At 65.4% G+C, this 57,671-nt stretch carries 49 protein-coding genes and 1 tRNA gene (1 of these 50 running past the window's edge); 23 read left to right on the top strand and 27 right to left on the bottom strand.

The features are described from left to right. The 4 genes from AC16HO_RS00685 to AC16HO_RS00670 all read right to left on the bottom strand — a co-directional run. Positions 1 to 2,138, bottom strand: the 5' end (the start) of a protein-coding gene (locus AC16HO_RS00685) for a hybrid sensor histidine kinase/response regulator (protein WP_395644225.1). The gene continues 3,916 nt to the left of window position 1, outside the view; only the first 2,138 of its 6,054 coding nucleotides appear in the window; the start codon lies at positions 2,136 to 2,138; the stop codon falls past the left edge of the window. Between the two features lie 13 nt (positions 2,139 to 2,151). Continuing rightward, a complete protein-coding gene (locus AC16HO_RS00680) occupies positions 2,152 to 4,188 on the bottom strand; it encodes a methyl-accepting chemotaxis protein (protein WP_395644226.1) in 2,037 nt (678 codons plus the stop codon). 68 nt (positions 4,189 to 4,256) lie between these two features. Further along, positions 4,257 to 4,802 carry a chemotaxis protein CheW gene (locus tag AC16HO_RS00675; RefSeq protein ID WP_395644227.1) on the bottom strand — a complete coding sequence of 182 codons (546 nt, stop codon included), beginning with the start codon at positions 4,800 to 4,802 and terminating at the stop codon, positions 4,257 to 4,259. A gap of 31 nt (positions 4,803 to 4,833) precedes the next feature. Next, complete coding sequence (locus tag AC16HO_RS00670; protein WP_395644228.1) at positions 4,834 to 5,235, bottom strand: response regulator; 402 nt, start codon at positions 5,233 to 5,235, stop codon at positions 4,834 to 4,836. 368 nt (positions 5,236 to 5,603) lie between these two features. Here AC16HO_RS00670 and gshB point away from each other — a divergent pair, with 368 nt between their 5' ends. The 7 genes from gshB (at position 5,604) to AC16HO_RS00635 (ending at position 13,299) form a co-directional block, all read left to right on the top strand. After that, entirely contained in the window at positions 5,604 to 6,557 is a 954-nt protein-coding gene (gene gshB / locus AC16HO_RS00665) for a glutathione synthase (protein ID WP_395644229.1), read from the top strand. Continuing rightward, positions 6,554 to 7,423, top strand: a complete 870-nt coding sequence (locus AC16HO_RS00660) for an energy transducer TonB (RefSeq protein WP_395644230.1) — start codon at positions 6,554 to 6,556, stop codon at positions 7,421 to 7,423. Before gshB ends, AC16HO_RS00660 begins: the two co-directional genes overlap by 4 nt. A 275-nt stretch (positions 7,424 to 7,698) precedes the next feature. After that, positions 7,699 to 8,262 carry a YqgE/AlgH family protein gene (locus AC16HO_RS00655; RefSeq protein ID WP_395644231.1) on the top strand — a complete coding sequence of 188 codons (564 nt, stop codon included), beginning with the start codon at positions 7,699 to 7,701 and terminating at the stop codon, positions 8,260 to 8,262. A 77-nt stretch (positions 8,263 to 8,339) separates the two neighbouring features. Beyond that, the gene (gene ruvX, locus AC16HO_RS00650) at positions 8,340 to 8,792 is read left to right on the top strand and encodes a Holliday junction resolvase RuvX (RefSeq protein WP_395644232.1); all 453 of its coding nucleotides are present in this window, start codon (positions 8,340 to 8,342) and stop codon (positions 8,790 to 8,792) included. Between the two features lie 153 nt (positions 8,793 to 8,945). Continuing rightward, entirely contained in the window at positions 8,946 to 9,902 is a 957-nt protein-coding gene (locus AC16HO_RS00645) for an aspartate carbamoyltransferase catalytic subunit (RefSeq protein WP_395644233.1), read from the top strand. 73 nt (positions 9,903 to 9,975) lie between these two features. Then, positions 9,976 to 11,670 (top strand): hypothetical protein, encoded by a 1,695-nt coding sequence (locus tag AC16HO_RS00640; RefSeq protein WP_395644234.1) that lies wholly within the window; start codon positions 9,976 to 9,978, stop codon positions 11,668 to 11,670. Positions 11,671 to 12,171: 501 nt separating this feature from the next. Beyond that, complete coding sequence (locus AC16HO_RS00635; RefSeq protein ID WP_395644235.1) at positions 12,172 to 13,299, top strand: hypothetical protein; 1,128 nt, start codon at positions 12,172 to 12,174, stop codon at positions 13,297 to 13,299. Positions 13,300 to 13,465: 166 nt separating this feature from the next. Here AC16HO_RS00635 and AC16HO_RS00630 read toward each other — a convergent pair whose 3' ends face one another. Next, complete coding sequence (locus AC16HO_RS00630; RefSeq protein WP_395644236.1) at positions 13,466 to 15,616, bottom strand: RelA/SpoT family protein; 2,151 nt, start codon at positions 15,614 to 15,616, stop codon at positions 13,466 to 13,468. A 108-nt stretch (positions 15,617 to 15,724) separates the two neighbouring features. On the opposite strand from AC16HO_RS00630, the gene AC16HO_RS00625 reads away from it, so the two are divergent. Both AC16HO_RS00625 and AC16HO_RS00620 read left to right on the top strand, forming a co-directional pair. Further along, complete coding sequence (locus AC16HO_RS00625; RefSeq protein WP_395644237.1) at positions 15,725 to 16,189, top strand: hypothetical protein; 465 nt, start codon at positions 15,725 to 15,727, stop codon at positions 16,187 to 16,189. Between the two features lie 82 nt (positions 16,190 to 16,271). After that, the gene (locus tag AC16HO_RS00620) at positions 16,272 to 16,751 is read left to right on the top strand and encodes a hypothetical protein (protein ID WP_395644238.1); all 480 of its coding nucleotides are present in this window, start codon (positions 16,272 to 16,274) and stop codon (positions 16,749 to 16,751) included. A 39-nt stretch (positions 16,752 to 16,790) separates the two neighbouring features. Here AC16HO_RS00620 and hrpA read toward each other — a convergent pair whose 3' ends face one another. Beyond that, entirely contained in the window at positions 16,791 to 20,843 is a 4,053-nt protein-coding gene (gene hrpA / locus AC16HO_RS00615; RefSeq protein ID WP_395644239.1) for an ATP-dependent RNA helicase HrpA, read from the bottom strand. Between the two features lie 120 nt (positions 20,844 to 20,963). On the opposite strand from hrpA, the gene dps reads away from it, so the two are divergent. The 3 genes from dps (at position 20,964) to cysN (ending at position 24,421) form a co-directional block, all read left to right on the top strand. Further along, positions 20,964 to 21,452 carry a DNA starvation/stationary phase protection protein Dps gene (gene dps / locus AC16HO_RS00610; protein WP_395644240.1) on the top strand — a complete coding sequence of 163 codons (489 nt, stop codon included), beginning with the start codon at positions 20,964 to 20,966 and terminating at the stop codon, positions 21,450 to 21,452. A gap of 135 nt (positions 21,453 to 21,587) precedes the next feature. Next, positions 21,588 to 22,490, top strand: a complete 903-nt coding sequence (gene cysD / locus AC16HO_RS00605) for a sulfate adenylyltransferase subunit CysD (protein ID WP_395644241.1) — start codon at positions 21,588 to 21,590, stop codon at positions 22,488 to 22,490. Beyond that, positions 22,490 to 24,421, top strand: coding sequence for a sulfate adenylyltransferase subunit CysN (cysN, locus tag AC16HO_RS00600; RefSeq protein ID WP_395644242.1), 1,932 nt, complete (start codon positions 22,490 to 22,492; stop codon positions 24,419 to 24,421). Before cysD ends, cysN begins: the two co-directional genes overlap by 1 nt. 11 nt (positions 24,422 to 24,432) lie before the next feature. Here the strand turns inward: cysN and AC16HO_RS00595 are convergent, their stop codons facing one another. Then, entirely contained in the window at positions 24,433 to 25,539 is a 1,107-nt protein-coding gene (locus tag AC16HO_RS00595) for an alkaline phosphatase family protein (RefSeq protein ID WP_395644243.1), read from the bottom strand. A 117-nt stretch (positions 25,540 to 25,656) separates the two neighbouring features. On the opposite strand from AC16HO_RS00595, the gene AC16HO_RS00590 reads away from it, so the two are divergent. From AC16HO_RS00590 to AC16HO_RS00560, 7 genes are all read left to right on the top strand, one after another. Next, positions 25,657 to 25,986 (top strand): hypothetical protein, encoded by a 330-nt coding sequence (locus AC16HO_RS00590; RefSeq protein ID WP_395644244.1) that lies wholly within the window; start codon positions 25,657 to 25,659, stop codon positions 25,984 to 25,986. Next, positions 25,983 to 26,408 carry a class I SAM-dependent methyltransferase gene (locus AC16HO_RS00585; RefSeq protein ID WP_395644245.1) on the top strand — a complete coding sequence of 142 codons (426 nt, stop codon included), beginning with the start codon at positions 25,983 to 25,985 and terminating at the stop codon, positions 26,406 to 26,408. The genes AC16HO_RS00590 and AC16HO_RS00585 overlap by 4 nt, the downstream gene beginning before the upstream one ends. After that, the gene (locus AC16HO_RS00580; protein ID WP_395644246.1) at positions 26,336 to 26,728 is read left to right on the top strand and encodes a class I SAM-dependent methyltransferase; all 393 of its coding nucleotides are present in this window, start codon (positions 26,336 to 26,338) and stop codon (positions 26,726 to 26,728) included. The genes AC16HO_RS00585 and AC16HO_RS00580 overlap by 73 nt, the downstream gene beginning before the upstream one ends. Positions 26,729 to 26,882: 154 nt before the next feature. After that, positions 26,883 to 27,995: a sensor histidine kinase gene (locus tag AC16HO_RS00575; protein WP_484335252.1), complete on the top strand. Its 1,113-nt coding sequence runs from the start codon at positions 26,883 to 26,885 to the stop codon at positions 27,993 to 27,995. A gap of 1 nt (position 27,996) precedes the next feature. Then, the gene (locus AC16HO_RS00570) at positions 27,997 to 28,797 is read left to right on the top strand and encodes a LytR/AlgR family response regulator transcription factor (RefSeq protein ID WP_395644248.1); all 801 of its coding nucleotides are present in this window, start codon (positions 27,997 to 27,999) and stop codon (positions 28,795 to 28,797) included. A 185-nt stretch (positions 28,798 to 28,982) separates the two neighbouring features. Next, on the top strand, positions 28,983 to 32,090 hold the full coding sequence (locus tag AC16HO_RS00565; protein ID WP_395644249.1) for an efflux RND transporter permease subunit: 3,108 nt from the start codon (positions 28,983 to 28,985) through the stop codon (positions 32,088 to 32,090). Positions 32,091 to 32,231: 141 nt separating this feature from the next. Continuing rightward, positions 32,232 to 33,281 carry an efflux RND transporter periplasmic adaptor subunit gene (locus tag AC16HO_RS00560; RefSeq protein WP_395644250.1) on the top strand — a complete coding sequence of 350 codons (1,050 nt, stop codon included), beginning with the start codon at positions 32,232 to 32,234 and terminating at the stop codon, positions 33,279 to 33,281. Positions 33,282 to 33,562: 281 nt separating this feature from the next. Here the strand turns inward: AC16HO_RS00560 and AC16HO_RS00555 are convergent. The 18 genes from AC16HO_RS00555 to AC16HO_RS00470 all read right to left on the bottom strand — a co-directional run bounded on the left by AC16HO_RS00555 (position 33,563) and on the right by AC16HO_RS00470 (position 48,686). Further along, a tRNA-Lys gene (locus tag AC16HO_RS00555) sits at positions 33,563 to 33,637 on the bottom strand. 115 nt (positions 33,638 to 33,752) lie between these two features. Then, on the bottom strand, positions 33,753 to 34,457 hold the full coding sequence (gene queC, locus AC16HO_RS00550) for a 7-cyano-7-deazaguanine synthase QueC (protein ID WP_395644273.1): 705 nt from the start codon (positions 34,455 to 34,457) through the stop codon (positions 33,753 to 33,755). 56 nt (positions 34,458 to 34,513) lie between these two features. Continuing rightward, positions 34,514 to 35,161: a 7-carboxy-7-deazaguanine synthase QueE gene (queE, locus tag AC16HO_RS00545; protein ID WP_395644251.1), complete on the bottom strand. Its 648-nt coding sequence runs from the start codon at positions 35,159 to 35,161 to the stop codon at positions 34,514 to 34,516. A 164-nt stretch (positions 35,162 to 35,325) separates the two neighbouring features. Then, complete coding sequence (gene ybgF, locus AC16HO_RS00540; RefSeq protein ID WP_395644252.1) at positions 35,326 to 36,165, bottom strand: tol-pal system protein YbgF; 840 nt, start codon at positions 36,163 to 36,165, stop codon at positions 35,326 to 35,328. Positions 36,166 to 36,243: 78 nt separating this feature from the next. Beyond that, complete coding sequence (gene pal / locus AC16HO_RS00535) at positions 36,244 to 36,759, bottom strand: peptidoglycan-associated lipoprotein Pal (RefSeq protein ID WP_395644253.1); 516 nt, start codon at positions 36,757 to 36,759, stop codon at positions 36,244 to 36,246. 65 nt (positions 36,760 to 36,824) lie between these two features. Continuing rightward, entirely contained in the window at positions 36,825 to 38,138 is a 1,314-nt protein-coding gene (tolB, locus tag AC16HO_RS00530; protein ID WP_395644254.1) for a Tol-Pal system beta propeller repeat protein TolB, read from the bottom strand. Between the two features lie 3 nt (positions 38,139 to 38,141). Continuing rightward, positions 38,142 to 39,068, bottom strand: coding sequence for a cell envelope integrity protein TolA (gene tolA / locus AC16HO_RS00525; protein WP_395644255.1), 927 nt, complete (start codon positions 39,066 to 39,068; stop codon positions 38,142 to 38,144). A gap of 25 nt (positions 39,069 to 39,093) precedes the next feature. Then, positions 39,094 to 39,519 (bottom strand): protein TolR, encoded by a 426-nt coding sequence (gene tolR, locus AC16HO_RS00520; protein ID WP_395644256.1) that lies wholly within the window; start codon positions 39,517 to 39,519, stop codon positions 39,094 to 39,096. A gap of 33 nt (positions 39,520 to 39,552) precedes the next feature. Next, entirely contained in the window at positions 39,553 to 40,245 is a 693-nt protein-coding gene (tolQ, locus tag AC16HO_RS00515; protein ID WP_395644257.1) for a protein TolQ, read from the bottom strand. A gap of 16 nt (positions 40,246 to 40,261) precedes the next feature. Continuing rightward, positions 40,262 to 40,678: a tol-pal system-associated acyl-CoA thioesterase gene (ybgC, locus tag AC16HO_RS00510; RefSeq protein ID WP_395644258.1), complete on the bottom strand. Its 417-nt coding sequence runs from the start codon at positions 40,676 to 40,678 to the stop codon at positions 40,262 to 40,264. Beyond that, positions 40,675 to 41,730, bottom strand: coding sequence for a Holliday junction branch migration DNA helicase RuvB (gene ruvB, locus AC16HO_RS00505; RefSeq protein WP_395644259.1), 1,056 nt, complete (start codon positions 41,728 to 41,730; stop codon positions 40,675 to 40,677). The genes ybgC and ruvB overlap by 4 nt, the downstream gene beginning before the upstream one ends. A 103-nt stretch (positions 41,731 to 41,833) precedes the next feature. Further along, on the bottom strand, positions 41,834 to 43,732 hold the full coding sequence (locus AC16HO_RS00500; protein WP_395644260.1) for a potassium transporter Kup: 1,899 nt from the start codon (positions 43,730 to 43,732) through the stop codon (positions 41,834 to 41,836). A 35-nt stretch (positions 43,733 to 43,767) separates the two neighbouring features. Next, on the bottom strand, positions 43,768 to 44,355 hold the full coding sequence (ruvA, locus tag AC16HO_RS00495; RefSeq protein ID WP_395644261.1) for a Holliday junction branch migration protein RuvA: 588 nt from the start codon (positions 44,353 to 44,355) through the stop codon (positions 43,768 to 43,770). Beyond that, positions 44,352 to 45,005, bottom strand: coding sequence for a crossover junction endodeoxyribonuclease RuvC (gene ruvC, locus AC16HO_RS00490; protein WP_395644262.1), 654 nt, complete (start codon positions 45,003 to 45,005; stop codon positions 44,352 to 44,354). The genes ruvA and ruvC overlap by 4 nt, the downstream gene beginning before the upstream one ends. A 10-nt stretch (positions 45,006 to 45,015) precedes the next feature. Then, positions 45,016 to 45,663 carry an esterase/lipase family protein gene (locus AC16HO_RS00485; RefSeq protein WP_395644263.1) on the bottom strand — a complete coding sequence of 216 codons (648 nt, stop codon included), beginning with the start codon at positions 45,661 to 45,663 and terminating at the stop codon, positions 45,016 to 45,018. 34 nt (positions 45,664 to 45,697) lie between these two features. Then, positions 45,698 to 47,470, bottom strand: coding sequence for an aspartate--tRNA ligase (gene aspS / locus AC16HO_RS00480; protein WP_395644264.1), 1,773 nt, complete (start codon positions 47,468 to 47,470; stop codon positions 45,698 to 45,700). Positions 47,471 to 47,666: 196 nt separating this feature from the next. Then, positions 47,667 to 48,227 (bottom strand): DUF3011 domain-containing protein, encoded by a 561-nt coding sequence (locus AC16HO_RS00475; RefSeq protein ID WP_395644265.1) that lies wholly within the window; start codon positions 48,225 to 48,227, stop codon positions 47,667 to 47,669. A 111-nt stretch (positions 48,228 to 48,338) separates the two neighbouring features. After that, positions 48,339 to 48,686 carry an FmdB family zinc ribbon protein gene (locus tag AC16HO_RS00470; RefSeq protein ID WP_395644266.1) on the bottom strand — a complete coding sequence of 116 codons (348 nt, stop codon included), beginning with the start codon at positions 48,684 to 48,686 and terminating at the stop codon, positions 48,339 to 48,341. Positions 48,687 to 48,914: 228 nt separating this feature from the next. Between AC16HO_RS00470 and AC16HO_RS00465 the strand changes: the two genes are divergently transcribed. The 3 genes from AC16HO_RS00465 (at position 48,915) to AC16HO_RS00455 (ending at position 55,796) form a co-directional block, all read left to right on the top strand. Next, positions 48,915 to 51,323: a TonB-dependent receptor plug domain-containing protein gene (locus AC16HO_RS00465; RefSeq protein WP_484335251.1), complete on the top strand. Its 2,409-nt coding sequence runs from the start codon at positions 48,915 to 48,917 to the stop codon at positions 51,321 to 51,323. Positions 51,324 to 51,497: 174 nt separating this feature from the next. Further along, positions 51,498 to 53,225, top strand: coding sequence for a tetratricopeptide repeat-containing sulfotransferase family protein (locus AC16HO_RS00460; RefSeq protein ID WP_395644267.1), 1,728 nt, complete (start codon positions 51,498 to 51,500; stop codon positions 53,223 to 53,225). 66 nt (positions 53,226 to 53,291) lie between these two features. Further along, on the top strand, positions 53,292 to 55,796 hold the full coding sequence (locus AC16HO_RS00455; RefSeq protein ID WP_395644268.1) for a TonB-dependent receptor: 2,505 nt from the start codon (positions 53,292 to 53,294) through the stop codon (positions 55,794 to 55,796). Between the two features lie 59 nt (positions 55,797 to 55,855). Here the strand turns inward: AC16HO_RS00455 and AC16HO_RS00450 are convergent, their stop codons facing one another. Then, complete coding sequence (locus AC16HO_RS00450; protein ID WP_395644269.1) at positions 55,856 to 56,392, bottom strand: hypothetical protein; 537 nt, start codon at positions 56,390 to 56,392, stop codon at positions 55,856 to 55,858. Further along, entirely contained in the window at positions 56,392 to 57,138 is a 747-nt protein-coding gene (locus AC16HO_RS00445; protein ID WP_395644270.1) for a DUF1223 domain-containing protein, read from the bottom strand. Before AC16HO_RS00445 ends, AC16HO_RS00450 begins: the two co-directional genes overlap by 1 nt. Before the next feature lie 262 nt (positions 57,139 to 57,400). Between AC16HO_RS00445 and AC16HO_RS00440 the strand changes: the two genes are divergently transcribed. Further along, the coding region (locus tag AC16HO_RS00440) for a hypothetical protein (protein WP_484335250.1) at positions 57,401 to 57,671 on the top strand (271 nt) is incomplete at its 3' end.

Below are 57,671 nucleotides of genomic sequence, written 5' to 3'. Positions count from 1 at the left end.
ATCGTGAAGCTGGAGTGCTCATGCCGCGCGAAATCGTCGCGGTAGCGCGGCAACGCGCCGATCGCGTAGCCGACAACCTGCAACAGCGGCGGGCTCGCCGCGATGCTGCGGTCGAGTACGCGGTTGAGCATGCTCTCGACCTTCCAGGCGAAATCACCGAGTGCGAGCGCACCGACGAGGCGGCCCGAACCCTTGAGCGTGTGAAACGAGCGACGCACGATCTTGAGGTCCTCGATTGCCTCCGGGTCCGCGCGCCAAAGCGGGAAATGCTTGCGCAGGTTCGCGATCTCGTCGTCCATCTCGTCGAGGAAGACCTGGCGCAGTTCTTCGTCCACCTCGGGCAGCGCGGCAGGCACGCTCGGCGCGGCGGCAGGCACCGCGGCCGGGGGGGATACTGCCTCGGTGACCGCGACATTCGCCGCAGCGCCGCCACCCACGAGAATTACCTCGGGCCAGACCCCGAGCGTGGCGAGATTGTCGCACGCCATCTCGAGCACCCGATCGCGATTGCCGCGCTGCTCGCGTACGGCCTCGATGTAGTACTCGATGGCGGCTACCGCGTCGACAAATGCATCGATCTGGCCGCGCTCCGGCACCCGCCGGAAATCGAGCAATTCATGACGGACGTAGTGCACCATCGCATCGACGGGTTTGGCCGCTTCGCGCAGCCCGAGCATGTCGAGCGCACCGGCGACCTCGACGAGCAGGCGCGGCGTGGATTCGAGGTGGGCGTGATCCCACGGCGCCTCGATGAAGGCGACGATGGATTCCTTGACCTTGACGATGTTGACCAGCGCCTCCTGCATCAGCACGTAGAGCAGGCGCACGACTTCGGTACGCGGCACTTCGCTGGCCGGCGCGGCAGCCTCGGTCTCGGCCTTGGCGCCGAGACGCCCGATATGGTCGTCGAGCGAAGCTTCGACGATGAGCAGCGCGCCGGCGATGTCGAGCAGATTGCCCTCGTTGGCCTCGACTTCGCCGTTGACAATGCGGTAGATCGCGTCGCGTTGCTCGCCCACCCGCTGGCGCGGCTGCCCCATGCCGAGCATGCCGAAGGTATCGGCAATGCCGCCGAGCGTCTCCGCCTGCGCCGCCAGGTCAGCCGGATTGCGCCGCGACGAGTGCAGGTAAACGTTCAGCGTTTCCTTGACCCGCAATAAATCTTCGCGGATACCGCCGGCAACCGTATCGAGCAACGCGCGGTTATGCCCGGAGATCGAGCCGTGCGCATGCTCGAGTTCTTCCTGGGTCGGAAGAAGATTGTCGAGGTTGTAGAATTCGACCACGGCACGGGCGCGCTCGCCCCGCGTGTTCGCGTGGGCCAGGTAGTAGAGGAGGTTCTTGACCAGATCCTTGGTCTGCGCGGATGCAAACGCCGCCTCGCCGTCGTCGATCAGACGCTTGATCTCCCGGTCAAGCTTGCCGAACAGCAGCTTGACCGCGACGCTCGCCTCGATCGCGCCGTCCTGCACGCCTTCGGCCACGGCGCCGGCAATCCACCACAACCTGCGCGAGGCGTCGTTGCTGCTGCCGGAGTAGAAACTTTCGAGGATGCTCGCGATGCGTGCGAGCGGCGCCGAGGACGCGGGTTCGCGTATCCAGCGCAGCAGCGAATGGCCGTAGTCGTTGCGCAGGCTGCGCGCGTTCGAACGCAGGATCTCGGGATGCAGCGGCTTCTCCGGCCGCGCCGGCAATTCCGCATCGATGTTGGGCGCAAACAGCACCGACTCGCTGAGCAGTCTCTCGCCGCGCGCCGCGCGCAGATCGTTGAGCAGCGGCAACAAAACGATCGGGATGTCCTTGTGGCCGCTCTGCAGGCGCTCGATGTAGTCCGGCAATTGCAGGAAGCCGCGCATCAGCACCGCATAAATGTCCTCGCGCGGCGCGATACTGCCTTCGGCGATGCCGCGCGCGACGCGCTCCATCTCCTCGGTCACGAGTGCGGCGCCGTAGAGCTCGACCATGTGCAGCGTGCCGTACGCCGTGTGCAGGCAGGCGGCGCATTCGCGCACGGCCTGCGCATCGGCCGGATTGTCGGCATAGCGCTCGAGCGCGTGGCGCGCTTCTTTCAATGTCGAATCGAGCTCGGGCTTGACCCAGCCGAGCGTCGTGAAATCGGTTTCCTGAGTAAGATTCATCGGCGGCGCGCCATCATTCTTCCGGCAGCTTGAAGTCGGCGACCGATCGGCGCAGGTCGGACGAGAGTTGCGCGAGGTTGCCGATCGACTGCGCGGTATGGCTGGCGCCCGATGCGGTTTGCGCGGTGATATCGGAGATCACGTTCATCGTCGCCGACACGCTCGCCGCCTCGGCCGACTGACGCTGCGCGGTGGTCGCGATGTTCTTGATCAGCGCCGCGAGGTTGCCCGACACGGTTTCGATTTCGCCGAGCTGGGTGCCCGCCTGCTCGGCGAGCTTGGCGCCGCTGACCACCTCGCTCGTGGTCTGCTCCATCGAGGCGACTGCCTCGTTGGTATCCACCTGAATCGCGCTGACCAGGGTTTCGATACGCCGCGTCGCCGCCGACGCGCGTTCGGCGAGACGCTGCACTTCGTCCGCGACGACCGCGAAACCGCGACCGGCCTCGCCGGCCGAGGCCGCCTGGATGGCAGCGTTGAGGGCGAGGATGTTGGTCTGCTCGGAGAGATCGTTGATCAGCTCGACGATGGTGCCGATTTCCTGCGAGGACTCGCCGAGGCGCTTGATGCGCTTGGACGTGTCCTGGATCTGTTCGCGGATCGAATCCATGCCGGCGATCGTCTGGCGCACGATCGACGCACCGCGGGAGGCGATGCGCACCGAGTTCTGCGCGACATCGGCGCTGTCCGCGGAACTCGTCGATACCTCGCGCGCCTGCGAAGCGATCTCGTTCATTGCGCCCGAGGCGCTGGTGATCTGGCGCGCCTGGTGCTCGGCCGCGTCGGACAAATGCAGCGCGGTAGCCTGGGTCTCATTCGCCGCGGCGGAGACCTGCACCGAAGTCTCGTTGATCGTGGTGACGAGCGAGCGCAGCGCATCGATCGCGTAGTTGACCGCGTCGGCGATCGTGCCGGTGAAGTCTTCGGTCACCGTCGCCTTGACCGTCAGGTCGCCGTCGGCGAGCGAACCCATCTCGTCGAGCAGGCGCTGAATCGCCGCCTCGTTGCGCTTGTTCAGCTCGGCACTCGATGCCAGGCGCGCACGCTGGTCGCGGAACAGCTTCAGGGCGAGGAAAAGCACCAGCACGATCGACAGGGCTGCGGCAGCGAGACCGATCCACAGGTTCGGGAACGTGCGTTTCGTGCCGAGCGCGGAAATGTGCTCCGACAGCGGATCCGCCTTGAACAGGAGCGTCTGCGAATCGATCGACGCCTTGTCCGCGGCCTGCTTGACCGCCTGCAGCGTCGGCGCCGCCTCGAACAGCTTGGTCACCTGCGGGGCCAGGTCAATCCATTGCTTGTTGATGTCGTTGAGAATCTCCTTTGCGCTGGCGTTGTCGAGCGCACGGATGTTGAGATCCGCATTGCCGTTGATCAGGCCGGCCAGAACCACGCCGTAGAACTGCGAATCACGTTGCAGGCCGGCCGCGGCGGACGGCGAGTCCTCACCACCCGCGACGATCGCCTGCGCGCGACGCTGCATGCGGTCGGCGTAGAGCATCTGGCGCGAGGCGATCATGACCTGGGCGCCCGCGGCGCCGCGCTCGGTGAGGATCTTCACCACCTCATCCATGCGCGAGTTGAGCACCGCGGTCTTGCGGTTGAAGTCGTCGGTGCTCGCCGCCGTACTGAGCACCTGCTCCTGGCTGTCGAGCACCTTGGACGCATCGGCCGAGAGCTGTGCCCAGGCCTGATCGAGCTCGGCGAAGTCGGCTTTCAGGCTCGCCTGCTCGGCATAGCCGCCCATGCCGGTACGCACGTCGCCGCTCTTCAGTCGCGTGAACAAGTCGGCGATCGTGTCACGCGAATGCTTCAGGCTCGCGAATGCATCCAGGTTGCCGCCGGCTGCGTCGCCGCTCTGCCGCGAGAGCTGCTGCGACAGGACCTGGATCCGCGTAACCAGCGCGCTCGCCTGAGCGTCCTGATTCGTCTTGATCGACAGATAAATGAAGTCGACCACCGCCACGACCATGCTGACGACAAGCAAGGCCACGAGCAAACCGTTCAGCCCGCTCGCGCGCTCGGCGCTTCTACCCGCCCCTGTACTCATCTACCGCTACCTCGCTGTTGCCTCGCCAACCATGCGGCCGGGAACCCCCTCCGCGGACAGAAAGAAACCTAGACCGCAGCCTGTGCGAACTCGTTTGCGCGAACGAGCGCCGCCATGCTGAACCGCCCCCACTGCGTGTCGCCCAGCGCATAGTGCTCGACGACGTAGCGTTCGACCGCGCCTCCGGCCGACGCCGGCGCGCCCACGCGCTGATCGGCGCTGAAATTGCGCTGGCCGACGACCTCGTCGACGAGCAAGCCCACGCTGCCGCCGCTTTGGCGCACGAGCAGCACGCGGCTCGAATCGGAAAGGCTCGTCTCCTCGCCCGCGAGGAGGCCCTTGAGATCGACCAGCGGAATCAGGTTGCCGCGCACGCTGGCGACGCCGAGCAGCCAGGCGCGTGCGCCCGGAACGCGCGTAACCACGGGAAAGGAAAGAACCTCATTGATCTCGGTCAGGCTCGAAACCAGATAATGATCGCCAATACGAAAGCCCACACCACGCCACAGATCGGAGGCGGACGCCTGCCCAGCAGAACCGGTACCGGCGTGCGCCAGACTGCGTCGCTCGTAGCCGGCGAGGATCTCGAAAGGGGATTTCACCGAATTGTTCATGCGCCCGTGCCGTCCTCCGAACTGCGCATGATCAGCGCACGACCGCGTGGCGGCGGATCGCGCCAAGCAACTCTTCGCGCGTGAACGGCTTGGTCAGATATTCTTCCGACCCGACCACGCGCCCCCGCGCCTTGTCGAACAGGCCGTCCTTCGAGGACAGCATGATCACCGGCGTCGCACGATAGGTGGCGTTGTTCTTGATCAACGCGCAGGTCTGATAGCCGTCGAGCCGGGGCATCATGATGTCGACGAAGATGATTTGCGGGCGATGATCGCTGATCTTCGCAAGCGCCTCGAAACCGTCGACTGCGGTGACGACATCGCAGCCCTCTTTCTTCAGCAGCATTTCGGCGGTGCGGCGGATCGTCTTCGAATCATCGATGACCAACACCCGCAAGCCTGCCAGTTCCGCCCCGCTTACTGCCTCTTCCACGCGCTTTCCTCCGACCTGCATGCATTGTTGTCGTCGTTCCACCTCAAACGACCGAGCGAGCCCCCGACTCCCTGATCGTTGCGTCCATCGCGACGCACGATACTCACGAACATTCGATCAGGTCTGCGGTTTAATCTCTAGCGCGCGGCTCTGTCAAGCGGAACAGCAACGAGGGCGCCTGGAATGCGCACCGGCACGACGCGGCATCATCGACGCCGTACTCAACCGGTTGTCTGCAAGCCCCCTGAAACTGGATGCTAGTATAGACAGCACGCAGCGGACGAACATGTGCGCCGCATCACGCTTTGACCGCGAATTCGCGCGAACACAACGTCGAAATGCAACACCGGATCAACCAACGGTAGCCGATGACCCCGACCCTGGCCGTGCTGATGGACCCGATCGAGGCCATCCACATCAAGAAGGACTCCACGTTCGCCATGCTGCTCGAAGCGCAGCGACGCGGCTATCGACTGTTCTATCTGACCCAGGGCAGCCTCGCCCTGCGCGGCGCGGAACCGTGGGCGCACGCAGCGGTGCTGGAAGTACGCGAGGATCCGCGCGACTGGTTCACCTGCAGCGAACCGGACTGGATCGATTTGCGCCGGGTGAACGTCATCCTTGCACGCAAGGATCCGCCGTTTGACTCACAATTCCTCTACGACACGATGGTGCTCGACCGCGCCCAGGCCGGCGGCGCACAAGTGGTCAACGATCCACGCGCGCTGCGCGACGCCAACGAAAAACTCTTCGCGCTGCATTTTCCGCAGTGCATCGCGCCTACCCTGGTCGCGCGCGACGCCGCCGCGATCAAGGCGTTTGCGCACGAACACGGCCGCATCGTGCTCAAACCGCTCGACGGCATGGGTGGGCGCAGCATCTTCCTCAGTTCCGGCGACGACCCGAATCTCAACGTCATCCTCGAAACGCTGACCCGCGAGGGCCGCGAATTCGCCATGGCGCAGAAATTCATTCCCGAGATCAAGGCTGGCGACAAGCGCATCCTGCTGATCGACGGCGAACCGGTGCCGTATGCGCTCGCGCGCATGCCGCAGGGCGACGAATTTCGCGGCAACCTCGCGCGCGGCGGCAAGGGTGTCGGTGTGCCGCTCTCCGAGCGCGACCGCTGGATTGCGGCGCAGGTCGCCCCTGAACTCGTGCGCCGCGGGCTGCGCTTCGCCGGCCTCGACGTGATCGGCGATTTCCTCACCGAGGTCAACGTCACCTCTCCGACCTGCATCCGCGAACTCGACGCACAGTTCGGCCTCAACATCGCGGGACAACTGTTCGACGCGCTCGAACGCGCCGCGCCGCGCACGTGAGTACGCCCGCGTCCGCCAGCGGGGAGCGTCTCTCCGTAACGATGCTGTTCTCGATCATCGCCCATGCGGTGATCGTGCTCGGCCTCACCTTCGACTACGCCAAGCCGGCGCCGCGCCTGCCCTCGCTCGATGTGATCCTGGTCCAGTCGGCGACCGGCAAGAGGCCGGAAAAGGCCGATTTTCTTGCCAACGCGAACAACGAAGGCGGCGGCAGCAGCGACAAGGCCGTACGCCCGACCGACCTGGTCAGCGCGCCGGTGCCGAAACCTCAACCCGGCATTGCGCCGATACCGGTCGAGACCGGCACGCGCGCGCCGCAACCGCCGAGCGAACGCGAGCTGCTGACGCAGAAGAAGTCCGGCTTCGCCGTGCACACGCAGACGCAGGCGACCGAGCAGCCGGACACAGCCAGGCCCAATCCGAACGCGCTCGCCGAACGCAAACTCGAAATGGCGCGCCTTGCCAACGAGCTGCACAGCGAAACCCAGGTCTACGCCAAGCGGCCGAAGAAGAAATACATCTCGGCGAACACCAGGGAAGCCGCCGACGCGGCCTACCAGGCCGGCTGGGTTGCGCGCGTCGAGCGCATCGGCAACCTCAACTACCCCGACGAGGCCCGCCGCCAGCAACTGCAGAACGGCCGCACGCTGAGCCTGCTGCTCACTACCGGAATCCGGCGTGACGGCAGCCTCGCCAGCGTCGACATCATCCAGTCGAGCGGGTACAAGCTGCTCGACGAAGCCGCGATCCGCATCGTCCGCCTCGCCGCGCCGTTCCCGCCGCTGCCGGCGAACATGGACTACGACGAGCTCTACATCACCCGCACCTGGGAATTCCGGCCGGGTGCGGTGCTGAAGACACGTTGACCTCGGGAACCGGCAAGGCAACGCGGCGAGCGACCGCAGCTCGGGCGTCGCCGGGGTACGGTGGTTTGTTCCGTGCCTATCCGATCGGTTGCGGAAAGCAAGAAGAACCTGGACCACGAAGACCGCGAAGCGTGGCTCCGGATCATGGCTATTTCTGCTCCGTGATCTTCGTGGTTCGAACTTTTCATCTGCGGATCGCCGACTGATCGTACCAGCATGATTCGTTCCAGGGTTTGCTGACGCGGCGCACAGGCCCGTGCCTGTACAATCTCGGCATGCTTGCCCTCACCGCCCTTGCCAACCAGTTCCTGATCGCGATGCCGAACATGCGCGATCCGAGCTTCGTGCGCAGCGTCGCGCTGATCTGCCAGCACTCCGGCGAAGGCGCGATGGGCGTGATCATCAACCGCCTGTCCGAGTACCGCCTCGGCGACGTGCTCGCGCAGATGGGGCTGAAGACGCGGCTCGCCGAGATCGAGGACGCGCCGGTGCTGATCGGCGGCCCGGTCCAGCCCGAGCGCGGCTTCGTGCTGCATTCGGCCGAGGGCGTCTGGGAATCCTCGTACCGCATTTCCGAATCGCTCAGCGTGACGACGTCGCGCGACGTGCTCGTCGCGCTCGCCGAAGGCCACGGCCCGCGACGCGCGATCGTCGCGCTCGGCTACGCCGGCTGGGGCGCGGGCCAGCTCGAGGACGAAATCAAGCAGAACGCCTGGCTCACCGCCGAACCCGACCAGCGCATCCTGTTCGATGTCGCCCTCGAGCAGCGCTGGGAGGCTGCGGCGAGGCTGATCGGGGTCAATGTGGCGAACCTTTCCAGCCAGGCCGGGAATGCGTAGCAAGAGCCGGAGCGCGGCGCAGCAAGCAGTGGCACCGAACGCGCCGATTTGGCCATCACGAGGTTCAAGCGACGAACATGCCTCCTAGTTCCGCCCCGCCCCGCCAGCCCTGCGTCGTGCTCGGCTTCGACTACGGTGCGCGTCGCATCGGCGTCGCGGTCGGCAACCGCGTGACCGGCAGCGCACGCGCGCTCGAGGTCGTCGGCAACGGCGCCAATGGACCGGACTTCGCGCGCATCGCCGCACTGCTGCGCGAGTGGTGCCCGGACGTGCTGCTCGTCGGCCTGCCGCTGACGCTCGATTCGGGCGAACAGGCCAACAGCCGCAACGCGCGCGCCTTCGCCGCCATGTTGCACGAGCGCCATGCGCTGCCGGTCGAGATGGTCGACGAACGCCTCACTTCGCGTGCCGCATCCGATCGTTTCGCCGAACGCCGCGCCAGCGGCTCGGCCAGGCGCAAACATGCCGCTGCGCTCGATGCGGTCGCGGCGGAGATCATCGTCGAACAATGGTTGAGGGAGCAGGGATAGCAAGCGCCGAAAGATTCACCACGAAGACACGCAAGCACGAAGAAGTGCGAAACGCCCCGCAACGGCTTTTCTTCGTGACTTTTCGTTCGTGATCTTCGTGTCTTCGTGGCAACTCTTTTTTGATTTCACTAACGACATAGCCGAATCAGCACGATGCAAAACCTTCAACTCACCGCCGATGTGCGCCTGCGCCATCTGATCACGCTCGCCGGCTTGCCACGCGCGGTCGTCGAACGCCTGCTCGACCGGGCCGAGGCGATGCGCCGCGACAGCGACGGCGGCGCGCGTCCGCTGGATCTGCTCGCCGGGCGCACGCTGATCAACCTGTTCTTCGAGCCGTCGACGCGCACGCGCACTTCGTTCGACCTCGCCGCGCAGCGGCTCGGCGCGCTCGTCATCAACTTCGACATCGAACGCTCGTCGACTGTCAAGGGCGAAAGCCTGCTCGACACCATCCACACACTCGAGGCGATGCATTGCGACGCCTTCGTCGTGCGCCACAAGGAATCGGGCACGCCGGAAACGATCGCGCGCAACCTGCGCTCCGACGCCGCGGTGCTCAACGCCGGCGATGGCAGCCACGCGCACCCGACCCAGGGCCTGCTCGACGCGTTCACCCTGCGCCGACGCATCGAGGATTTTCCCAGACTCAGCGTCGTCATTTGCGGCGACATCCTCCACTCGCGCGTCGCGCGCTCGGACGTCGACGTGTTGCGTACCTTGGGCGTGCGTGACCTGCGCCTGTGCGCGCCGCCCGAGTTACTGCCCGAATCGAACTCGGGCGCGTTCGCGCAATGTTCGTTCGTGTCCTCGCTCGACGAAGCCGTCGCCGGTTGCGACGCGGTGATCATGCTGCGCCTGCAGAAGGAACGCATGGAAGCGGCGGCGATTCCCTCGGAAGCCGACTACTTCGCCCGTTACGGCCTCACCCGCGCACGCCTCGCGCGCGCGAAGCCGAGCTGCGTCGTAATGCACCCGGGCCCGATCAACCGCAATGTCGAAATCGCCGACGATGTCGCCGATGGCGCGCAGTCGCTGATTCTCGAACAGGTAGCCAACGGCGTGTTCGCGCGCATGGCCGTGCTCGCCGAACTGCTCGAACGGCGCTGACGATCCGGCGCGACCGCTTTTCCCGTCGTTTCACGAAGACCTCCGCAATCCGCAGTCGAAAGGAACCTCCCGAATGAACAAGGCCGCTCGTCATACCGTTCTCGCGCTCGGCGCCGCCATCCTCGCCGCCTGCGGCAAGCCACAGCCGGGTGCCGGCCAGCCGCTCGCCTATGCCCCCGCGGATACGCCGTATGCCTGGGCCAATCTCGAACCGCAGCCGCAGTCGATGATCGATTGGTCGCAGCGCCAGTTGCACGCGCTGATGCCGCTGGTGATCGACATGTACGACGACCTGCTCAAGCAGCAGAAGGCGCTCGGCGCGCGCGAAACGAAGATTCTTTCCGCCGTGCTCGACGAACTGCGCGGCCGCGACACGCTCGACAAGCTGCGCGAACTCGGCTTCAAGCCCGATGCGCGCGTGGCGATCTACGGCGTCGGCCTGATTCCGGTGCTGCGCCTGGAGCTTGGCGACGCGGCCGCGTTCAGGGCGATGATCGCGCGCGTCGAGGGCAAGGTCGGCGAAAAGATTCCGACCGGCAAGACCGGCGAGCAGGAGTATTGGCAGTTCGGCGACAAGGACGTGCGGGTCGCGGTCGCCGTGCAGGGCTCGCACCTCGTCGCCACGCTGTGGCCGGCCGACGCGAACGACACGGTCAAGCAACTGCTGCTCGGCATCACCCGCCCGGGCAAAAACCTGCTCGATGCGGGCACGCTGCAGGCAATTGCGAAAAAGTACAATTATTCGCCTTATGGCGAGGGTTACCTCGATTTCGCCGCGCTGGTGCAGCGTCTATCCACCACGCCGACCGACGCCGATCTGGAGATCGCCAAGGCACTGAAACTGCCCGACGGCATCGCCAAGGACAGTCCGGTCTGCATCGAGGAGGCCAAGGCGATCGCGCAAAAATTCCCGCGCATCGTCGCCGGCGCGGAGAGCTATGCCCCGCCGCAGCTGCGCGTCGCGATGCAGTTCGAAACCGAACCCGCGCTCGCGCAGGCGCTGATGGCCGCGCTCGCACCCGCACCCGGCACCGGCGCGGCAGCCGAAGGCTTGTTCGACATCAGCCTGGCGACGCCGCTGCTCAAGCTCAAGGAGTTCTGGCTCAAGCAGGCCGATGCGGTGGCGGCGAAGCCGTTCGCCTGCCCCGAATTCGCTGATCTCAACGAGACGTTCGCCAGGTCGAAAGAGAAGGTCGGCGTGACCATCCCGCCGCCGTTCAGCGATTTGACCGGCCTGCGCGTGACCCTCGACAAGCTCGAACCGCGCAACGATTCCAAGGTGCCCGACGTCGCCGCGCGCCTGCTGATCGGAACGAACAATCCGCTCGCCGCGGTCGGCATGGCGCAGATGGCCGTGCCGCAGCTCAAGGACCTCACGATCACGATCGACGGCAAGCCGGTCGCGCTGCCTGCGAGCTTGCTGCCGGCCTCGGCGCAGCTGCCGCCGATGTGGCTGGCGATGACCGACAAGGCGATCGCGCTGGCCGCAGGCCAAGGCAGCGAGGCCACGCTCGGCGCCTACTTCGCCGCGCCGCCGAGCACGACACCGGTGTTCCTGCGCCTGCACTTCACCGGCGCGCTGTACGGCCTGCTCGGCAAGTACGCCGACCTGATGCAGGCGGCGATGCCGGCCGAGCAAAAGGCCCGGTTCGCCAAGCAGACCGAACTGTTCTCGCTGTACGAGAAAATGATCCGCGCCGGCGAATTCACCTTCGAGGCCAACCCGAACGGCATCGGCCTGCGCGAGACGGTCGACCTCGGCGAATAAACCGCCGCGGACACCGGCCCGGGCTGTTCCGGCCGATCTGACGGGCAGCGCGGATCCCTCGGTCCTGCCATGCCACCCCGACCGGGACGGCATCGTCGCGGACGCGGCGCCGCCGTGCGCCTGGACGCCGCTGACCCACGCGGCGTCGATCGGCTGCCCCACCGGCGTTGCGCAGCCGACCAACGCCGCAGCGCCCGCGACCGGGTGATGTTTGCCGTGGCGATCCGGTCATTCCTGCGCGAGACACGGCCGTTGCCGCCGCACGGATTGCCTGCCGCCCGGCCGCATCGAGGCCGGTCTTTGCCTAGCCCGGCCGGGGCACCCTCGGCAAACGCGGCCAACCGCCGGCGGGTATTCGGGCCCCGGCTGTAATCCTGCGGCCGCAATCGTGAATCGTATTGGTTGACGGGGCTTGATTGCCGTTGCGGCCGATCCTCGGCATGGATTTCACGCGCAGGGACGCACGTTCGCTCTTCAACCAACCACATGGGTGCCATCACTATGAAAATGTTGAATACAAAGCGATTTTTCGTACCTGCGCTGCTGGCCTGCGTCGTATCGACCGCACTCGGCGCAGCCGAGGTCGGCGCAGCCGCCCAGGCCGCGGCGGCTCAGCCCGCCACGATGACCAAGGTTCGCGAGGCTTCCGATGCGATCACCCCGGCACAGCTCGCACGCGCGCAGGCCAAGCTCGCGCATGCCACGCAGATTGCCGACCAGTTCGCGTCATCGGCGGCCGCTGAGGGCCTGCCCGCGCGTTGGCGCACGGAGATGGTCAACGCCCTGATGCAGAACCCGGAAAGCACCTTCGCGCAGGTGCAAGCCAAGGGCAACGTCAGCGACGCGATGCTGGCCGCAAACTCGCTCGGCAGTGGCAAGGTCGCCCCCGGCATACAGCCCGAAGTGCTCGGCGATGTGACCGACGATCTCACCTACATCCCGCTGGCTTCTCCCTGCCGCATCGTCGATACGCGCGTGGCCGGCGGCATCGTCGTCGGCACCATCGCACGGAATTTCGTGGTGTCGCCGAGCAATACCGGCCAGGGCGGCTCCGGCTGCAATCCGTGGACCGGCTACCTTGGCGGCGGTCTCGCCGGCGCGGTCGCGGTCAATATCACGGTCGACGCCAATGGCCAGTCCGCCACACCGGGCAGCTATCTGACCGCCTTCGCCACGGGCGCCGCGGTCCCCGCCACGAGTTGGCTGAACTTTGCCGGCGGCCAGGTGGCGTCGAATGCCGGTATCCTGCCGCTCAGCACCAGCCCCAGCTTCGGATTCACGGTTTTGACCTCGGCCACCACCCACGTGATCGTCGACGTCACCGGCTCGTTCGTGCGCCCGGCGGCAACCGCATTGACCTGCTCGAACGTTTACAACACCACGACTTCGACGGTCGTGTATCAGAGTTTTGCAAATTTTCTCGATGCCAGCTTTCCCGCATGTCCGGCGAGCACCACGGGCGTTGGCTACCTGTGGAAGTATTCCTCTGGCACTGGCGGCCTGGCAGTTTGGTACAACGACTACGGCAACGAACTGGGTCTGTCCTACGCTGCCTACAACCCAACTATAACCGGCACCAACATGGCTATTTATCTCGGCCGCCGGTGCTGTCAGGTTCCCGGCCGCTGATCTCCCTGGTTCCTGAAATCCGTTGAAACGATCATAAGCCCCGTATTCGCCTTGCAAATGGTAGGTGCCGGCTCCAACGAGCCGGCATTTTTTTGCCGCTCACCGCCCGTGGCGCTTCCGTCCCCGGGGTCGAGCGGAGCAAGCGCAGCCAAGCTTGACTTGGCGCTCAACTTGTCCGTTGCGCCTCGGTTACGTTGGGCACCGCCGACAAGCGCGCGAGCAGCGTGGACAACTGCTCGAAATCGGCGACGCGCACGGTAAAGTTCATCGTCACCAGGCCCGTGGTCGCATCGACCCGCGCGTTGACCGCGATCAAGTTGATGTTGGCCGTCGCGATGACGTTGGTCACGTCCTTGTGCAGGCCCTTGCGGTCGTAGCCGCGCACGACCAGGTCGACTTCGTAGTCCGCCTTGCGCGCGCGACCCCATTCGACCTCGATCGCGCGGCCGGGTTCGCGGGCGACGAGACGCGCGAAGCTCGCGCAATCGGCACGATGGATCGATACGCCGCGCCCCTGGGTGATGTAGCCGGCAATCGCATCGCCCGGCAGCGGCTGGCAACAGCGCGCAATCGTCGTCAGCAGGTTGCCGACGCCTTCGATGACGATCGCGTCCTTGTCGCCGGTCTGGACGCGACCTGGCGTGCGCACGGGTGCCGGCGCGACGGTGGGCGCAGCCGGCGCCTGCGCCTCGTGCAGCAGGCGCGCGACGTGACCGGCGGTGAGATCGCCGAGCGCTAGCGCGATGAGGAATTCGTCCAGCGTCCTGTAGTGGAACTTGCCTGGCAGCGAGTCGAGCTCGACGTTGTGCAACGCGAGCCGCTTGAACTCGCGCTCGAGAATTTCGCGACCGGCGGCAAGGTTGGTGTCCTGGTCGATCTTCTTGAACCAGGCGCGAACCTTGGCACGCGCGCGCTGCGTGGTGAGGAATCCCGACTGCGCGCTCATCCAGTCACGGCGCGGCTCGGCGGTTTTGCCGGTGAGGATCTCGACGCGGTCGCCCGACACCGGCTGGAACGCCAGCGGCACGATGCGTCCGTTGACCTTGGCGCCGCGCGTGCGGTGGCCTACGTCGGTGTGCACGGTGTAGGCGAAGTCGAGCACGGTCGCGCCGCGCGGCAGGTCGATCACCTCGCCCGCCGGCGTGAGCAGGTAGGCGCGGTCCTCGAGCAGGTCGGTCTTGAAGCCGGCGAGCAGCGTCGCCTCATCGCCGGACTCGTCCTTCGCCTCGAGCAGCGTGCGCATCCACGCGACCTTGCGCTCGAAACTCTCGTCGCCCTTGCCTTCCTTGTACACCCAATGCGCGGCGACGCCGCGCTCGGCGAATGCGTGCATCTCGTGGGTGCGGATCTGCACTTCGAGCGTCTTGCCTTGCGGCCCGACGACCGCGGTGTGCAGCGACTGGTAGTTGTTGCCCTTGGGCCGCGCGATGTAGTCGTCGAACTCGCTCGGGATCGGCGGCCACAGCGTGTGCACGACGCCGAGCGCGGCGTAACACGCGGCCACGTCGTCGACGAGCAGGCGCACCGCGCGAATGTCGTACAGCGCCGAGAAATCGCCGCCCTTGCGCTGCATCTTCTTCCAGATCGAATAGATGTGCTTGGAACGACCGGCGATGTCGACCTTGATCCCGGCCTTGTCGAGCGCGCCGCGCAGCGTGCGTATCGTCGTCTCGATGAAGCTGTCGCGCTCACCGCGGCGCTCGTCGAGCAGGCGCACGATGCGCCGGTACGTATCGGGCTGCAGGTAGCGGAACGCGAGGTCTTCGAGCTCCCACTTGAGTTGCCAGATGCCGAGCCGGTTGGCGAGCGGCGCGTGGATGTCGGCGGTGAGCTGGGCCAGCTCGCGGCGCTGCCCGGGCTCGAGCTTGTCGGCCGCGCGCAGGCGCGCGAGCTGGCGCGCGAGCAGGATGAAGACCACGCGCAGGTCGCGGATGATCGCGAGCAGCAGGCGGCGCAGTCCTTCGGCATTGCCGCCGCCGCTGCGCGCCGCATACAGCGCATCGACCTTGTCGGCGGCCTGCTGCCCTTCGAGCAGATCGCGCAGACTCGGCGGCAGTTTCGCCAGGCGCGCGGCATCGAGCGCGAAACCGCCCTGCCGCAACGTGTACAGCATGCAGGCGGCCAAGGTTTCGCGATCGAGATCGAGCGATTCGAGCAGTTGCAGCGTGGCGAGCAGTTCCGCCTCGACGGCGGCGCGGTTAGCCTCGTTTTCCGGCTGTGCCAGCGTCACCGAGGCGAGACTCATGGCCTCGGCATCATTGGCGACACGGGCCAGCCACGCAGCCAACGATGCGTTTTTTTGCGCAGCGGATTTCATCTGCGGATTCTACCGCCGCGCCGCGCGCGATGCCGAACACCCCGTGCGTGCGCAGCCACCGCGCGAGCCGCTACAATGCCGCCTTCGCTCGAACCGAGAGTCTTTCCCATGCGCCGCATCGTCGGTCTTGCCTTCTCCTTTCTCGCCTTCGCCGCGATCGCCGCGGAAACCCCCACGCTCGAAGAGCGCATGTCCAGGGACGAATTCCATGCGGCCGGCCTCGACAAGCTCAGCCCCGCCGAGCTGAAGTCGCTGAACAACTGGCTTGGCGGCCATGCGATCGTCAAGACCATCACCAAGATCGAAACGCCAGCCGGCAAGCCGGTGTTCGAGACCGACCAGGGCGAGCGCAAGATCGTCGAGACACGCATCAGCGGCGGCTTCTCCGGCTGGCGCGGCAAGACGACGTTCAAACTCGACAACGGCCAGGAATGGACCCAGGCCGAATCGGGCCAGTTCTCCAACGGCCGCTACGACAATCCGAAAGTGAAGATCAAGCCGATGTTGCTCGGCAGCTGGCTGATGTATGTCGAACCCTGTGGTTGCAGCGTGCGCGTGGAGCGCACGAAATGACGACGGCATGTCGCCGTCCTGTGCGGCACCGTGACATGCGATGACACGGGAACCGTTTTCCAGCGCGTTTGGACCCCGACCAATGCAAAATCGGACTCGCGTGTTTTTGCCGGCCATCGCTCTCATCGTCGGCCTACTGCCTTCATCCCGCGCCGCGGAGACGCCGACTTTGCAGGAGCGCATGTCGAAGGAGGAGTTCCACGCCGCCGAGCTGGACAAGCTCAGCCCTGCCGCGCTCCGACGGCTCGACGACTGGCTTGCCGCGCATCCGCTGACGGTGACCCGGCTGGTCACGCCATCGAACAAGCCCGTCTTCTACGCCGACGGCGCGCCGCGAGAGCGCATCGAAACCCGCATCGACGGCGTATTCACCGGCTGGACCGGCAAGACCGTGTTCAAGCTGCAGAACGGCCAGGAATGGACGCAAGCCGAATCCAGCCGCTGCGCGGGCGGCAAGCTGCACAACCCCAAGGTCAAACTCGAACCGGCCATGGGCAATAGTTGGCTGCTGTTCGTCAGTGGCAACGATTGCGACGCATTGCACGTGGAGCGCAGCAAATAGCCCGCAGGTAGGTCGGGGTGGGCGCAAGCGAACGCCAGCCTACAAATCCTCGATCAGCTTGTTGAGCCGTTTCGGCGACACCGGCTCGGCGGTCTTCAGCTCCTGCGCGAACAGCGATACGCGCAGTTCCTCGATCAGCCAGCGCAATTCGTCCAGCCTTGCCGGATCGGCATCGCCGCTCGCGCGGCGCTTGAGGTATTCGCGCCAGTAGCCGCGCACGGTGAGCATGCGCGCCTGGTCGCGCGTCGCGTCCTGGCGCAGGCGTTCGCCACGCAGGCGCATCGCCTTGAGGTAGCGTGGAAAATGTCGCAAACGGGATTTGTGTACTTTTTGCACGAACCCGGGAAAGACGAGTTCGGCGAGTTGTTCGCGCAGGTCGTCGTAGTTGGCCTTGGCGTAGCCGATCAGCGGCGGTTCCAGCCACGGCGTGAACTCGGCGTAGGCGCCGAGTATGTCCTCGACCAGCTCGAGCCATTCGACCGCGGCCGCGAACAGCTTGCCGCCGATGTCGGCTTCGAGATGGCGGAACGCGGTGCGCTGGCGCAGATCGAGGTCGCCCGCATCGAGAAGTTCGGTGAGCGCGGCTTCGACGATGTCCTCGCGCAGTTCGTCGACGCTGGCGATACCGGCGTACTTCAACGCCAGCCGGCGCTCGATCGGCAGTTGTCGTCGCGCCTGCTTGATTTTTTCCTGCAGGGCGCGCCGCAGCAGGCGGCGCACGCCGAGCGCATGCGCTTCGCGCGCCTCGCCGGCACGCTCGAACACGCGCAAGGCGACGCTGTCGCCAAGGTCGACCAGCGCCGGCCAGGCGACGAGATCGGCGGCGCTGACGATGCGTTCGGGAATGTCCTCGAAATCGAACTCGGCGACTTGCTCGCGCGCCAACTCCACGTCGGCACGGCGCGAAAACGCCGCATTCGCCGCACCGCCCCAGGCCTCGCGTATGGCTTCGATGTCGCGCCCTTCGGCCAGTGTCCCGCCGTGTTCGTCGTAGACGCGAAAGCGCATCGAGAAATGCGGCGGCAATTCGATGCCGGCGAAGTCAGCCGCGGCGATGTCGACGCCGGTGACGCGCCTGAGATAAGCCGCGAGCGTGTCGAGCAACGAATCGTCGCGCGACCGTTCGGCCTCGGCGAATGCACGCGCGAAGTCCGGCGCGGGCACAAAATTGCGTCGCAGCGCCTTCGGCAGCCCGCGGATCAGCTCGGCCACCTTCTCCGGCAGCAGGCCCGGAACCAGCCATTCGGCGCGCTTCGCCGGCACCGCGTTGACGAACGCCAGCGGCACCTGCAGGGTTACGCCATCGCCCGCGTCGCCCGGCACGAACCGATAGTCAAGCTTGAGCTTGTGCCCGGCGCAGTCCAGGTGCATCGGGAAATCGCTCGCGCGCAGGCCCGGCTGGTTCGACAAAACATCGTCCAGCGACCAGCGCAGCGCCGCCTGTTCGGCTGGAGAAGCGCGCCGATACCAGGCATCGAACGCGGCTGTGGTGCTGATGTCGGCCGGCAGCTTGCCGCGCAGGAAGGCGACGAGTTCGTCCTCGTCGCGCACGAGGCCGCTGCGCCGCTGCTTGGCCTCGATCTCGTGCGCCTGCTCGAGCACGCGCGCGTTGGCGCGCACGCAGTCGGCGCGAGCGTCGATGTCGCAGCGCGCCAGAGCTTCGCGCAGGAACACCTCGTGCGCTTCGCCCGGATTCTGCGTACCGAACTGCACCGTGCGCTTTTCGGCCAGGGTCAGACCGAACAAGGTCACCTGCTCGAACGCGAGCACGGCGCCGCGCTTGCGCGACCAGTGCGGTTCACGCCAGCTGCGCTTGACCAGATGCGCGGCCTGCTGCTCGATCCACTCGGGCGCGACCTCGGCGTTGAGCATCGCGTAGACCTTCTGCAAATCGAGAATCTGCCCGGACAGCAACCAGCGCGGCGGCTTCTTCGCCAGCGCCGAGCCGGGGAAGACCTGGTAGCGCCGCTCGCGCGTGCCGCGATACTGGTTTCTCTCGTCCTTGAGCGCGACCTGCGTCGGCCAGCCACTGAGCAGGCAGCGGTGGATCGCTTCGTAACGAGGCGCGGTGACGCCCTCTGCCTCAACGGCTCCACCGTCGGGGGAAAGGGTTGGGCGAGGGGGTTGCCCTTGCTTCTTCTGCGGCACTGAAGAGCGCCCCCTCACCCCGGCCCTGTCCCCCGACTGCGTCGGAGGAGAGGGAGAAGTGGCGTCTTCGAGCAGCAACAACTGCCGATGCAGCTCACGCCACTCGCGCATGCGCAGGTACGACAGGAAACGCGCGCCGCACCAGTCGCGCAGCTTCGACTGGGTCAGGTCCTCGTGCGCAAGCGCATGCGCCTGCCAGAGATTGAGCACGCCGACGAAATCGGACTTCGCATCGACGAACTGCGCGTGCGCGGCGTCGGCGGCCTGGCGCGCATCGGGCGGGCGCTCGCGCGGGTCCTGGATCGACAGGAACGCGACCAGGATCAGCAGTTCGCGCGACACGCCGAGCCGCTGCGCTTCGACGAGCATGCGCGCCAGTGCGACGTCGGTCGGCAGCGTGCTCATGCGCCGTCCGATATCGGTAAGCTCGTATTGAGAAGTGCGGCCATGGATAGCCGCTTTTTGATCGTCCGCGGTCATGCAGACCGCACCCAATTCCAGCAGACGCCGCCAGCCGTCGCCGATCGCACGCGGGTTCGGCGCCTCGACGAACGGGAAATGCTCCACCTCGCCGAGCTTCAGGCACAGCATGCGCAGGATCACGCCGGCCAGCGAGGAGCGCAGGATCTCCGGATCGGAATATTTCGGCCGCGATTGAAAATCTTCCTCGCCATACAAACGCAGGCACACGCCCGGGCCGATGCGTCCGCAGCGGCCTTTGCGCTGCTCGGCCGCGGCCTGCGAAATGGGTTCGATGTGCAGGCGCTCGAGCTGGTTGCGCGGCGAATAGCGCTTGACCCGCGCCGTGCCCGTGTCGATCACGTAGCGGATGCGCGGCACGGTCAGCGAGGTTTCGGCGACGTTGGTCGCGAGCACGATGCGTCGTGCAGCACCGGGTTTGAACACGCGGTCCTGCTCGGCCGCCGACAGGCGCGCGTACAGGGCGAGCACCTCGGTCGCGCGGAAGTTGCGCCGCGTCAACGCCAGATGCGTGTCGCGGATCTCGCGTTCGCCCGATAGAAAGATCAGCGCATCGCCGCGCGGGTCTTCGCGCGTGATCTCCTCGACCGCAGCGACGATCTGTTCGACCTGCGTCGGAATGTTGCGCTCGGCAGCGGACGCCGCTCGCTCGCGACCCGCGCCTGCGGAGTCGGCGACAGGGGGACGCCAGCGCACTTCCACCGGATAGCTGCGCCCCTCGACTTCAACCACGGGCGCGTTGCCGAAGTGCGCGGCGAAGCGCGCGGTGTCGATCGTCGCTGAGGTGACGATCAACTTGAGGTCGCGCCGACGCGCGAGCAGGCGCTTAAGATAGCCGAGCAGAAAGTCGATGTTCAGGCTGCGCTCGTGCGCCTCGTCGATGATGATCGTGTCGTAGGCGTTGAGCCACGGATCGCCCTGCGTCTCCGCCAGCAGGATGCCGTCGGTCATGAACTTGATCAGCGTGCGTTCGCTGGCCCGATCGGCGAAACGCACCTGGTAGCCGACGAGTCCGCCAAGCTCGCTGCCGAGCTCGTCCGCTACACGACGCGCCACGCTGCGCGCGGCGACGCGGCGAGGCTGGGTGCAGCCGATCAAGCCGGCACGGCCGCGCCCCGCGGCAAGGCAAAGCTTGGGCAACTGCGTACTCTTGCCCGAGCCGGTTTCGCCGGCCAGCACCACGACCTGGTGCTTGCGGATCAGATCGACGATCTCCGCGGTGCGTGCCGCGATCGGCAGCGACTCGTCGACGCGGATCTCGGGCACGCTGGCCGCACGTGCCATGTAGCGCGCGCGCGCCTCGACCACGCGCGGGCGCAGACGCGCGAGCGCGGCCTCGTCGGGCGCACGCGAAGCGAGGCGGTCGATCTCGCGCGACAGCGCACGACGATCGCGCAGCATCGTTTCGACGAGTTCGCCACGCAATGCGGCAAGCGGGGATTCGGAGGGAATGCGGGGTTTCACGCAGCAACCGGTATTGCGACCCGTGATAGACAGGGCCTATCGCACGGATCACAACAATCAACTTCAATATGCGGTGGGCCGATATTATAGTGTTCCCGTCCCAGCAAATGGAGTCATCCCGTGGCCAAGCACAAGCACAACCCGACCCGCATCGACGTCGCGCCAAAGCTGCGCGAGAAGATGATCGCCCTGCTCAACGCACAACTCGCCGACTCGCTCGACCTGTACACCCAGGTCAAGCAGGCGCACTGGAACGTGAAAGGCCCCTACTTCATCGCGCTGCACGAATTGTTCGACGATCTCGCCGAACAGCTCGAAGCGCCCGTCGACGACCTTGCCGAACGCGTCACCGCCCTCGGCGGCGTGGCGATGGGCACCGCGCGCATCGCGGCCAAAACCTCGCGCCTCGCCGAACTGCCGCACGACAGCTACGACGGCATGAAGATGGTGGCGCTGCTCGCCGACCGCTATGCCCAGCTCGCCAAGTCGACGCGCGCGGCGATCGACACCGCCGACGACGCCGGCGACGCCGACACCGCCGACCTGTTCACCGGCATCTCGCGCGGGCTCGACAAGTCGCTGTGGTTCCTCGAGGCACATTTGCAATAACCAGCGTCGCAGGCGGCGGGGCCCGAGGAAAAGCGAGAAATCGTTCTTTGCTTATGCCTTTTCTTCGGGGCCCGCGCGCCCTTTCCGGCCCTTCGCATTGCTTCCGGCGTCAGGGGTTTGCCGCATAATAGGCGGATGCCCAGCCTGACCCATTTGCAGCGCCTCGAAGCCGAAAGCATCGACATCCTGCGCGAAGCCGTCGCCGAGTCCGAGCGGCCGGTGATGCTGTATTCGATCGGCAAGGATTCGTCGGTGATGCTGCATCTCGCACGCAAGGCGTTCTACCCGAGCCGCCCGCCGTTTCCACTGCTCCACGTCGACACGACCTGGAAGTTCCGCGACATGTACGCGATGCGCGAGCGCGCCGCGCGCGAGTCGGGCATGGAACTGATCGTCTACAAGAACCCCGAAGCCGAACGCCTCGGCATCAACCCGTTCACCCACGGCTCGGCCGGGCACACCGACATGTGGAAGACGCAAGGCCTCAAGCAGGCGCTCGATCTGCACCGCTTCGACCTCGCCTTCGGCGGCGCGCGCCGCGACGAGGAGAAGTCGCGCGCCAAGGAGCGCGTATTCTCGTTCCGCTCCGCGCAGCACCAGTGGGACCCGAAGAACCAGCGCCCGGAACTCTGGCGTCTGTACAACACGCGCAAAAATCAGGGCGAGTCGATCCGCGTATTTCCGCTGTCGAACTGGACCGAGCTGGACATCTGGCAATACATCCATCTCGAACACATCCCGATCGTGCCGCTCTATCTCGCCGCCGAACGGCCCGTGGTCGAGCGCGACGGCATGCTGATCATGGTCGACGATGCGCGCTTTCCGCTGCGTGCCGGCGAGGTGCCGATGAACAAGCACGTGCGTTTCCGCACGCTCGGCTGCTATCCGCTCTCGGGCGCGATCGAATCCACGGCCGACACTCTGCCGGCAATCATCCGCGAGATGCTGCTGGCGACGACCACCGAACGCCAGGGGCGCCTGATCGATCACGATGCGAGCGCGTCGATGGAGAAGAAAAAGGCGGAAGGATACTTCTGATGAACACCGCCATCCAAACCGTCGATCGTGCATTGATCGAAACCGACATCGAGCAGTACCTGCGCATGCACGAGAACAAATCGCTGCTGCGCTTCATCACCTGCGGCAGCGTCGACGACGGCAAGAGCACGCTGATCGGACGCATGCTGTACGAAGCCAAGGCGCTGCTCGACGATCAGCTCTCCGCGCTCGACGCCGACTCGAAGAAACATGGCACGCAGGGCGACGATCTCGATTTCGCCCTGCTCGTCGACGGGCTTTCCGCGGAACGCGAGCAAGGCATCACGATCGACGTCGCCTACCGCTTTTTCAGCACCGACAAGCGCAAATTCATCGTTGCCGACACGCCAGGTCACGAGCAGTACACGCGCAACATGGTCACCGGCGCATCGACTGCCGACGTAGCCGTGATCCTGGTCGACGCGCGCAAGGGCGTGCTCACGCAGACGCGGCGGCACAGCTATCTGGTTTCGCTGGTCGGCATCAGGCAGGTCGTGCTCGCGGTCAACAAGCTCGACCTGGTCGGCTATTCCGAGCAGGTCTTCGACGAGATCGATCGCGAATACCGCGCCTTCATCGAGCGCCTCGACGGCAGCATCAAGCACGTCACCAGCATTCCGCTCGCGGCGCTGCGCGGCGACAATATCGCCGAAGCCAGTGCGAACACGCCGTGGTACAGAGGTCCCCATCTTCTCGAATTTCTGGAAAATGTGGAAATTGCCGCATCGTCCACAAATTCACCTTTGCGCATGCCGGTGCAGTGGGTCAACCGCCCGAGCCTCGACTTTCGCGGCTTCTCCGGGCGCATTCTCGGTGGCTCGGTCAAGCCGGGGGACGAGGTGCGCGTGCTGCCCTCGGGCAAAACCTCGACGGTTGCGCGCATCGTCAGCCTGGCCGGCGACGCGGCCGTAGCGCTCGACGGCGAATCGGTCACGCTGACCCTGACCGACGAAATCGACATCAGCCGCGGCGACGTGATCTGCTCGGCGCGGGATCCCGCCGGTCTAGCCGACCAGTTCGAGGCGACCATCGTCTGGCTCGACGAAACGCCGATGCTGCCGGGCCGCTCCTACCTCGTGAAGATGGGTGCGGCCACGCTCGGCGGCGCCCTGTCGAAGCCGAAATACGTGGTCGAGGTGAACACGCTCGACCACCTCGTCGCGAAGACGCTCGATGTCAACGAAGTCGGCGTATGCACGCTGACCCTGGACCGCGCAGTCGCGTTCGATGCCTACGCGGACAACCGCGACATGGGTAGCTTCATCGTCATCGACCGGTTGACCAATCACACGATCGCCGCCGGCACGCTGCACTTCGCCCTGCGCCGCTCGCAGAACATCCACTGGCAGGCGCTCGAAATCGACAAGACGGCCCGCGCGCGCCTCAATGGGCACAAGCCCTGCGTGCTCTGGTTCACCGGCCTGTCCGGCAGCGGCAAATCGACGATCGCCAACCTCGTCGAGCGCAAGCTGCACGCGCTCGGCGTGCGCACCTACCTGCTCGACGGCGACAACGTGCGCCACGGCCTGAACAAGGACCTCGGCTTCACCGCCGCCGACCGTATCGAGAACATCCGTCGTATCGGCGAGGTGGCGCGGCTCATGGTCGATTCGGGTCTGGTCGTGCTGACTGCGTTCATTTCGCCATTCCGCTCCGAGCGCAAGCTGGCGCGCGAGATGGTGCAGGCCGGCGAGTTCATCGAGATCTTCGTCGACACGCCACTCGCCGTCGTCGAGCAGCGCGACCCGAAGGGACTGTACAAGAAGGCGCGCCGCGGCGAGCTGAAGAACTTCACCGGCATCGACTCGCCATACGAAGCACCGGAAACGCCGGAGCTGCACATCGAGACCGAACAGCTCGACGCCGATGCCGCCGCCGAGCGCATTGTCGCCGAATTGCGCGCGCGTGGCGTGCTCGGCCTGCACGCCTGACGCCGCGTGCGTCAGGGTGCGCCGGCAGGCAACGGGATCGGCTTGCCCGCCCCGGGATACGCACGGTCGAAATCCAGTCCGAAAGCCTGCGCGATCGTCGCCGCGATCTGGTGCTGGTACAGCGTCGGCCCGCCTTCGAGCTCGCCGCGCCGCACGTCGCCGGGCGCGGCCACCGCGAGCCAGATGTTCCTGGCCGACGTCAATTCCTCGTTGTGCGTATCCCAATACTCGGCCATATTGCCGCGACCGTGGTCGGTGGTGACGATCAGCACCGTGTTGTCGCGATACGACGACATCGCCTGTAACTGCGTCCACAACGCGGCCAGGAAACGGTCAGCGCGGTGCAGCGATTCCAGCATCAATTCATACTTCTTGTCGTGCGCATAGTCGTCGGTATCACCGAGGCCGATGTAGAGCAGGCGCGGATGCTCGCGGCGAAGATAGTCGAGCGCGAAGCGCTGGGTCGGATAGTCGAAACGTTCATCCGGCCAGGCAACCATCTCGGCTTGCGCCGTGCTCAATTCCCGCAGCGCCGCGTCGTTGCTCGCATAAGGTGCGAATCCCGCGTTCACGACAATCGCATCCGGCTCGTGCTCGACGATGTCGTTGAACCTGTCCCAACTGGCGAACACCGCCACCGCCGACTTGGGCAGGCGCAGTTCGCGACGCACGAATTCGAGCACGGTCGGCACCGGAACACGTTGCTTCGTGTTGTCGACGATGACCCCGTCGTGCGCGCGGCCGGTGAGGATTTCCGCGTAACCCGGATACGAGGTGTGGAAGCGGTTGCTCGATTCGACATGACTCGCCTTCGCCGGGTCGCCGGCGATCCAGGCATGCTGCGTCAGCAACGTGCCCCAGAGGAACGGCATGATCTTCGCGCGGCGTTCTTCGGTGGTCGGCGCCCAGTAGCGTCGATACAACGACGTGCCTTCGACCGGCGCGCCGCGCGCGAGGAACTTCATCACCGCCGGGTCGGCACCGCCGAACATCTCCTGCCAGCGCACACCGTCGAGCGTGACGAGGACGACGTTGCGCGACTTCGCCGCGGGCGCGAACGCATGCCCTTGCGGGAAACACAGCAGCAGACACGACAATGCGGACAGAATACGCAGCATGCGCTTTCCCGATGACTCGTGGCAGCGGCGAGGATACCGAATTTCCGGGTCCGTAACCGCGACGTCATCATCGCGCACTAGCGCGCCGGCCTGGTCTCCACGCCGAGCCGCCTGCCGATGTCCAAGCCCAGCCTGATCGACAAACTGGACCACGCGCTGTTCAATGCGATCTACTCACGCAGCCTGGTCTGCAACACCTGCCGGGAAGACCCGGCGATCGACCGCAGGGCGCTCGCGCTCGGACCAGAAGCAGATTTTCACGGTCGACGCGAATTCTCGCCAGATCGCGCTGCTGAGCTGAAGATCGCCGATCCATGCGCTGGCCTGCAACGACTACTTCGCGATCTTCGGCGAGGGCCATCAGCCGGACTTCGGCAATCTCTACCGGCAGAAGCTGCGTGCGCAACTTTCACCGTTCGCGCGGACCTGGCGGGACACGCATCGTGAGCCGACCGGCCACCCTGCGCTACGACGTCGCCGTGCTGCACCAGATGCTGCGCGGTGTACCGAAGCCGTCTTTGCATGCGCGTAACCTGGAAGGTTTCCATGGCGCGCAGGCACGGGACCGCGGCCGCTTTCGCGAGCGCCTGCTGCGCGGGCGCGAGGAATTGATCCGGCGCTTGCGCGCGCGACTGCCGGCGCAGGCGCGCATCGTCGAACTCGGCGGCGGCACCGGCCGCAACCTCGAATTCTTCGGCGACCGTTTGGGCGACGTCGCAAGCTTCGACCTCGTCGACCTCTGCCCCGCCCGCTCGCATGCGCACGCGAACGTCTCGCGCGCCATCCGCTGGTGCGCATGGTCGAAGCCGACGCGACGGCCTGGCGGCCCGATGCGCCGGTCGATTGCGTCTACTCTTCCTATGCGCTGACGATGACCCCCGACTGGCGCGCGGCGCTGGCCAACGCACTCTCCACGCTCAAGCCAGGAGGCTTGCTGGGCGTAGTGGATTTCTATACTTCCGCAGCGCAACCAGCAGCCGGACTCGTGCGCCACGGTACCTTCACGCGGGATTTCTGGCCGCGCTGGTTCGCTCACGACGGCGTGAACCTCGATCCCGCGCATCTCGCCACGCTGTCCGAGTCCCTGCCGGCGCACGAGCTCGCCGAGCGTCGCACCACGGTGCCGTACCTGCCGCGGATTCGCGTGCCGTACTACGTGCTGGTTGGGCAGCGTCGCCTCGCGGAGTAGCGCGGTTCCTCGGCGAGTCCGGAACTTCCGGCGCGGCAATCGCCGGGCGTCGGGGTCGCCATGACATCCGGCAGTCCACACCGCGGCAAGCGCTGCCGGCCACTTCAAACCTGCGCCGGATCGGTTCATAGTGTGCGCCCCTGCCAATACGAGCATGCGCCACGTGAACGCGTCGGTCATCGCAAACCCCATCGCGGCCCAGGGCAAGCCCTCGTTCTGGCCGCTGCAGATCGCGGGCTGGGCGACCTACTTCATCCTCAACGCCACGGCGGTGATCGGGGAAGGCAGCGAACTGCGTTACCTGGTCGTCTCGCTGACCGTAACCCTCTCCGGCTTCGCCATCACGAGCCTGTTGCGATTGGGCTACCGGCAATTGTGGGCGTTGCCGCTGCCGCGCATGGCGGGCTTCGCGGCGGCGCTGCTGCTGACTGCCACGCTGGTGCAGGCAGGCGTCTACCTCGGCGCGAAGTTCGCCTTCCATTTCTGCGACGACTGCATGTCGCACAACCTGCTCAGCTACCTGTGGTACTTCCTGTCGATGTTCTACCTGCTCCTGTCCTGGAGCGGACTCTACTTCGGCATCAAGTTCGCGCAGCAATCGCAGCTGCAGAAGGAAGCCGCGCTGCGCGCGCAGAACGCCGCGCATGCGGCACAGCTGAAGATGCTGCGCTACCAGCTCAACCCGCATTTCCTGTTCAACACGCTCAACGCGATTTCCACGTTGGTGCTCGACGACAAGCGCGACACCGCTTATCGCATGGTCGGCAGTCTGTCCGCATTCCTGCGCCACTCGCTCGACTCCGACCCCGAGCAGCGCGTCAGCCTCGCCGAGGAAGTCGACGCGCTCAGGCTCTATCTCGGCATCGAGCAGCTGCGCTTCGGCGACCGCCTCAAGGTGGAGATGGACATCGAACCGGCCGCGCGCATGGCACTCGTGCCGAGCCTGATCCTGCAACCCTTGATCGAAAATGCGATCAAGTACGCGGTGTCGAAGCGCGAAGAAGGCGGTTGCGTCGCGCTGGTGGCGCGCCGCGACGCGAACCTGGCGCACGACGCCTGGCTCGACCTGCACCTGCGCGACGACGGTCCGGGTTTCGACGAGGCCGACATCGCGCCAAACGGCCATGCGCGCGTCGGCATCGCCAACACGCGCGAGCGCCTGCGCGTGCTCTACGGAGAACGCCAGCATTTCCACATCGGCAACCGTGAACCGCACGGCGTCGACGTGCACATCCGCCTGCCGTTCGAAACCGCGCGCGGAACGTGAGATGGCGACGATACGTGCCCTCATCGTCGACGACGAACCGCTGGCGCGACGCGGCCTCGAGCTGCGCCTGCGCCGTCACGCCGACATCGAGATCGTCGGTGAGGCCGGCAACGGCCGCCAGGCCTTCCACGCGATTTCCACATTGCGCCCGCAACTGATGTTCCTCGACGTGCAGATGCCCGGCATCGACGGTTTCGAGCTGCTGCGCGCGCTGCCGGCAACGCAGATCCCGTTGACTGTCTTCGTCACCGCCTACGACCAGTACGCACTGGCTGCGTTTGCCGCAAGCGCGCTCGACTACCTGCTCAAGCCGGTCGACGATGTGCGCCTCGACGAGGCGATCGCCCGTGCCCGTGCGCGCCTCGGCGCGCGCAAGACCGAAGACCACTACGAGCGCCTGCTCAAACTGATCGCGACGCTGCCCGAAGCGGCGAAGTCGAAGCTCGACGCGCATCTCGCCGACGACACGGACCTGCCTGCGGCCGCGAAACTCACGGTCAAGGACGGCCACCGCCTGCTGCGCATCGATATCGAGACGATCCGCTGGATCGACGCTGCCGGCGACTACATGTGCATCCACGCCGGAGCCGACACGCACGTGTTGCGCGGCACGATGCTTGATCTGGAACGCCGCCTCGATCCGCGCCGCTTCGCGCGCGTGCATCGCTCCAGCATCGTGAACCTCTCGCGCGTCAAGGAGATGCGCCCGCACGTGAACGGCGAGTATTTCCTCGTGCTCGACTCAGGGCACGAGTTGAAGCTGTCGCGCAGCTATCGTGACAAGGTGAAGTTGCTCACCTGACGGGTTCTTTTTTTGCTCGTCATTCCCGCCTACGCAGGAACGACAGGCGAGAGCCGCCGTCGCCAAACGCTTCGTCGCACCGTGCCAACGCTTCGTCGCAGACGATGCAACCTTCATGACCAATGCCACATCTCATTGCCCGAGCCGCGCGCCATGCTAGCCGCGGACAAAGAAGGGAGCGGCCCATGAAGATCATCGAAGCCTCGCTGAAGAACCCGGTCGCGGTCGGCATGGCGGTGCTGCTGGTCGCCCTGCTTGGCCTGCTCAGCCTGCGCGAACTGCCGCTGCAGCTGTTTCCCGACATCGACCGGCCGCAGATCTCGATCCAGACCAACTGGCGCGCGGCCTCACCCGAGGAAGTCGAAGCGGAATTGCTCGAGCCACAGGAACAAGTGTTGCAGGGCCTGCCGGGGCTTGAAGAACTCGACGGCAACGCCGGCGCTGGCGGCAGCAACATCAACCTGACCTTCGCGATCGGCAGCGACATGAAGAACGCGCTGGTCGAGGTGATCGGGCGGATCAACCGCGTGCGCTCGATCCCGAAGGACGCCGACCGGCCCGTGGTGCAGATGGGCGGCAACAACGGCGGCGCCAATACCACGCTGAGCTGGTTTTTCGTGCAACTGCTGCCCGGCACGCCGGGGCCGATGGACAAGTATCGCCAGTTCATCGAGAACACGGTCAAGCCGCGCATCGAAGCGGTGCCGGGCGTTGCCCAGGTGATCGTCAACGCGGGGCCGCCCGACGAGGTGCGCATCACCGTCGACATGGCCAAGGCGGCCAGCCTCGGCGTGTCGATTCCCGATATCGCCGCGCGCGCCGCTGCCGCGGCGGACGTTTCCGGCGGCCAGGTCGACGTCGGCCGCCAGCAGTATCAGCTGCGCTACACCGGACGCTACAAGCCGGAGCAACTCGGCGCGCTCGTACTGTCTTCCAAGGCGGACAAGGTCGTGCATCTCGCCGACGTCGCCACGATCGAAGTGCGGCCGCCGCGGCGCCAGTTCTATGCCTACCAGAACGGCAACCCGGCGATCGGCCTGCAGGTCGACAAGGTCAACGGCGCGAACGTGCTGCAGACGCTGACTGCGGTGAAGAAGGTCGTCGCCGAACTGCGCGACGGCGTGCTCAAGGACAAGGGCCTCGGCATCGAGCAGTCGTTCGACTCCTCGCTGTTCATCAACCGCGCGGTGCACCTGCTCAGCGAGAACCTCATCGTCGGCGCGCTGCTCGCGCTGCTCTGCGTGTGGTGGTTCATGCGCGACATCCGCGCGACGATTCTGATCGCGGCGACCATTCCAATCTGCCTGCTCGCCACGTTCACCGTGCTGCATCTCACCGGTCACAGCCTCAACGTGATCTCGCTGGCCGGCCTCGCATTCGCGGTCGGCATGGTGGTCGAGGGCGCGATTGTCGTCTCCGGCAACATCCTGCGCCTGAAGGAAAGCGGGGTCACGCCGCACAAGGCTGCGCTAACCGGCACGCAACAAGTGGTCGGTGCGCTGATCGCCTCGACGATCACGACGATCGCGGTGTTCCTGCCGGTCGTGTTCCTGCGCGACGTCGAGGGCCAGATCTTCTCCGATCTCGCGCTGACGATTTCCATTGCGGTGGCGATCTCGGTCATCGTCGCGATCACCGCGCTGCCCGCGGCGGCGGGTTGGTTGAAAGCGAAGAAACTCAGATCAGGCTACGGCGACGGTTGGCCGTGGCTGACCGACAAGATCATGGCGTGGACCGATACGCGACCGAAGCAGATCGGCTGGGTGTTCGCCCTGCTCGTACTGCCGCTCGCGGCGACGTTCGCTTTCATGCCGCGCCTCGACTATCTACCGCCGGTCAAGCGCGCGGCGATCGACACGTTCTTCAGCTTCCCGCCGGGCATGCCACCCGAAGTGATCGACCGCGAGATCGTGCCGACGATTCTCGCGCGCATGAAGCCGTACATGGACGGCAGCAAGCAGCCGCAACTGAAAAACTGGTACGTGCTGCTGTGGCCGGGCGGCGGCACGATCGGCGCGCGCGTGGTGGATGAAGCCCGCATCGGCGACCTCGAACGCATCGTCCGCGACGAGATCACGGTCGGCTTCCCCGACACGCGCGCGTTCACCCAGGAGGGCGACCTGTTCGGCGGCTTCGGCGGCTCGGCACGCGCGGTGTCGATCCATCTGCAGGGCGAGGACGCGGCGAAGCTATACCAGGTCGCCGAGACCGGCCGCCAGTTGCTCGAAGCGAAATTCAAGGGCGCCAACGTGCAGGCGTTCCCGCCGACCGACGCTGCGCAGCTCGAACTGCGCGCCGCGCCGGACGACCGGCGCATCGCCGAAGCCGGCTGGGACCGCGCCACCCTCGGCGACATCGTGCGCACGCTCGGCGACGGCGCCTGGCTCGGCGAATACTTCGACGGCGAGCAACGCGTGCCGGTGATCCTGCGCGCGAGCGTCGGGCAAACGCCCGAGGAACTCGCGCAGACGCCGGTCGTCGCGCCGAACGGCAAGGTGATGACGGTCGGCGAAATGGTGCATCTGGAAACCGCGCTCGGCCCCTCGCAGATCCGCCGCCTCGACCACCGCCGCACGGTGACGTTGACCATGGATCCACCGGCAACGCTCGCGCTCGAAGACGCGCTGGCGACGATCGACAAGGACATACTGCCGACGCTGCGCAAGCAACTGCCGGACGGCACGATCCGCCTCGCCGGCAGCGCCGACCGCCTCGAACGCATCGTCGGCACGATCGGCAAGAACTTCCTCCTTGCCCTGTTCGTGCTCGGCCTGCTCATGGCGGCGATGTTCAAATCGCTGCGCCACGCCGTCATCGTCGTGCTCACCGTGCCACTCGCGCTGATCGGCGGCATGCTCGGCCTGCGCGTGCTCGGCCTGTTCGCGTTCCAGCCGCTCGATCTGTTGTCGATGATAGGCTTCATCATGATGGTTGGCGTCGTCGTCAACCACGCGATCCTGCTCGTCGACCTGACCCGCGAGGAGCAGGCCAACGGCGCCAACCTGTCGGATGCGATCCGCATGTCGCTCAACCAGCGCCTGCGCGCGATCCTCGCCAGCACGCTGACCGGCGCGCTCGGCGCGCTGCCGATGGCGGTCAACCCCGGCCCCGGCAGCGTGATCTATCGCGGCCTGGCCGCGGTCAACGTCGGCGGCGTCGTCATCAGTCTGATTTTCTCGCTGCTGCTGCTGCCGAGCCTGATGCGTCTGTTCTTCGCCGGCGAACGCAAGCGCGCCGCGCTTGCGCCGCCGCGCGGCGAACGGCCGCGCCTGGTCGATGCGGAAGCTGCGTGATGAATTCTCTTAACGCAGATAAAAGCGGATAGACGCGGATATGAGCTGATCTTCTTGTGTATTCATTTATCTCCATCCGCATTTATCGGCTTTTATCCGCTGTTATCTGCCTTAAAAGAGGCTCTTGCTTTGGGTGATGCCATGAACCGGAAAATTGCGATTATTTCTCTTTTTATACTTTGCAGCATCGCGCATGCGCAGACGGCGAGCACGCCGCCCGCGATCGTCGAGGTCGGCCAAGCCACCGCATCGAAACTGGCACCGCTGCGCTGGGTACCCGGCAGCGTGGTCAGCCGCGACGATGCGAAGATCGCCAGCGCCGAAGCCGGGCGGCTCGACTTCGTCGCCGAGGTCGGCACGCGGGTGAAGGCCGGAGAACGCCTGGCCAAGCTCGACGATCAGGCCCTGCGCCTGCGCCGCGAGGAACTGCTCGCCGAGCTGCGCCGCACCGAGGCCAAACAGGCACTGTCGAAAACCCAGCTCGATCGTTTCAGCAAGCTTGAAACCGGCAACCTGATCGCGCGCTCGCAACTCGACGAGGCGCGGGCGACGTTGGAAACCGACGGCCAGACCGCCGCGCGTGCCCGCGCGCAACTGCGCCAGGTCGAATACGACATCGCCCAGGCCGATGTGCGCGCGCCGTTCTCGGGCATCGTCACCGAGCGCTTCGCGCAGCGCGGTGAATATCTGCAAGTCGGCGCGAACATCGTCCATTTCGTCGACACCGAGCACATCGAGGCGCGCGTGCAGGCACCGCTCGCGCTGGCCGACAAAATCCGCCCCGGCATGCAGGTCGGCATGCGCAAGGGCGGGGTCGAGCAGGCCGCGATCGTGCGTGCGGTCGTGCCGGTCGGCGACGAGCGCGCGCGCCAGTTCGAATTGCGCGTCGGCGTCGACCCCACGTTCGCCCTGGTCGGCAGCGCGATCGAAGTCGCCCTGCCGGAAACCGCCGAAGCCGCGAGCGCGGCGCTTGCCGTGCCGCGCGACGCGCTCGTGCGCCGCACCGACCGTACCTACGTCATGCGCGTGTCGAGCGACAGCAAGGCCGAGCAGGTCGTCGTCACGCCGGGCACGAGCAGCGGCGAACTGGTCGAGGTGCGCGGCGCACTCAACGTCGGCGACCGCCTGGTCGTACGTGGTGCCGAGCGCCTGAGCGCGGGCCAGACGGTCGCGGTGCGCGCGGGGAGCTGAGCGCACGCCACCCCGCCGCCATCGTCATCGACGGTACGCCGATCGTCGACAAGCACCAGCTCGACATCCCCATGACGCAAAGTGCAGAAATATACATTTTGCAAGCGCTCCGGGGACGCCGAGAAGACCCGACGACTTCTCGTGCCTATGCGCGAGGGTCGTCTTTTGAGACGGGAAATGCCCTTCCTTCCGTCTCTAACGACCAACGGAAAGGCAAAAACCCGTGACAGGGCAGGTTTTTTCGGCTTTGAAGCGGCAAATGCTCCGCACGTGCGTCGGTATGGTGGGCCGTGATGGGATCGAACCATCGACCAATAGATTAAAAGTCTACTGCTCTACCGCTGAGCTAACGGCCCATGAACCGACGAATGCGGTTCCGCATGGATGCGGGTCGCGCAGTTTAGTGGCCGCGCGCAAAATCATCAAGGAAAACCGTTGCCTGTGCCGCACGGAGCACGGCGAAACACCATTTCAGCGATACCGCGTCGGATCGGCTATTCCTGCCTCGGCGAAGCCGAGCGCGCGCAAGCGGCAAGCGTCGCAGTGGCCGCAGGCGCGGCCGTCGGCATCGGCCTGGTAGCAAGATACGGTTTCGGCGAAATCGACGCCGAGTTCGTTGCCGCGGCGGACGATGTCGGCCTTGGACAGGCGGATCAGCGGCGCATGCACGGTCAGCTTGTTTCCTTCGACGCCGGCTTTGGTGGCGAGGTTGGCGAGACGCTCGAACGCCTCGATGAATTCGGGCCGGCAGTCGGGATAGCCGGAGTAGTCGACCGCGTTGACGCCGCAGAAGATGTCCTGCGCGCCGAGCACTTCGGCCCAGCCGAGCGCGATCGACAGCATGATCGTGTTGCGCGCGGGCACGTAGGTGACCGGGATGCCGTCGCCCGCCCCGCCTTGATCGGTATCCTCAGGCACGGCGATATCGTCGGTCAGCGCCGAGCCGCCAATGCTGCGCAGATCGATGCGCACGGTCTTGTGCGCAATCGCGTACCGCGCGGCGACGCGCCGCGCGGCGGCAAGTTCGGAGACGTGGCGCTGGCCGTACTCGACGCTGAGTGCGTGACAGGCGAAGCCTTGCACGCGTGCGATCGCGAGGGTGACCGCGGAATCCATGCCGCCGGAGACGAGAACGACGGCGCGTTTGTTGGAAGTGGACATGGTTTGATTCGCAATGGCGGCATCCGTGCAATCTGGACCTCGGCATTCCCTGCCGAGGCGGCGATCATAGTTCAGCGTCCCGGCTCGTTGCCCCAAAGCAGTTTGTGCAACTGCACCTGCATGCGCACCTGGCGACCGTCGGCAATGATCCAGTCGGCGAGGTCGCGCGGCGCGAGCTTGCCGGCCACGGGCGAAAACAGCACATCGCAACGCGACGTCAGGTCGCGCCGATCGAGCACGTCCAGCGCCCAGTCGTAATCGGCACGGTCGGCGAGGACGAACTTGATCTGATCGTGCGCGCCGAGCACGTCGAGGTTGCTCCACAGGTTGCGCGCGGACTCGCCCGAGCCCGGTGCCTTGACGTCGACGACGCGGCTGACGCGCGCATCCACCGCCGATACATCCAGCGCGCCCGAGGTTTCCAGCGAGACATCGAAGCCTTCGTCGCACAGGCGGCTCAGCAGGTCGAGACAGCGCCTCTGCGCGAGCGGCTCACCACCGGTGACGCAGACATGCCGCGTTTTATACTTTTTCACTTCTTCCACAATGCTGCTTGTTTCGCGCCATTCGCCACCATGGAACGAATACTCTGTGTCGCACCAGACGCAGCGCAACGGGCAACCGGTCAGGCGCACGAACACCGTCGGCCAGCCGACCGACCGTGCCTCGCCTTGCAGCGAGTGGAAGATTTCGGTGATGCGCAGGCGGTCTTCGACCATGACGGGTTCAAAGCGAATCAAAGGAATTTGCCACGGATTGCACGGACAGAGAAAAGGCCAAATCCATGTTCCAGCTTTATCCGTGTCTATCCTTGGCAGAAAAAGCTTCTGCTCTTCGGCTCATCCCGCAAAAAAAGGACGCGACAGATCGCGCGCCCATGGTTCTAGCGGCGCTCCATCTTGAGTGCACGCAGGCGGCCTTGGGCGAGGTTCGCCTCCTGCGTGCCGGGATACTTGGCGATGACCTGGTTGAGCGTCGTTTCGGCCTGATCCCATTGCTTCAATTCGTACTGGCAGTAGCCGACCTTGAGCAGCGCGGCGGAGGCTTTCTGACTGTTCGGGTACTGCGCGAGCAGCTTGTTGAACGCGTCGAGGGAAATCGGATAATTCTGTGTCACGTAGTACGACTCGCCAAGCCAGTAGTATGCGTTCGGTGCGAGATCGCCGTTCGGATACTGGGCGAGGTAGCCCTGGAACATCTTCGCCGATTCGGCGTAACGTCCATCCTTGAGCGCGGCAAACGCCTGGTCGTAGGCGGCCTTCTCATCGGCCGGATTGGCCGGCGGCGCGGATGGCGTCGGCGGCACGTTGGCGGGCGGTGCGGCATTGCTCGGTGTGGCCACCGCGGCGGCATTGCCGCCCAGTGCGATGTCCTGCAATTGGCCGTTGTTCGTCGGCGCGCCCGCAGCGGGGGTTGCGGCACCGGGTGCCTTGCCTTCGAGCTTGCTCAGGCGCGAATCGGTGTCGATGGCCTGGTCGCGGGCGTGTTGCTTGAGCTGCTCGAGCTGATGCTTGAGTTCTTCGTTCTGCCCTTGCAGTTGCTGTACCTGCGACTGCAGCGCATTGATCTGATTGACCAGCTCGACGCTGCCCTGACCTGCGCTCTGCTGCTGCTCGAGCCGGGTAACGCGCTCGGCAAGGCTTTCGCGCTGCGCAAGCGCGGGGGTGGCGATGGTCGCGACAGCCAGGAACGCCGCCACGCAAAAGGCACGAGTCGAGATCATGGACATGGATTCTTCGGATCAAAAAAAGAGAAGGCGCGCCGGTGCTGTGACCCGCGCGCCTCGCCCTTGGTTCCGCCGTTACTGCTTCGAGGTGTAGACGATCTCGACGCGGCGGTTCTTCTGCCAGCAAGCTTCGTTGTGCTCGCGGCAGACCGGCTTTTCTTCGCCGTAGCTGACGACGTTGAGCTGGCTGGTCGACGCACCGGCAGCGGCAATCGCGCTCGACACGGCATTGCCGCGGCGCTCGCCGAGGCCCTGGTTGTAATCACGCGTGCCGCGCTCGTCGGCGTTGCCTTCCAACGTGACCTTCGCGCCGGGGAACTGACGCAGGTAGGCGGCGTGGCAGGCGATCTGCGCCTGGAACTCCGAGTGGATCTCGGTCTTGTCCAGATCGAAGTAGATCACGCGCTGGCGCAAGCAGGAATCTTTGTCGAGGGCTTCCGGACCGCTGTACGGGCCGGACTGGGCCGGGGCCGTGGTGACCGCACCATTGTCGACGGGCGGCGGGGGCGGCTTCACGGCCTTCTTGCCGGAACAGGCGGCCAGGGCGGCGGTCGCAGCAACGGTGGTCAGGAGAACGCGCAAGGTTTTCATTGTCATTGCCTCAGTGGTTGGCTTGGGGAGTAGTTCGGTATCTCAACATCCAGGTCGAGGGTTTCTTATTGTCCACGCTGACGGTAAGGTCCCCATGCCGGCGTGCGTACATCCCCGTCGGCCAGAACCAGCCGTTGGCGGACGCGACCGTCCGCCGACACAGCGTAGAGCACGTCGCGCGATCCCTCGGTCGCGGCGTACATAAGCATGCTCGCGTTCGGCGCGAAACTCGGCGATTCGTCGAAATTTCCCGTCGAAATGGGCGTGTTGCTGCCCGTAGCGCGATCCAAAACGGCAATATGATACATGTTTTTATTGCCCTGCGACATGGCGATCTTCTTGCCGTCCCAGCTCACGGTGGCCTTGGCGTTCTGGTCGCCGACGAAGGTCACGCGCGACTCGCCGCCGCCGCCGGCGGCGACCTGGTAGATCTGCGGTTTGCCGCCGCGGTCGGAGGTGAAATAGATCGTGCTGCCATCGGGCGACCAGACCGGTTCGGTGTCGATCGCGTAGTTGCGCGTGATCTGGGTCAGCGCGTGGCTGGCGAGATCCATGACGTAGATGTCCGGATTGACGCCGTTCGACAGGCTCAGCGCGAGCTTGCGGCCGTCGGGCGAGAACGCCGGCGCGCCATTGATGCCCTTGCGCGCGGACACGACTTCGCGTGCACCGGTGCCGATGTCCTGGATGTAAATCGCCGATGCGCCGCGCTCGAACGACTCATAGGCGAGCTTGCGCCCGTCCGGCGACCACGCCGGCGACAATAGCGGCTGGCGCGAGGTGACCACCTGCTGCGGGCCGTAGCCGTCGGAATCGGCGACCATCAGTGCATAGGTGGCGTTGTTGCCGATGCCTTTGGCGGTGACGTAGGCAATGCGCGTGTCGAACGCGCCGCGCACGCCGGTGATCTTTTCGTACACTGCATCGGCCACGCGATGGGCGATGCCGCGCATGTCGCTGCGCTGGCCCGCAATGACGGAGCTGAGCAGATTCTTCTGATCGCCGACCGTGTACAGCTCGAACTCGACCTTGACCTCACCTGCACCGGCATCGATGACACGGCCGACGAGAATGTAGTCCTGCTTGAGCAGGCGCCAGGTCGGAAACTTGATCTCGCTGCCGCGCGCGGGCGACTCGACGATATCCGTCTTCGGCAGCGCGCGGAACTGGCCGCAGCGGTTGAGATCGTTGGTGACGACATCGGAGACATTCGTATCCGGCGGCGCGCCGCCACCTTGCCACTGGAACGGAATGACCGCGATAGGTAACGCCGAGGCATTGCCGTTGGCGATTTCGAGGGTCAAACCCTGCGCGAACAGCGGCGCCGCACAAATCGCCAGCGCGACCGCGGTGAGCCAGGTAAGTAATCGCTGATGCATGGTTTAGCTTCCGTCGTATTTGAAGGTGAAAGTGATGTTGCGCTGGAAGACGCTCTCGTAACCCTTGTATGGCAACGGCTGCGCCTTGGTCACGGCCTGCTTGATGGAATTCTGCGTCACCATGTCGGCATTGCACGGCGAAACAATGCTCGTGTTGATCACCGTTCCGCCGGGAATCTGCGTGATCGTGATCGTGCAGCGCACGCCGCTCGGCGTCGTGTCCGGGCGATTCCAATTATCAGTCACGACCTTGACGATTGCTGAACTGTATTCCGCAAGCAGGCTCGAGTCGGTGCCGTTCGCACCCGTACGCGCCTCGGCGGCCTCGGGCACATCCACGGGCGGAGCTTTCACGGGCTTGGCCGACGACTGCTGCTTTTGCAGATCGTCGAGCTGCCGCATCTTTTCCTTCGCTAGCTTGAGCTTCTTTTCGTTCGCTGCGCGCTCCTTGCGGATTTCCTCGAGCTGCTTCTGGATCTGCTCCTGCTTTTCCTTCGCTTCGGCTTCCTTGCGTTCTTTTTCCTGCTGCAACTCGATCTGCTTCTGCCTGACCTTTTCCTCTTCGGCTTTCTTCGCCTGCTCGGCCTTGATCTGTGCCATCTCGGCGATCTTTTCCTGATCGCGATTGTCGTTCTTCTGCACGGTCGGTGGCGGTGTTTTCTCCGGCTGCGGCGGAGGTGGCGGCGCGGGCTTCGGCGCAGGCGGCGGGGCGGTCTCTTCCTTCGGCGGTGCAGGCGGCGTCTTGCTCGGCGGCGTAGGCACAGGCGCACCAACCTTGCCGACAAGCGTGGCCTCGATCACCGGCCCCTGCAGCAACGGCATCGCCTGCGGCGTCGCCCAGAACAGGCCGATGAACAGCAAAGCGAACACACCCAGATGCACGAGCAGTGCATACAGGCAGGCGCGCACCTTGTCGCTTTGGCTTTCCATGGTTGGGTCGCGGTGCCGGCTGCCGCTACTTGGAATCCTGCAGCGGCTGGCTCATCAGCCCGACACGGGTCACGCCGGCCGCCTGCAGGCCCGGAAGAATCTGGTAGGCCTGCCCGTACGGCACGCGCGCGTCGGCGCCGAACAGCACGGGGACATCCGGGTTCTGGCGCACGATCGCGGAAACTTGCTTGACGATATCGTCGGCAGACATCTGCTCGCGCGGTGCACCGCTCTTGGTCAGATAGAACCTGCCGTCCTTGTCGACGCCGATCAGGATCGGCTCCTTCGGCACCGACACGGCCTTGGCGGTCGACTGCGGCAGCTTGATATCGACGCCGAGATTGAGCAGCGGCGCAGTCACCATGAAGATGATCAGCAACACGAGCATCACGTCGATGTACGGAACGACGTTGATCTCGGCTTTCAGTTTGCGTTTCTTGCGCGTGCGCATGATGGTTTGAACGGGGTTCGCCGCGGCCCGGGGTCAGGCGCCGTCGTCGGCGTGGACCTGGCGTTGCAGGATCGAGGAGAACTCCTCGACGAAGGTATCGAAGCGCGTCGACAGGCGTTCGATCTTGGTCTGGAAGCGGTTGTAGGCCCACACCGCCGGGATCGCCGCGATCAGGCCCATCGCGGTCGCGATCAGCGCTTCGGCGATGCCCGGCGCGACCGTGGCGATCGTCGCCTCTTTCATGTTGGCGAGGCCGACGAAGGCGACCATGATGCCGGCGACGGTGCCGAGCAGGCCGACGTAAGGACTGATCGAGCCGACGTTGGCGAGGAATTCGACGTTCTGTTCGAGGCGATCGAGTTCGCGCGACTCGGCCACGCGCATGCCGCGCTGCGCGCCTTCGATCACCGTGCGTGCGTCGAGCCGGCCGCGCTGGCGCAAGCGCGCGAATTCGCGGAAGCCGGCTTCGAAGATGCTTTCGATGCCGGTGGTCGCGCCATTGGATGTGACTTCGCGGAACAGGCCGGCGAGGTCGGCGCCGGACCAGAAGCGTTCCTCGAAATCGTCGGCGCCGCTCATTGCCCGGTTGAGCATCGCGCGCTTGCGGAAGATGATCACCCAGGACATGAAGGAAAAGATCAAAAGCAGCAGCATGACGAGCTTGACGAAGATGCTCGCATTGAGCACGAGGTCGATGATGTTCAGACCACTGGGAACGGCGGGCATGTCGATATTTTTCGTTTCAGGAAAACAGGGATTCGGGGATGCGTTGCGGCTTGAAACCGTCGACGGCGACGCAGGCGGCACGCACCCGCGCCGTCACCAGCACGGCGCCATCGCTGCGCCGAAGTATACGTTGCGCAAAAGTCATCGAAGCTGAACGGCGCTCGACCGCGTCGATGGTCGCTTCCAACTCGTCGTCGAGCCTTGCCGGCGCGTTGTACTCGATGGCCACCTCGCGCACGACGAAGACCACGCCGAGCTCGTCGCGCACACGCGACTGGTCGATGCCGAGGCGGCGCAGCCATTCCGTGCGCGCGCGCTCAAGGAAGCGCAGGTAGTTGGCGTAGTAGACGACACCGCCGGCGTCGGTGTCTTCCCAGTAGATACGCACGGGCCAGGAGAAAACGGGCGTTGCCGCTGCGTCATTCGCACTCATGCGCCGGATTCGGCCTCGCTGCCGTCGAACAGGTCTTCCGGCCGCGGCGAGCGCTTGGGCGCCTTCAGTCCCAGGTGCAGATACGCCTTGCGCGTGACCATGCGCCCGCGCGCGGTGCGCATCAGGTAGCCCTGCTGGATCAGGAAGGGTTCGAGCACGTCCTCGATCGTGCCGCGCTCCTCGCTGAGCGCCGCGGCGAGCGACTCGACCCCGACCGGACCGCCGTCGAAATGATCGATGATCGTGCCGAGCAGTCTTCGATCGAGCGCGTCGAAACCGGCGCCGTCGACCTTGAGCATTTCCATGGCAGCGATCGCGACTTCGCGCGTGATGCGCCCGCCCGCCTTCACCTCGGCGAAGTCGCGCACGCGGCGCAGCAGGCGGTTGGCGATACGCGGAGTGCCGCGCGAGCGGTTCGCAATCTCGGCGGCACCATCGTCGGCGCAGGCGATGCCGAGAATCCTCGCCGAGCGGCGCACGATCGCGGCGAGCTCGTCCGGCGTGTAGAACTCGAGGCGCTGGACGATACCGAAGCGGTCGCGCAGCGGATTGGTCAGCATGCCCGCGCGCGTGGTCGCGCCGATCAGGGTGAACGGCGGCAGATCGAGCTTGATCGAGCGCGCGGCCGGGCCTTCGCCGATCATGATGTCGATCTGGTTGTCTTCCATCGCCGGGTAGAGGATTTCCTCGACCACGGGCGACAGGCGATGGATCTCGTCGACGAACAGCACGTCGCGCGGCTGCAGGTTGGTGAGCAGCGCGGCGAGATCGCCCGCGCGCTCGATCACCGGCCCCGAAGTCGTGCGCAGATTGACGCCGAGCTCGTTCGCGATCACATGCGACAGCGTGGTCTTGCCGAGGCCGGGCGGGCCGAAGATCAGCACGTGATCGAGCGCCTCGCCGCGCCGCTTCGCCGCCTCGATGTAGATGCCGAGCTGCTCGCGCACCGCCTGCTGGCCGAGATACTCGGACAACTTCTGCGGACGGATCGAGGCTTCGAGCAGTTCGTCGTCACGCGTGGCGGACGACGAGATCAGGCGGGAGTCGTTCATGCCGGCATTATGGCAGCGGAGAGCGATGGGCGCGAAGAGCTTCGGGCCCGGGCGACGATCGGGTTTTTCCGCTTACCGCCCACTGTTCTGCCGCTCACGCTCTTCAGATTTCCACCTGCGTGCCCAGTTCGATCATGCGGTTGCCGGGAATGCGGAAGAACGCCGTCGCCGGACTCGCGTTGCGGGTGAGGAATGCGAACAGCTTGTCGCGCCAGACCGGCATGCCGCGCGCGCCCGCGGAGGCGACCACGTTCTCGCGACTGAGGAAGAAAGTCGTGTCCATCATGTCGAATCCGAGGCCCTTGGCCTCGCAGTTCTGCATCGACACCGGGATGTCCGGATCCTCGGCAAAACCATAGCGCAGCACGACGCGGTAGAACTCGTGGCCGAGCGCGGTGATCTCGGTGCGTTCGCCGTATTCGGCGGTCGGCACATCGAGCGTCTCCACCGTCATCAGGATGTTGCGCTCGTGCAGCACCTTATTGTGCTTGAGGTTGTGCAGCATCGCGTTCGGCACGGCGCTGATGTTCGCGGTGAGGAACACGGCCGTGCCGGGCACACGCAGCGGCGGATGCGCGACGACGCTCTCGACGAATGGTTCGAGCGCGATGCCGCCCTGGCGCAACTCGCGCAGGACCAGTTCGCGCCCCTTGCGCCAGGTGCTCATGATCAGGAACGAGCACAGGCCGAGCACGAGCGGGAACCAGCCACCGTGCTCGATCTTGATCGCGTTGGCGCTGAAGTATGCGATGTCCACGGTGAGGAACAACAGGCCGAGGACGGCGACGAGCACGCGGTTCCAGCCCCAGATGCGGCGCGCAACGACGCAAGCGAGACAGGTCGAGACGGCCATCGTGCCGGTCACCGCGATGCCATAGGCCGCGGCGAGGTTGGCCGACGAGCGGAAGCCGAGCACCGCGCCGAGGATCAGGACCATGAGGATGCTGTTGACCCAGGGCAGGAAGATCTGGCCCTGGGTTTCCTTCGATGTGTGCTTGACCGCCATGCGCGGCGCGAAACCGAGCTGGATCGCTTCGCGCGTCATCGAGAACGCGCCGGTGATCACCGCCTGCGAGGCGATGATTGCCGCCACGGTCGCCAGCGCGATCATCGGATACAGCAGTGACTGCGGCGCCATGAGGAAGAACGGATTCGACACCGCATCGGGCTGATGCATGAGCAACGCGCCCTGGCCGAAATAATTGAGCACGAGTGCAGGCGAGACGTAACCGAACCAGGCGATGCGAATGGGTTCCTTGCCGAAGTGGCCCATGTCGGCATACAGCGCCTCGGCGCCGGTCAGGCAGAGCACGACACCGCCAAGCGCGAGGAACGCGTGCGCGCCGTTGTCGCGAAAGAAAACGACCGCATGCCAGGGATTCAGCGCGTACAGTACCTGCGGCTGCTGCACGATCTGCCACGCGCCGAGAGCGGCGAGTGCGGCGAACCAGAGCATCATGATCGGCCCGAACATCGCGCCCACCGTCGCCGTTCCGCGTTTCTGCACCGCGAACAGCGCGATCACGATGACCAGCGTGATCGGCACGATGAAGCTGTCGAGCGCTGGCGCGGCGACCTTGACGCCTTCCACCGCCGACAGGATCGATACCGCCGGCGTGATCACGCCGTCACCGTAGAACAGCGAGGCGCCGAACAGGCCGAGCACGACGATCACGCGCCTGAGCCTGACGTTGTCGCGCGTGCCGCGCTGGGCCAGCGCCATCAGCGCCATGATGCCGCCCTCACCCTTGTTGTCGGCACGCATGATGAAGACCACGTACTTGAGCGAAACGACGAGAACCAGTGACCAGAAGATCAGCGATAGCACGCCGAGCACGTTTTCGGGACTGACCGGTATGCCCTGTTCGCCGAAGGTCACCTGCACCGCATACAGTGGCGAGGTGCCGATGTCGCCGTAGACGACGCCGAGCGCACCGAGTGCGAGCGCGGCCAGCGCCTTGTTGCGCGCGGAACCGGTGAGTGTTTGTGCGTTGGACAGCATGCCAATCCCCTTTTTCACGAAGCGCGTGCGCGCCTTCAGCGCAGCGCCGCCTTGAGTGCCTTGCGGATGATCGCTTCGGCACCGTCGCCGCTGGCATAGGTTTCCTTGACCAGACGCGCCGCCTCGACCGGCTTGTAGCCGAGCTGCTGCAACGCGCTCGCCGCTTCGGATTGCGGGTCCTTCGGCGTGTTCGCCGCGGCAGCCGACGAGGTCAGGCCCATGCCGTCGACGCGATCGCGCAGCTCTACGACGATGCGCTCGGCGGTCTTCTTGCCGATACCCGGGATGCGCGTCAGCGCGGCGATGTCGCCGGCCTGCACGAGGCGCGCGAACTCGTCGGTGGACACGCCGGACAACACGGCGAGCGCGGTCTTCGCGCCGATGCCCGACACCTTCTGGATCGTGCGGAACAGCACGCGTTCGGTCTCGCGCAGGAAACCGTACAGCGAGACCGTGTCTTCCTTCGCCGCGTAGTGCACGTAGAGCGCGACCTCGCGCCCGGTCTCCGGCAGGTCGAACACGGTCGACATCGGCGCCTCGACTTCGTAGCCGACGCCGCCGACGTCGATGACCAGCCACGGCGGCTGCTTGGAAGCGAGGATTCCGCGCAGGCGGCCGATCATCGGAAGCTCCGCCACGACGAGGTGCTGCCGCGCGCGCGAGTCGCCAACGCGGCGCCCGCGCGCATGCGCTGCGCGCTCGCGCGCGCATGCGCATGCGTGAGCGCGACCGCGAGCGCATCGGCCGCGTCGGCCTGCAGCTTGCGTTCGATGTTCAGGAGCATGCCGACCATGTGTTGTACCTGGCGCTTCTCCGCGCCGCCGCCGCCGACAACCGACTGTTTGACTTCCTTGGCCGAATACTCCGCGACCGGCAGACCCTGCGCGACCACGGCGCAGATCGCGGCGCCGCGTGCCTGGCCTAGCTTGAGCGCCGAATCGGGATTGCGCGCCATGAACACGCGCTCGATCGCGACTTCGTCGGGCCGGTGCGCGAGGACGAGATCTCGCAGTTCCTCGAAGATCTGCTTGAGGCGCAGCGGAAAATCGTCGTTGGCCAGCAAATTCACCGCGGCGTGGAACACGTGCGTCGTGCGCCCGGCCGCATCGACGTCGACGATGCCCACACCGGTGCGCTGCGAGCCTGGATCGATGCCGAGGATGCGGACGGTGCCCTGATTGCGGATTGGGGGTTGGGAATCGGGAAAGGCCGAAGCTCTGGCTTCCGCGAATCCCGAATCCCGAGTCCCGAGTCCCGTCTTTGCGTTGCCCATGGCCGTCATTTTACGCCGCCGCGGCGTGATGAAAGCGTTTGTTGCGCAAAAACGCGACCGTCTGCGCCGCCGCTTCGTCGGAAAACAGCAGGCCGGTATGCGTGGCCGGCAAGACGACGTGATCGGTCAGGCCCGGAAGCTGCGTCTCCTCGACGCTGACCGTGCCGTCGTGCGGCATCGGCAGCGCGCCGAAGACGAGGCCGAGGCCGAACGGCAGGCGTCCGGCGATCGCGCCGACCGGGCGCTTGCCGTTCCAGCGCTCGAGGCCTTCAGTAAGCAAATCGAGGTTCTTGCCGATGAAGAACGAGCCGCCCGGCAGCTGCGCGACACTGCGCGCGATCGCGCTGCCGCGCAGCGGCGAACCGATGCAAACCACGCAGCCCGCGACGAGGTCGGGCAGCCTGCGCAGCGCGCGCAACGCCATCAGGCCGCCGAGGCTGTGGCAGACGAAATGGACCCGCTGCGGCGGCGCTTCCGCCGCCTCGATCGCGCGCACGAACTCGACCAGTTTGTCGATGCTCGTGTCGTGTTCGCTGAGCACGCTGGCATAGTCGAAAAAGTGTACTTTGTAGCCTTCCCGCTCGATCCGGCGATGCAGCGCGGCCAAAGTGAAAGCGCGCATCCACAACCCGTGCACGAGGATGACGTGTTCGTCCATACGACCCCTGCCCCGTTGCTTCCGGTTTCCGTTATCAGGCCTTCGCGGGCTTGACCGTGCGCACGTGCAACTCCTGCAACTGCGCCTCGGCGACGTTGGACGGCGCGCCGGTGAGCAGATCCTGCGCGCTCGCGGTCTTCGGGAACGCGATCACGTCGCGGATCGATTCGGTGCCGGCCATCAGCGCGGCAATGCGGTCAATGCCGAAGGCGATGCCGCCGTGCGGCGGTGCGCCGTACTTGAGCGCCTCGAGCAGGAAGCCGAACTTCGCTTCCGCTTCTTCGGCGCCGATGCCGAGCAGCTCGAACACGGTCGACTGCATCTCCGGACGATGGATGCGGATCGAGCCGCCGCCGATCTCGTTGCCGTTGAGCACCATGTCGTAACCGCGCGACAACGCGGTTGCGGCATTTGCCTTCAGATCATCGATATCGTCGATGTTCGGCGCGGTGAACGGATGATGCAGGGCGACGTAGCGCCTGGCCTCGGCGTCGTATTCGAACATCGGGAAGTCGGTGACCCACAGCGGCTTCCACGCGTTCCCGACCAGGCCGTTGTCCTTGCCGACCTTGAGACGCAACGCGCCCATGTAGTCGCTGACCGTCTTGTACGGACCCGCACCGAAGAAGATCACGTCGCCGTTGTGCGCGCCTACCGCCTTGAAGATGCGTTCAAGCGCCTTGTCGTCGAGGAACTTGGTGATCGGCGAGGTCAGGCCGTCACGCCCCTTGGCGATATCGTCGATGCGGATCCAGGCGAGGCCCTTCGCGCCGTAGCGCGTAACGTACTGGCCGAGGTCGTCGAGGTACTTGCGCGGCTGCACGGCGCCGTTCGGCAGGCGCAGCGCGACGACGCGGCCGCCGGCATCGTTCGCCGGCCCGGAGAACACCTTGAAATCGACGTGTTTGACGTGTTCGGCGACGTCGACGAGTTGCAGCGCAATGCGCAGATCGGGCTTGTCCGAGCCGTACAGGCGCATCGCCTCGGCGTAGGTCATGCGCGGGAACGGATCCGCCAGCTCGACGCCGACGACTTCGCGGAACACCTCGCGAATCATCGCTTCGACCGTGTCCTGCACGTCGCGCTCCTCGACGAAGGCGAACTCCATGTCGAGCTGGGTGAATTCGGGCTGGCGGTCGGCGCGCAGGTCCTCGTCGCGGAAGCAGCGTGCGATCTGGTAGTAGCGATCCATGCCGGCCATCATCAGCAACTGCTTGAACAACTGCGGCGACTGCGGCAGGGCGAAGAACTCGGTCGGGTGCACGCGCGAGGGCACGAGGTAGTCGCGCGCGCCTTCGGGCGTCGCCTTGGTCAGGATCGGTGTTTCGATGTCCTGGAATCCGCGCGCATCGAGATGGCGACGCAACGCGGCGACGAGCCGTGTGCGCATGCGCAGCTTGCGCTGCATGTCCGGGCGGCGGATGTCGAGGTAGCGGTAACGCAGGCGCGCGTCCTCGCCCGGCGTATCGTCGAGCATGAACGGCAACGGTGCCGCGGCATTGAGCACCTCGACCTTGTCGGCGACGACTTCGATCCTGCCGGTGTGCAGACGCTCGTTGATCTGCGCCGCGGGGCGCGCACGCACCTTGCCGGTGATGCGCAGGCAGAATTCGTAGCGCACATGCTCGCTCGCGGCGAACGCATCGCCGTTCTCGGGCTCGACGACGACCTGGACCACGCCTTCGTGATCGCGCAGATCGATGAAGATCACCCCGCCGTGATCGCGGCGCGTGTCCGCCCAGCCGCACAGCGTGACTTCGGAACCGACAAGGGCCTCGTCGACGAGACCGCAGTAGTGCGTGCGCATGCCCAAAACCTACTCCGCCAGAAATCCCAATTTCAGGTTCCGCGGATCAACCCACGCGAAACGAGCCCGGCATGCTACGAGGGTTTTTGTTGCACTGCAAACGAAACACCCACCAGCGGCGGGTGCTTCGTTGGGAAGTGCGACCAAGGATGGCCGCTTTTTGATCCTGTCGTCACGGATGACGACAGAAATACCGCTACCAGCGGCGATCAATCGTGAACACGCCGCGGCAGCCTTGCGCAACCCACACCCCGGCGCGGTTCCAGCCCCAAGTCTGGCCGTCGATGCAGGGCGTATGCGATTCCTGGCGTTCCAGATAGACGCGCCCGCCGCCACCGACATCGACTTGGCAGAAACGGTTCTGGCCGTCGTTGCTTTCGCAGCGGATCGAGAAACGCTGGTTCCAGCCCGGACCCGGCTGCCAAGGCGGCGCGGTCGGACCGCCCGGATAGCCACCACCACCGCTGCCGTCGACATCGACGAAGCGCGCGGCGCAGCCGCGGTCCACCCAGACGAATCCGCGCCGGTCGAAGCCCCAGTTCTGGCCGCGGCGGCATTGGGTGTCGGACAGCTGGCGCGCGATGCGCGCATCGCGCCACGGCACCGGACAACGCTGGTAGTTGTAACCGCTGCTCTTGCACTCGATCATGCCGCCGCCGTAACCGCGGTCGTCGCCGTAATACTGTGCCCGCGCCGTGCCGCTGGACATCGCGCCAGCCGCGAGAACCAGAACCATCGCAAGAATCCTGACCAACATGCTCGCACTCCCTCCGATTGAGTCGCTCCTAGTGTAACGGAGACCCAAAACCGGGCAAATACGGCGAGCGCATCGCGCCGAATGGCGGCTCGATCGAGGGCCGGCGAGTACTCAGTCCTTGCTCGCCGCGGCGGAATCGCCTTTCGGTTTCGGCACCGGCTTGGCCGACTCGGCGGCTGCCGACGCGGCTGGTTTGGCCGTCTCGGACTTGGACGCCGATTCCGCGCCGGATTTCGCCGTCTCGCCCTTGTCGGCAAGGTTGCGCTTTCTGTCGCCGTCCTTCTTGAAGTCGGTTTCGTACCAGCCGCTGCCGGAGAGGCGGAATGCGGGTGCGGTGAGCCGGCGCGAAACGCGTTCCGCGCCGCAGTTCGGGCACACGCTCGGATCGGGGTCGCTGAGTTTCTGCAGACGGTCGAAACGGTTGCCGCAGGCGGCGCATTCGAATTCGTAGATGGGCATCAGGTTTTCCGCTGGGTCGTCGCGAAGGAACGCTCCCCGACGACAAACGTCTCGCGAAGCAGTCGCGGTTATTCGGGGTGCGAACGGACATTATCAAGCCTTGAGCCCATCGCCGGGTACTGCATGTGCTGCAGCTCATTTGACAGCCAGCCGCACCATCGTTATCTTTAACCAAATTATAACAAATAGTTACAGTGAATTACCCCCTTCCCGCGCGAGGACTGCCCCGTGAAACGACGCCCGCTCTACGCTGCTTGTGCCCTGTTTTTGAGTGGTATCGTTATCAACGCCACCGCGCAGCAGGCGCCGGAAGGCGAAAAGAAAACCCAGGCAATGGAGGCCGTCATCGTTACCGGCACCAAGGTGCAGGACCGCACGGTCGCCGAGTCGCTCGCGCCGATCGACATCATCACGCCGGAAGAATTGCAGTCGACCGGCACGACCGAGCTGGCGACCGCACTGTCGCGTCTGGTGCCGTCGATGAACTTTCCGCGCCCGGCAATCACCGACGGTACCGACGCGGTGCGCCCGGCGCAGCTGCGCGGCCTCGCCCCCGACCAGGTGCTTGTTCTGGTCAACGGCAAGCGCCGCCATGTCGGCGCGCTGATCAACCTGAACGGCAGCCAGGGCCGCGGCTCGGAGCCGGTCGACATCAACGCGATTCCGGTGTCCGCGGTCGAGCGGGTCGAGGTGCTGCGCGACGGCGCGGCGGCGCAATACGGTTCCGACGCCATCGCCGGCGTGATCAACATCGTGCTCAAGAGCGGCGCCAAGCACGGCAATTTCTCCGGCCAGGTCGGCCAATACAGCGCCGGCGATGGCTTCCAGGGCCAATTGCTCGGCGACATGGGCTTCGCGCTCGGCGACAAAGGTTCGATCCATTTCGCCGCACAGGCGCTCTCGCAGGACCAGACCAACCGCGCCAGGCCCTACATCACCGGTCCCGGCCAGCCGACCTTTGCCGCGGATGCGATGCCAGGCCAGGTCGTCAATCGCGTCGGCGACCCGCAGATCGATCAATCCGCATTCACCTACAACGGCAACTACCGATTCACCGATGGCATCGAGTTCTATTCGTTCGGCATGGCGAGCAATCGCGATGCGCTGTCGAACGGCTACTACCGCACGGCCAAGAACAGCCGCAACATTCCCGCGATCTATCCGAACGGCTTCCTGCCGCTGATCGACAATTATTCCAAGGACCGCTCGCTCGTCGCCGGCGTCAAGGGCCGCACCGAAAACGGCTGGAACTGGGACCTGTCCTACGACTACGGCACCAATCACCTTTCCTTCGACGTGCTGCACAGCCTCAACCGCAGCATCGGCGTCACCTCGCAGCACGATTTCTACGCCGGTGCGCTCGAGACCACGCAGAACGTGTTCAACGCCGATGTCAGCCGCGATTTCGATTTCGGCTGGCACAGCCCGGTCACGCTCGCGTTCGGCGCCGAATACCGTGACGACAAATTCAACCAGGGACCGGGCGAGCCGAACTCGTACATCGCCGGCCCGCTGGTCGGGCAGCCGCCCGGCGCACAGGTGTTTCCCGGCTACAAGCCGGAGGATGCCGGCCACTACAACCGCAACAACTATTCGCTCTACGCCGATGCCGAAGGCAGCTTCACCGACAAGTTTTCCTACGGCGCCGCAGCACGCTACGAGCACTATTCGGATTTCGGCAGCACGACCTCGGGCAAACTCTCCGGCCGCTATGCCTTCACCGACACGTTCGCACTGCGCGCGACCGCATCGAACGGCTTCCGCGCACCTTCGCTCGCGCAGCAGTTCTTCCAGTCGACCTCGACCAACTTCATCACGGTCAACGGCGTCAACACACCGTTCGACGTACGCACGTTCGCGGTCAACAATCCGGTCGCGATCGCGCTCGGCGCCGAGCCGTTGAAGCCCGAGAAATCGCTCAACTACAGCCTGGGTTTCGTCGCCCAGCCGCTCGACGGCTTGTCGCTCACGCTCGACGCCTACCAGATCAAGGTCAACGACCGCATCATTCTGTCGGAAAACCTGATCGGTACGGCGGTGACCAACTTCCTCGCCGCGCGCGGCTACCCGGGCGTTACCGGTGGTCGCTACTTCACCAACGCGGTCGACACGCGCACGCGCGGCATCGATCTGGTCGGCAGCTACAAGCTCGAACTGGGGCCCGGCGAACTCGAACTGACCGGCAGCTACAACCACAACAAGACCACGATCACCGCGATCGCGCCGAATCCCCCGGCACTGAGCCAGGGCGGGCTCAACCTGCTGCGCATCGGCCACGGCGAACAGGGCCGCATCACCTGCGGTTCGCCGAAGGACAAGTTCGCGCTCGGCGGCAACTACACGGTCAGCAACTGGAGCTTCGGCGCCACCGCGACGCGTTACGGCTCGTTCTGCTCGTGGCAGACGAACTCGGCGAGCGACCAGACCTTCAACCCGCAATGGACGCTGGACATCTCGGCGACGTACCACCTCGGCGAGCGCCTGGATTTCACCCTGGGCGCGGACAACGTGACCAACAGCTATCCGGATGAAGTGCTGTACGCGAACTCGACCAACGGCCAGTACGTCTACAGCACGGCCTCGCCGGCCGGTTTCAATGGTGCCTTCGTCTACGGCAAAGCGACATTCCACTGGTAGTGCGCAGCGGTTCGCCGACGACGTGAAGCGGTGGCGGTCGTTGCGGACTTGTTGCAATATTGGGAATTGAGGTGGCGATGCCCGCCACCCCTGCTCCAGGCGTAGTGGAGCAACCCATGGCCGACGAGACCTTGCATGCTCGAAAGCGGGACAGACAGCGCATCCGATCTCGCCATGCTGCGCACAGCAGCGGCACGCACGCCGACCCAGCCACAGGTCTGGCGCGCGCTCGGCGACCGCCTGCTCGCCGCCGGTCAGGGCGATGCCGCCGCCGACGCTTATCTTCATCACGTCCGCCACAGCGTTCACGATCCGGCGCTGATGCAGGCCGCGGCGGCGCTCGCCGCCAATCGCATCCCCGAAGCCGAGGCGCGCCTGCGCGCGCAACTGCGCGATGCACCCACGGACGTGGTCGCGATCCGCATGCTCGCCGAGCTGGCCGTGCGCGTCGATCGCATCGAGGATGCCGAGAATTTGCTGGTGCGCTGCCTCGAACTCGCACCCGGCTTCCGCGAGGCCCGGCACAACTACGCCATCGTCCTGCATCGCGCGAACAAGCCGGTCGAGGCGATCGCCCAGCTTGCAACCCTGCTGCGCGACGATGCAGCGAATCCGCAATACCGCAATCTCAAGGCTGCCGTGCTCTGCCGCGTCGGCGAGTACGCGACCGCGATCGACATCTACACCAACTTGCTGCGCGAACATCCGGGGCAGGTGCCGGCGTGGCTGAGCTACGGCCATGCGCTGAAAACCGAAGGCCACACCGAGCGCGCGATCGCCGCCTACCGCGAATGCATCCGGCTGGACCCCGGCTTCGGCGAGGCATACTGGAGCCTGGCCAATCTCAAGACGTTCCGCTTCTCCGACAACGAGATCGCGGCCATGCATGCCACGCTCGCAGACGAAAAAATCGGCGACGAGCACCGCCTGCATCTCGATTTCGCCCTCGGCAAGGCGCTCGAGGATCGCGCCGATTACGCCACCTCGTTCGCGCACTATGCGGAAGGCAACGCGCTGCGCCTCAAGCTTGCGCCGTACCACGCAGACGACACCTCGGCGCGGATCGCGCGCGCGAAACAGTTGTACACGCGGGAATTTTTCGCTGCGCGCGCGGGACGCGGTTCGCCCTCGCCCGAACCGATCTTCATCGTCGGCCTGCCGCGCGCCGGCTCGACCCTGATCGAGCAGATCCTGTCGAGCCACTCGCAAGTCGAGGGCACGATGGAACTGCCCGAGCTGACCTCGATCACGCGCACGCTGCGCCGTGCTTCCGCGAGCCGCGAACCCGGCGCATACCACGATGCGCTCGCGCGCATGGATGGCGCCGATCTGCGCGCGCTTGGCGAGGAGTACCTCGCGCGCTCGGCCAAGCACCGCAAGCTCGGCCGTCCGTTCTTCATCGACAAGATGCCGAACAACTTTGCCCATGTCGGCCTGATCCAGGCCATGCTGCCGAACGCGAAGATCATCGATGCGCGCCGGCATCCGCTCGCCTGCGGCTGGTCGTGCTTCCGCCAGCATTTCGCGCGCGGGCAGAATTTCACCTACGACCTCGCCGACATCGGCCGCTACTACCGTGACTACGTCGAACTGATGCGCCATTTCGACACGGTGCTGCCGGGTCGCGTCCATCGCGTGATCTACGAGAACATGGTCACCAACACCGAGCAGGTAGTCCGCGCGTTGCTCGATCATTGCGGACTGCCGTTCGAGGAAGGCTGCCTGCGCTTCTTCGAGAACGAGCGCCCGGTGCGCACGGCCAGTTCCGAACAGGTGCGCCAGCCGATCTACCAGGCCGGCGTCGATCATTGGCAACACTACGAGCCGTGGCTTGGCCCGTTGAAGGAGGCGCTCGGCGAAACATTGACAAGGTACGAACCAACACAAACCAGGAGTGGGTAACGGGCGCGGCTGCGTGGGGACGCACCGCATCGATCGCAACGTTGTATTTCATTGGGAGAATCCACCGTGGCAACCATCTGTCCCGCAGTCCGGCCGCGCCTTCGAGGCCGTTCGAAGTTCATTCGCCTGCCGCTGGCGGCGGCGATCCATATCGCCTGCTTCTCCGGCGCGCACGCCGTCGAAGACGCCGATCAGGTGCCGCAGCAGTCAAGCGCGCAGCAGACCGCAGAGAAGACCACTGCCTCGCTCGGCGAAGTGACCGTGACCGCGCAGAAACGCACCGAGAACGCGCAGGCCGTGCCGCTGTCGATCGACGTGCTCTCGACCGACAAGCTCAGCGAGATGAACGTCAACGGGCTGACCGACTACGTGAAGATGCTGCCGAGCGTGTCGATCCAGAGCGCCTCGCCCGGCTTTTCGCAGGTTTTCATGCGCGGCGTCACCAGCGGCAGCGTCGGCAACAACGGTGTGGCGAATCACTCCGCGTCCATGCCCAGCGTCGGCATCTATCTCGACGAACAGCCAATCACGACGATCCAGGGCGCGCTCGACCTGCATATCTACGACATCCAGCGCGTCGAGGCGCTGGCCGGTCCGCAGGGCACGCTGTACGGCGCGAGCTCGCAATCGGGCACGATCCGCATCATCACCAACAAACCCGATCCAAGCGCGTTCGCGGCCAGCGTCAGCACCGAGATCAACTCGATCTCGCACGGCACGATGGGCTACACGGTCGAAGGCTTCGTCAACGTGCCGCTGCGCGAAAATCTCGCGCTGCGCGTGGTCGGCTGGAATGAGCATGACGCGGGCTACATCGACAACGTGCTCGGCTCGCGCACCTACCCGACCTCGGGCATCACCGCCGACAACAAGAGCCGGGTGCACGACGCCTACAACGAATCCTGGCTCAAGGGTGCACGCGCAGCGCTCAAGCTCGATCTCAACGACGACTGGTCGATCACGCCGACGGTCATGGGGCAGAGCCAGCACAACGGCGGCGTCTACTCGTTCGACCCCAAGATCGGCGATCTCAAGGTCAGCCACGGCTATCCGGAATGGCAGGAAGACCGCTGGGTGCAGAGCGCGCTGACCGTGCAGGGCAAGATCGGCAACTTCGATCTCGTCTACGCCTATTCGCACCTCAACCGCAGCGACTGGGCCGACCAGGACTACGCCGACTACTCGTTCTGGTACGACACGCTGGCCGGCTACGGCAAATACCTCACCGACAACAACGGCAACTACATCAACCCGGGCCAGCATATCCACAACGAGGATATCTATTCCAAATCGAGCCACGAATTGCGCATCGCCTCGCCGAAGGACGAGCGGCTTCGTTTCGTCGGCGGTTTCTTCGGCGAGCGTCAGTCGCACCGGATTTTCCAGAACTACCAGATCACCGGCCTCGCCACCGCCACATCGGTCACCGGCTGGCCGGGCACCTTCTGGCTGACCAAGCAGCATCGCGTCGACGAAGACTACGCCGTGTTCGGCGAGGCGAGTTACGACATCACCGACCAGCTCACCGCGACGCTCGGCGCACGCTTCTTCCACACCGAGAACAGCTTGCGCGGCTTCTTCGGCTGGAGCACCGGCTACAACTCGTCGCAGGGCGAAGGCATCTGCTTCAGCGACTACAAATTCGATGGCGCGCCGTGCACGGACGTCGACCAGACGACCAAGCAGAATGATCATGTCGGCAAGGCGAACCTCACCTACAAGTTCGACAAGGACAAGATGATCTATGCGACGTGGTCGGAAGGCTTCCGCCCCGGCGGCATCAACCGGCGCCCCGGCTTGGCGCCGTACCAGGCCGACTTTCTGACCAACTACGAGTTCGGCTGGAAGACCGAATGGCTCGACCACCGCTTGCGCTGGAACGGCGCGGTATTCCAGGAAAACTGGAAGGACTTCCAGTTCGCCATTCTCGGCGCGAACGGACTCACCGAAATCAAGAACGCCAACCAGGCGCGCATCCGCGGCTTGGAAACCAACCTGACCTGGGCGGCGACGTACAACCTGACTTTGTCGGCGGGATTCACCTACCTCAACTCGGTGCTGACCTCGAATTACTGCGGACAAACCAAACCCAACGGCGATCCGATTTCGAGTGCGGACTGCACCGATCCATCGCGCCCCGATCTGGTACCGAGTACGCCGCTGGCGCCAACGGGCACGCGTCTGCCGACCGCGGCGAAACAGAAGGGGAACCTCAGCGCACGCTACGTCTTCGACGCGTTCGGCGGCGAAGGTTATTTCCAGGCCGCGGGCTTCTTCGAGGGACGGCGCCGCACCGACCTGCGCGTCGCGCAAAACAACTTGATTGGCGACATGCCCGGCTACGCCTCGATCGACCTGTCCACCGGTCTGAAGAAGGATGCGTGGATGTTCGACGTCTACCTGAAGAATGTGTTCGACAGCCGCGGCGAAATCAACCGCTACACCGAGTGCGACATCTCGCACTGCGTGCAACCGCGCGGCGACAGCAACTACGGCATCTTCGGCCAGTACTACATCACGCCGATCCAGCCACGCACGATCGGTTTGCGGGTAACGCGCAACTTCGATTGACCGCAAACCGCCTTGGCTCCTCTCCCCCCGCGGGAGAGGGGCCGGGGAGAGGCCGCAGATCAGTGGATGTCCGCCCGGCGCCAGTAGCGGCGCACGACCAGCGCGATGATCACACCGAACACCAGGTGCATGCCGAATTCGATGAGGCGCGGCAGGGTGATCGCGAGATCGAAGCTCTTGCTCCCGAACGGTGCGTTCGACAGCGGCAGGATGATGAAATTCATCGTGCCGTAGATCGCGGCACCGTAGGCGATGCCGCAGGCCACGGCGCGCTCGCGCAACACACGCAGATATTTGCTGGCGAGGAAGAACCACCATGCGGCGACGATCAGGATGAAATAGTGCGCGACGAAGCCGACCGCGGCCGTCGCCCAGCCGCCCGAGTATGCGGCCTGGCCATAGAAGCCACTCGCGATCGACTGCATCACGCGCTGCGAATTCATGCCGTGCCGAAAATACAGGACCGTGCAGGCATACACCATGTCGAGCGTCGCAGCGGCGGCGCCTGCGGCGAGCACCATGCGCCACGCGCCGCCCGGGCGCTGGCCGGATCGATCGACGCCGAGCGAGATATCACGCAAGGTCGTGGTGTTCATCATTTGCACTCCGTCAACGGCAGGCGCAGGACCTGTTCTGTTTCGCCGTCGTCCTCGTCCTGCACGAAGGCGACAACGGCGGCGTTCGCCCACGCCATGGCAGCGGGGACTTTCAACTCCGCCTGCGCCTGCGGCAAGCGCAGCGGCCCTTGGAGATCGCGTACGACCTGATCGTGCTCGAGGTGGCGCCCCTTGTTTTCGCCACCGCTGATCTCCTGCGCCAACCGATTCTCGGTCAGGGCGACATAGAAACGCTTGTGCTCGGGATTTTCCGCTGCGCTCGCCTGCAGGCGCACCTCGATGCCGTCGCCGGTTTCGGCGGCGACACGCAGCGTGAACGGCACCTGCGCGGACACTGCCTGCGTCGCGCCGGGCGGATCGCCCTTCGGCCAGTTTTTCCACAACTTGCCATCAAGCCAGATCTGCGGCGTGTACACCTGCGCTCTCGCGCGCTGCGCCTTCGCCTGCTGGCGTCGCGCCCAGGCCGGCCTCGCGTAGGGATCGTGCCAGGCCGGCGAATCCCAGTAGTCGACGTGGAATTCGAGACCGACCAGGCCTTGTTTGTCGCGGATCGAACTCATCCACTTTTCCGCGGGTGGGCACGAGTTGCAGCCTTCGCTGGTGTACAGCTCGACCAGATGCGTGCGCTCGCTCGCACTCTGCATCTCGCAGATGCCCGCATTAGCCGCCGCAGGCGCGATCGCCGCCAGACACAGGATGAATTTTTCTCGCTTGCTTGCGGACATGGGCCCTCGTTCGCTTTCGTCTGCTCGACGCCTGCCGATCCTCGCCAAATACGCGGCGCAAAGGGTTGCAGGAATTGCCCTACCGCACCGTTGTCCTTGGGCAAAAGCTGCGGCGCCAGCGCCAAGCTCACGATATCACTCCAGCGCGCAATCCCGGCAAAACTATCGACCGCTCTTGGCCACATTTCCTGGCAACGAATTTGTAACGCTTGCGCCCACCGGCCGGCCCCGGCCGACCATCAGCTTTCTCGAGGAGATCAAAATGCCCCAACATGTGCTCAGCACAGCGATACGCCATGCCCTGCGCGCGTGGCCGCTGGCCGGAACTTCGCTCGCCTGCCTCGCCGCTGTTCCGGCCGCGGCGCAGAACGCGGCGCCCGCTGACAACGCCAAGTCGCAGAATCTGGAAACCATCGTGGTGACCGGTTCGAACATCCGCCGCGTCGACATGGAAACCGCCAACCCGGTGCTCACCATCGACCACGCCGCGATCGAAAAGTCCGGCAAGGTCACGCTCGGCGACCTGATCCAGC

The sequence above is a fragment of the Rudaea sp. genome (assembly GCF_057139185.1).
This window is presented reverse-complemented; position numbering and strand designations above follow the sequence as displayed.

Coding starts and splice junctions, on each gene's coding strand:
- AC16HO_RS00680 (WP_395644226.1), bottom strand. CDS start 4,188: ATGAGTACAGGGGCGGGTAGAAGCGCCGAGCGCGCGAGCGGGCTGAAC.
- AC16HO_RS00675 (WP_395644227.1), bottom strand. CDS start 4,802: ATGAACAATTCGGTGAAATCCCCTTTCGAGATCCTCGCCGGCTACGAG.
- gshB (WP_395644229.1), top strand. CDS start 5,604: ATGACCCCGACCCTGGCCGTGCTGATGGACCCGATCGAGGCCATCCAC.
- AC16HO_RS00655 (WP_395644231.1), top strand. CDS start 7,699: ATGCTTGCCCTCACCGCCCTTGCCAACCAGTTCCTGATCGCGATGCCG.
- ruvX (WP_395644232.1), top strand. CDS start 8,340: ATGCCTCCTAGTTCCGCCCCGCCCCGCCAGCCCTGCGTCGTGCTCGGC.
- AC16HO_RS00645 (WP_395644233.1), top strand. CDS start 8,946: ATGCAAAACCTTCAACTCACCGCCGATGTGCGCCTGCGCCATCTGATC.
- AC16HO_RS00640 (WP_395644234.1), top strand. CDS start 9,976: ATGAACAAGGCCGCTCGTCATACCGTTCTCGCGCTCGGCGCCGCCATC.
- AC16HO_RS00635 (WP_395644235.1), top strand. CDS start 12,172: ATGAAAATGTTGAATACAAAGCGATTTTTCGTACCTGCGCTGCTGGCC.
- AC16HO_RS00630 (WP_395644236.1), bottom strand. CDS start 15,616: ATGAAATCCGCTGCGCAAAAAAACGCATCGTTGGCTGCGTGGCTGGCC.
- AC16HO_RS00625 (WP_395644237.1), top strand. CDS start 15,725: ATGCGCCGCATCGTCGGTCTTGCCTTCTCCTTTCTCGCCTTCGCCGCG.
- AC16HO_RS00620 (WP_395644238.1), top strand. CDS start 16,272: ATGCAAAATCGGACTCGCGTGTTTTTGCCGGCCATCGCTCTCATCGTC.
- cysD (WP_395644241.1), top strand. CDS start 21,588: ATGCCCAGCCTGACCCATTTGCAGCGCCTCGAAGCCGAAAGCATCGAC.
- cysN (WP_395644242.1), top strand. CDS start 22,490: ATGAACACCGCCATCCAAACCGTCGATCGTGCATTGATCGAAACCGAC.
- AC16HO_RS00595 (WP_395644243.1), bottom strand. CDS start 25,539: ATGCTGCGTATTCTGTCCGCATTGTCGTGTCTGCTGCTGTGTTTCCCG.
- AC16HO_RS00590 (WP_395644244.1), top strand. CDS start 25,657: ATGTCCAAGCCCAGCCTGATCGACAAACTGGACCACGCGCTGTTCAAT.
- AC16HO_RS00580 (WP_395644246.1), top strand. CDS start 26,336: ATGGTCGAAGCCGACGCGACGGCCTGGCGGCCCGATGCGCCGGTCGAT.
- AC16HO_RS00575 (WP_484335252.1), top strand. CDS start 26,883: ATGCGCCACGTGAACGCGTCGGTCATCGCAAACCCCATCGCGGCCCAG.
- AC16HO_RS00570 (WP_395644248.1), top strand. CDS start 27,997: ATGGCGACGATACGTGCCCTCATCGTCGACGACGAACCGCTGGCGCGA.
- AC16HO_RS00565 (WP_395644249.1), top strand. CDS start 28,983: ATGAAGATCATCGAAGCCTCGCTGAAGAACCCGGTCGCGGTCGGCATG.
- AC16HO_RS00560 (WP_395644250.1), top strand. CDS start 32,232: ATGAACCGGAAAATTGCGATTATTTCTCTTTTTATACTTTGCAGCATC.
- queE (WP_395644251.1), bottom strand. CDS start 35,161: ATGGTCGAAGACCGCCTGCGCATCACCGAAATCTTCCACTCGCTGCAA.
- ybgF (WP_395644252.1), bottom strand. CDS start 36,165: ATGATCTCGACTCGTGCCTTTTGCGTGGCGGCGTTCCTGGCTGTCGCG.
- pal (WP_395644253.1), bottom strand. CDS start 36,759: ATGAAAACCTTGCGCGTTCTCCTGACCACCGTTGCTGCGACCGCCGCC.
- tolB (WP_395644254.1), bottom strand. CDS start 38,138: ATGCATCAGCGATTACTTACCTGGCTCACCGCGGTCGCGCTGGCGATT.
- tolA (WP_395644255.1), bottom strand. CDS start 39,068: ATGGAAAGCCAAAGCGACAAGGTGCGCGCCTGCCTGTATGCACTGCTC.
- tolR (WP_395644256.1), bottom strand. CDS start 39,519: ATGCGCACGCGCAAGAAACGCAAACTGAAAGCCGAGATCAACGTCGTT.
- tolQ (WP_395644257.1), bottom strand. CDS start 40,245: ATGCCCGCCGTTCCCAGTGGTCTGAACATCATCGACCTCGTGCTCAAT.
- ybgC (WP_395644258.1), bottom strand. CDS start 40,678: ATGAGTGCGAATGACGCAGCGGCAACGCCCGTTTTCTCCTGGCCCGTG.
- ruvB (WP_395644259.1), bottom strand. CDS start 41,730: ATGAACGACTCCCGCCTGATCTCGTCGTCCGCCACGCGTGACGACGAA.
- AC16HO_RS00500 (WP_395644260.1), bottom strand. CDS start 43,732: ATGCTGTCCAACGCACAAACACTCACCGGTTCCGCGCGCAACAAGGCG.
- ruvA (WP_395644261.1), bottom strand. CDS start 44,355: ATGATCGGCCGCCTGCGCGGAATCCTCGCTTCCAAGCAGCCGCCGTGG.
- ruvC (WP_395644262.1), bottom strand. CDS start 45,005: ATGGGCAACGCAAAGACGGGACTCGGGACTCGGGATTCGGGATTCGCG.
- AC16HO_RS00485 (WP_395644263.1), bottom strand. CDS start 45,663: ATGGACGAACACGTCATCCTCGTGCACGGGTTGTGGATGCGCGCTTTC.
- aspS (WP_395644264.1), bottom strand. CDS start 47,470: ATGCGCACGCACTACTGCGGTCTCGTCGACGAGGCCCTTGTCGGTTCC.
- AC16HO_RS00475 (WP_395644265.1), bottom strand. CDS start 48,227: ATGTTGGTCAGGATTCTTGCGATGGTTCTGGTTCTCGCGGCTGGCGCG.
- AC16HO_RS00470 (WP_395644266.1), bottom strand. CDS start 48,686: ATGCCCATCTACGAATTCGAATGCGCCGCCTGCGGCAACCGTTTCGAC.
- AC16HO_RS00460 (WP_395644267.1), top strand. CDS start 51,498: ATGCTGCGCACAGCAGCGGCACGCACGCCGACCCAGCCACAGGTCTGG.
- AC16HO_RS00450 (WP_395644269.1), bottom strand. CDS start 56,392: ATGAACACCACGACCTTGCGTGATATCTCGCTCGGCGTCGATCGATCC.
- AC16HO_RS00445 (WP_395644270.1), bottom strand. CDS start 57,138: ATGTCCGCAAGCAAGCGAGAAAAATTCATCCTGTGTCTGGCGGCGATC.